Origin of the sequence: Cupriavidus sp. 2SB (genome assembly GCF_005503625.1) — a bacterium.
Lineage (GTDB): Bacteria > Pseudomonadota > Gammaproteobacteria > Burkholderiales > Burkholderiaceae > Cupriavidus.
Genome location: NZ_SCMX01000039.1, coordinates 1 through 57,671, shown reverse-complemented (window position 1 = coordinate 57,671; position 57,671 = coordinate 1). Strand labels below are relative to the sequence as shown.

At 63.2% G+C, this 57,671-nt stretch carries 44 protein-coding genes; 8 read left to right on the top strand and 36 right to left on the bottom strand.

Features of this window, described 5'->3' with window-relative positions; all coding sequences use genetic code 11:
• Positions 1-550 precede the first annotated feature (550 nt).
• The 15 genes from FFS21_RS18540 to FFS21_RS18470 all read right to left on the bottom strand — a co-directional run bounded on the left by FFS21_RS18540 (position 551) and on the right by FFS21_RS18470 (position 15,082).
• Positions 551-967 carry a F0F1 ATP synthase subunit epsilon gene (locus FFS21_RS18540; RefSeq protein ID WP_137926242.1) on the bottom strand — a complete coding sequence of 139 codons (417 nt, stop codon included), beginning with the start codon at positions 965-967 and terminating at the stop codon, positions 551-553.
• Positions 968-1,087: 120 nt separating this feature from the next.
• Complete coding sequence (gene atpD / locus FFS21_RS18535; RefSeq protein ID WP_029051300.1) at positions 1,088-2,491, bottom strand: F0F1 ATP synthase subunit beta; 1,404 nt, start codon at positions 2,489-2,491, stop codon at positions 1,088-1,090.
• A 33-nt stretch (positions 2,492-2,524) separates the two neighbouring features.
• The gene (gene atpG / locus FFS21_RS18530) at positions 2,525-3,400 is read right to left on the bottom strand and encodes a F0F1 ATP synthase subunit gamma (protein WP_137926241.1); all 876 of its coding nucleotides are present in this window, start codon (positions 3,398-3,400) and stop codon (positions 2,525-2,527) included.
• A 71-nt stretch (positions 3,401-3,471) separates the two neighbouring features.
• The gene (gene atpA, locus FFS21_RS18525) at positions 3,472-5,013 is read right to left on the bottom strand and encodes a F0F1 ATP synthase subunit alpha (RefSeq protein ID WP_137926240.1); all 1,542 of its coding nucleotides are present in this window, start codon (positions 5,011-5,013) and stop codon (positions 3,472-3,474) included.
• A gap of 39 nt (positions 5,014-5,052) precedes the next feature.
• Positions 5,053-5,595 (bottom strand): F0F1 ATP synthase subunit delta, encoded by a 543-nt coding sequence (locus tag FFS21_RS18520; protein ID WP_137926239.1) that lies wholly within the window; start codon positions 5,593-5,595, stop codon positions 5,053-5,055.
• A gap of 2 nt (positions 5,596-5,597) precedes the next feature.
• Entirely contained in the window at positions 5,598-6,068 is a 471-nt protein-coding gene (locus FFS21_RS18515; RefSeq protein ID WP_137926238.1) for a F0F1 ATP synthase subunit B, read from the bottom strand.
• A gap of 105 nt (positions 6,069-6,173) precedes the next feature.
• On the bottom strand, positions 6,174-6,440 hold the full coding sequence (gene atpE, locus FFS21_RS18510; RefSeq protein WP_092138471.1) for a F0F1 ATP synthase subunit C: 267 nt from the start codon (positions 6,438-6,440) through the stop codon (positions 6,174-6,176).
• A 61-nt stretch (positions 6,441-6,501) separates the two neighbouring features.
• Positions 6,502-7,365, bottom strand: coding sequence for a F0F1 ATP synthase subunit A (gene atpB / locus FFS21_RS18505; RefSeq protein ID WP_137926237.1), 864 nt, complete (start codon positions 7,363-7,365; stop codon positions 6,502-6,504).
• 293 nt (positions 7,366-7,658) lie between these two features.
• A complete protein-coding gene (locus FFS21_RS18500; protein ID WP_370459311.1) occupies positions 7,659-8,126 on the bottom strand; it encodes an ATP synthase subunit I in 468 nt (155 codons plus the stop codon).
• Positions 8,127-8,526: 400 nt separating this feature from the next.
• Positions 8,527-9,420, bottom strand: a complete 894-nt coding sequence (locus FFS21_RS18495; RefSeq protein ID WP_137926236.1) for a ParB/RepB/Spo0J family partition protein — start codon at positions 9,418-9,420, stop codon at positions 8,527-8,529.
• A gap of 34 nt (positions 9,421-9,454) precedes the next feature.
• A complete protein-coding gene (locus FFS21_RS18490; protein WP_137926235.1) occupies positions 9,455-10,228 on the bottom strand; it encodes a ParA family protein in 774 nt (257 codons plus the stop codon).
• Positions 10,229-10,303: 75 nt separating this feature from the next.
• On the bottom strand, positions 10,304-10,990 hold the full coding sequence (gene rsmG, locus FFS21_RS18485) for a 16S rRNA (guanine(527)-N(7))-methyltransferase RsmG (RefSeq protein ID WP_137926246.1): 687 nt from the start codon (positions 10,988-10,990) through the stop codon (positions 10,304-10,306).
• A 21-nt stretch (positions 10,991-11,011) separates the two neighbouring features.
• Positions 11,012-12,967: a tRNA uridine-5-carboxymethylaminomethyl(34) synthesis enzyme MnmG gene (gene mnmG / locus FFS21_RS18480; RefSeq protein WP_137926234.1), complete on the bottom strand. Its 1,956-nt coding sequence runs from the start codon at positions 12,965-12,967 to the stop codon at positions 11,012-11,014.
• 213 nt (positions 12,968-13,180) lie between these two features.
• Positions 13,181-14,062, bottom strand: a complete 882-nt coding sequence (locus FFS21_RS18475; protein ID WP_137926233.1) for an N-formylglutamate amidohydrolase — start codon at positions 14,060-14,062, stop codon at positions 13,181-13,183.
• 3 nt (positions 14,063-14,065) lie between these two features.
• Complete coding sequence (locus tag FFS21_RS18470; protein ID WP_137926232.1) at positions 14,066-15,082, bottom strand: Bug family tripartite tricarboxylate transporter substrate binding protein; 1,017 nt, start codon at positions 15,080-15,082, stop codon at positions 14,066-14,068.
• A 127-nt stretch (positions 15,083-15,209) separates the two neighbouring features.
• Between FFS21_RS18470 and FFS21_RS18465 the strand changes: the two genes are divergently transcribed.
• The gene (locus tag FFS21_RS18465) at positions 15,210-16,133 is read left to right on the top strand and encodes a LysR substrate-binding domain-containing protein (RefSeq protein WP_137926231.1); all 924 of its coding nucleotides are present in this window, start codon (positions 15,210-15,212) and stop codon (positions 16,131-16,133) included.
• Between the two features lie 110 nt (positions 16,134-16,243).
• Here FFS21_RS18465 and FFS21_RS18460 read toward each other — a convergent pair whose 3' ends face one another.
• The 15 genes from FFS21_RS18460 to FFS21_RS18390 all read right to left on the bottom strand — a co-directional run bounded on the left by FFS21_RS18460 (position 16,244) and on the right by FFS21_RS18390 (position 34,142).
• Positions 16,244-16,987 (bottom strand): ABC transporter ATP-binding protein, encoded by a 744-nt coding sequence (locus tag FFS21_RS18460; RefSeq protein WP_137926230.1) that lies wholly within the window; start codon positions 16,985-16,987, stop codon positions 16,244-16,246.
• A gap of 21 nt (positions 16,988-17,008) precedes the next feature.
• On the bottom strand, positions 17,009-18,868 hold the full coding sequence (locus tag FFS21_RS18455; protein ID WP_137926229.1) for a branched-chain amino acid ABC transporter ATP-binding protein/permease: 1,860 nt from the start codon (positions 18,866-18,868) through the stop codon (positions 17,009-17,011).
• 3 nt (positions 18,869-18,871) lie between these two features.
• Positions 18,872-19,924: a branched-chain amino acid ABC transporter permease gene (locus tag FFS21_RS18450; RefSeq protein ID WP_137926228.1), complete on the bottom strand. Its 1,053-nt coding sequence runs from the start codon at positions 19,922-19,924 to the stop codon at positions 18,872-18,874.
• A gap of 192 nt (positions 19,925-20,116) precedes the next feature.
• Entirely contained in the window at positions 20,117-21,265 is a 1,149-nt protein-coding gene (locus tag FFS21_RS18445) for an ABC transporter substrate-binding protein (RefSeq protein ID WP_137926227.1), read from the bottom strand.
• 317 nt (positions 21,266-21,582) lie between these two features.
• Positions 21,583-22,341, bottom strand: a complete 759-nt coding sequence (locus tag FFS21_RS18440; RefSeq protein ID WP_137926226.1) for a sulfite exporter TauE/SafE family protein — start codon at positions 22,339-22,341, stop codon at positions 21,583-21,585.
• 42 nt (positions 22,342-22,383) lie between these two features.
• Positions 22,384-22,899 (bottom strand): hypothetical protein, encoded by a 516-nt coding sequence (locus FFS21_RS18435; RefSeq protein ID WP_249359481.1) that lies wholly within the window; start codon positions 22,897-22,899, stop codon positions 22,384-22,386.
• 377 nt (positions 22,900-23,276) lie between these two features.
• Positions 23,277-24,311 carry a branched-chain amino acid ABC transporter permease gene (locus tag FFS21_RS18430; RefSeq protein WP_137926224.1) on the bottom strand — a complete coding sequence of 345 codons (1,035 nt, stop codon included), beginning with the start codon at positions 24,309-24,311 and terminating at the stop codon, positions 23,277-23,279.
• Complete coding sequence (locus FFS21_RS18425) at positions 24,311-25,195, bottom strand: branched-chain amino acid ABC transporter permease (protein WP_137926223.1); 885 nt, start codon at positions 25,193-25,195, stop codon at positions 24,311-24,313. Before FFS21_RS18425 ends, FFS21_RS18430 begins: the two co-directional genes overlap by 1 nt.
• Positions 25,196-25,368: 173 nt before the next feature.
• On the bottom strand, positions 25,369-26,577 hold the full coding sequence (locus FFS21_RS18420; protein ID WP_137926222.1) for an ABC transporter substrate-binding protein: 1,209 nt from the start codon (positions 26,575-26,577) through the stop codon (positions 25,369-25,371).
• Positions 26,578-26,680: 103 nt separating this feature from the next.
• Positions 26,681-27,406, bottom strand: a complete 726-nt coding sequence (locus tag FFS21_RS18415; RefSeq protein ID WP_137926221.1) for an ABC transporter ATP-binding protein — start codon at positions 27,404-27,406, stop codon at positions 26,681-26,683.
• A 1-nt stretch (position 27,407) separates the two neighbouring features.
• Positions 27,408-28,181, bottom strand: coding sequence for an ABC transporter ATP-binding protein (locus tag FFS21_RS18410; protein ID WP_137926220.1), 774 nt, complete (start codon positions 28,179-28,181; stop codon positions 27,408-27,410).
• A 331-nt stretch (positions 28,182-28,512) separates the two neighbouring features.
• A complete protein-coding gene (locus FFS21_RS18405) occupies positions 28,513-30,180 on the bottom strand; it encodes a GMC family oxidoreductase (RefSeq protein WP_137926219.1) in 1,668 nt (555 codons plus the stop codon).
• An 88-nt stretch (positions 30,181-30,268) separates the two neighbouring features.
• Positions 30,269-31,120, bottom strand: a complete 852-nt coding sequence (locus FFS21_RS18400; protein ID WP_137926218.1) for an alpha/beta hydrolase — start codon at positions 31,118-31,120, stop codon at positions 30,269-30,271.
• 197 nt (positions 31,121-31,317) lie between these two features.
• The gene (gene cueR / locus FFS21_RS18395) at positions 31,318-31,719 is read right to left on the bottom strand and encodes a Cu(I)-responsive transcriptional regulator (protein WP_137926217.1); all 402 of its coding nucleotides are present in this window, start codon (positions 31,717-31,719) and stop codon (positions 31,318-31,320) included.
• Positions 31,716-34,142 (bottom strand): heavy metal translocating P-type ATPase, encoded by a 2,427-nt coding sequence (locus tag FFS21_RS18390; protein ID WP_137926216.1) that lies wholly within the window; start codon positions 34,140-34,142, stop codon positions 31,716-31,718. Before FFS21_RS18390 ends, cueR begins: the two co-directional genes overlap by 4 nt.
• 186 nt (positions 34,143-34,328) lie before the next feature.
• Here FFS21_RS18390 and FFS21_RS18385 point away from each other — a divergent pair, with 186 nt between their 5' ends.
• Positions 34,329-34,529 (top strand): heavy-metal-associated domain-containing protein, encoded by a 201-nt coding sequence (locus FFS21_RS18385; protein ID WP_137926215.1) that lies wholly within the window; start codon positions 34,329-34,331, stop codon positions 34,527-34,529.
• A gap of 55 nt (positions 34,530-34,584) precedes the next feature.
• Here FFS21_RS18385 and FFS21_RS18380 read toward each other — a convergent pair whose 3' ends face one another.
• From FFS21_RS18380 to FFS21_RS18355, 6 genes are all read right to left on the bottom strand, one after another.
• Positions 34,585-35,313: an OmpW/AlkL family protein gene (locus tag FFS21_RS18380; RefSeq protein WP_137926214.1), complete on the bottom strand. Its 729-nt coding sequence runs from the start codon at positions 35,311-35,313 to the stop codon at positions 34,585-34,587.
• 225 nt (positions 35,314-35,538) lie between these two features.
• The gene (locus FFS21_RS18375; RefSeq protein WP_137926213.1) at positions 35,539-36,510 is read right to left on the bottom strand and encodes a delta(1)-pyrroline-2-carboxylate reductase family protein; all 972 of its coding nucleotides are present in this window, start codon (positions 36,508-36,510) and stop codon (positions 35,539-35,541) included.
• A 63-nt stretch (positions 36,511-36,573) separates the two neighbouring features.
• On the bottom strand, positions 36,574-38,796 hold the full coding sequence (pbpC, locus tag FFS21_RS18370) for a penicillin-binding protein 1C (RefSeq protein ID WP_137926212.1): 2,223 nt from the start codon (positions 38,794-38,796) through the stop codon (positions 36,574-36,576).
• A 1-nt stretch (position 38,797) separates the two neighbouring features.
• A complete protein-coding gene (locus FFS21_RS18365) occupies positions 38,798-39,517 on the bottom strand; it encodes a lysoplasmalogenase (RefSeq protein ID WP_502705183.1) in 720 nt (239 codons plus the stop codon).
• A gap of 11 nt (positions 39,518-39,528) precedes the next feature.
• Positions 39,529-45,516, bottom strand: coding sequence for an alpha-2-macroglobulin family protein (locus tag FFS21_RS18360; RefSeq protein WP_137926210.1), 5,988 nt, complete (start codon positions 45,514-45,516; stop codon positions 39,529-39,531).
• 94 nt (positions 45,517-45,610) lie between these two features.
• Positions 45,611-46,090: an Lrp/AsnC family transcriptional regulator gene (locus FFS21_RS18355; RefSeq protein WP_137926209.1), complete on the bottom strand. Its 480-nt coding sequence runs from the start codon at positions 46,088-46,090 to the stop codon at positions 45,611-45,613.
• Between the two features lie 137 nt (positions 46,091-46,227).
• Here FFS21_RS18355 and phhA point away from each other — a divergent pair, with 137 nt between their 5' ends.
• From phhA to FFS21_RS18325, 6 genes are all read left to right on the top strand, one after another.
• A complete protein-coding gene (gene phhA / locus FFS21_RS18350) occupies positions 46,228-47,166 on the top strand; it encodes a phenylalanine 4-monooxygenase (protein WP_137926208.1) in 939 nt (312 codons plus the stop codon).
• A 42-nt stretch (positions 47,167-47,208) separates the two neighbouring features.
• Positions 47,209-47,508, top strand: a complete 300-nt coding sequence (locus FFS21_RS18345; protein WP_137926207.1) for a 4a-hydroxytetrahydrobiopterin dehydratase — start codon at positions 47,209-47,211, stop codon at positions 47,506-47,508.
• A 254-nt stretch (positions 47,509-47,762) separates the two neighbouring features.
• Positions 47,763-49,427 carry a ShlB/FhaC/HecB family hemolysin secretion/activation protein gene (locus tag FFS21_RS18340; protein WP_137926245.1) on the top strand — a complete coding sequence of 555 codons (1,665 nt, stop codon included), beginning with the start codon at positions 47,763-47,765 and terminating at the stop codon, positions 49,425-49,427.
• Between the two features lie 35 nt (positions 49,428-49,462).
• Positions 49,463-56,323: a two-partner secretion domain-containing protein gene (locus FFS21_RS18335; protein WP_137926206.1), complete on the top strand. Its 6,861-nt coding sequence runs from the start codon at positions 49,463-49,465 to the stop codon at positions 56,321-56,323.
• Positions 56,320-56,838: a hypothetical protein gene (locus FFS21_RS18330; RefSeq protein WP_137926205.1), complete on the top strand. Its 519-nt coding sequence runs from the start codon at positions 56,320-56,322 to the stop codon at positions 56,836-56,838. The genes FFS21_RS18335 and FFS21_RS18330 overlap by 4 nt, the downstream gene beginning before the upstream one ends.
• A gap of 347 nt (positions 56,839-57,185) precedes the next feature.
• Positions 57,186-57,587, top strand: a complete 402-nt coding sequence (locus FFS21_RS18325) for a hypothetical protein (protein WP_137926204.1) — start codon at positions 57,186-57,188, stop codon at positions 57,585-57,587.
• Positions 57,588-57,671: the final 84 nt, after the last annotated feature.

The window sequence follows — 57,671 nt, the reverse complement described above, 5'->3', positions numbered from 1 at the left end:
GAAAACGGTTTCAAATTTGCGCAAAAGTGTTTAAAACGCCGGGAAATATCGCAGCTAGCTTTCAACTTCTTGCAAACCGATACATTTTGTTACTGCCATGCCCAGAAGTTTCCCCCACAATGCATTGACAGACCAGCGCTTGGTGTGAGGCACCCCCGCCGCTAAGCTCTTGAATAATAAGGGGTGTAGAAGAAAGCCTAGCAGTAACCCGAATTATCCAGACCAGCCTCTTCTCAGAAGTGGCTGATCCGGACAACCAGGAAAGCTGGCGGCGCGAGGCTTGAGATTCCAGAGTGGGAAACTCGCCGATCATGCGGAGACGAAAGTTCCGCTGCGCTTGTAAGTAAAACTCCTGGACCGAACCCGTTCCTTCGAATTGACCCCTCGAAGGGATTTTCCCGTCCGCGCGGTGCCTCCCCGGCCCGCGCGCTTTTTTTTGCCGTCCTGGCTCGAAAATATAGCGCGCGCACTTAAAAAAAGGCAGCCAACTGGCTGCCTTTTTTACTGACCACGCTCAAAAAACAACGACGCGGCGTTAGTCAGGTAATGCTTACTTCTTACGACGCAGGCGGGCGATTGCAGCCAGCTGTGCGGCGGCCACGGCCAGTTCGCTTTGCGCACGAGCCAGGTCGAGATCGCTGCTCTGGTTCTGCATCAGCTCCTCGGCAGCGCGCTTCGCTTCCTGGGCCTTGGCTTCGTCCAGATCGCCACCGCGGATGGCGGTGTCGGCCAGCACGGTCACGTGCTGAGGCTGGACTTCCAGAATGCCGCCGGCAACGAACACGAATTCCTCGCTGCCGTCTTCCTTCTCGATGCGAACCGCACCGGGTTGGATACGCGTGATCAGCGGCGTGTGGCCCGGCAGGATACCGAGTTCACCCGACTCGCCCGGCAGCGCAACGAACTTCGCCTGACCGGAAAAGATCGACGACTCCGCGCTGACGACGTCTACAAGAATGGTTGCCATATATGATCCTTTCTCCAGAAGGCGTTTGCTTCCCGCAAACAGGAAGCGGTGATTCGCCTTCAGCCCGGGTGGCTGCCTTTCGGCGATGCCACCCCGACCGGTGAAGGCGAAAGACCTCGCTTACTGAAGCTTCTTGGCCTTTTCGAAGGCTTCGTCGATCGAGCCAACCATGTAGAACGCCTGCTCGGGCAGGTGATCGCACTCGCCATCCACCAGCATCTTGAAACCACGGATGGTTTCCTTCAGCGGCACGTACTTGCCCGGCGAACCCGTGAACACTTCGGCCACGTGGAACGGCTGCGACAGGAAACGCTGGATCTTACGCGCACGCGACACGGCGAGCTTGTCTTCCGGCGACAGTTCGTCCATGCCCAGAATCGCGATAATGTCGCGCAGTTCCTTGTAGCGCTGCAGGGTCTGCTGGACGCGGCGGGCCACTTCGTAGTGTTCCGTACCCACGACTTGCGGATCCAGCTGGCGCGAGGTCGAATCGAGCGGATCGACGGCGGGGTAGATACCCAGCGCGGCGATGTCACGCGACAGCACGACGGTCGAGTCCAGGTGCAGGAAGGTGGTAGCCGGCGACGGATCGGTCAAGTCATCCGCAGGCACGTACACGGCCTGAATCGACGTGATCGAACCCGTCTTGGTCGACGTGATCCGTTCCTGCAGCTTGCCCATTTCTTCAGCCAGCGTAGGCTGGTAGCCCACGGCCGAAGGCATACGGCCCAGCAGTGCCGACACTTCCGTACCGGCCAGCGTGTAGCGGTAGATGTTGTCGACGAAGAACAGGATGTCGCGGCCTTCGTCGCGGAAGCGCTCGGCCATGGTCAGGCCGGTCAGCGCCACGCGCAGACGGTTGCCCGGCGGCTCGTTCATCTGGCCGAACACCATGGCCACCTTGTCGAGCACGTTCGAGTCCTTCATTTCGTGGTAGAAGTCGTTCCCTTCACGGGTACGCTCGCCCACGCCGGCAAACACCGACAAACCGCTGTGCTGCTTGGCGATGTTGTTGATGAGCTCCATCATGTTCACGGTCTTGCCGACGCCGGCGCCACCGAACAGGCCCACCTTGCCGCCCTTTGCAAACGGGCACACCAGGTCGATCACCTTGATGCCCGTTTCCAGCAGGTCAACCGAAGGCGACAGTTCGTCGAACTTCGGTGCCTTCTGGTGAATCGCGCGCTTTTCGTCAGCGGCGATCGGACCAGCTTCGTCGATCGGGCGACCCAGCACGTCCATGATGCGGCCCAGCGTACCGTGGCCAACCGGCACGGAGATGGGGGCGCCGGTGCTCTTCACCGACATGCCACGGCGCAGGCCGTCCGAGGAACCCAGCGCAATGGTACGCACCACGCCGTCGCCCAGCTGCTGCTGCACTTCGAAGGTCAGACCCTTCTCGGCGAACGACTTGTCGTTGCCCTCTTCGAGCACGAGTGCGTCGTACACCTTCGGCATTGCGTCACGCGGGAACTCGATGTCCACCACCGCGCCAATGCACTGCACAATATTTCCGATACTCATTTCGTATCTCCGATAGCTTGAATACTTGACGCCTTAGACCGCTGCCGCGCCGCTGACGATTTCCGACAGTTCCTTCGTGATCGCTGCCTGACGGGTCTTGTTGTAGACCAGTTGCAGTTCGCCAATCACGTTCTTGGCATTGTCGGATGCCGCCTTCATGGCCACCATGCGCGCGGATTGTTCCGACGCCATGTTCTCGGCCACGGCCTGGTACACCAGCGCTTCGACGTAGCGGACGAGCAACTCTTCCACAACCGTCTGGGCGTCGGGCTCGTAGATGTAATCCCACGAGTAGGCGCGCTTCTCATCTTCGGTCTGGCTCAGCTTGTCTGCCGCCAGGGGCAGCAGTTGCTCGACCATCGGCTCCTGCTTCATCGTGTTGATGAACCTGGTATAGGCCAGGTACACCGCATCGACTTCGCCGTTGGTGAAGGCATCCAGCTGGACCTTGATCGCGCCGATCAGCTTTTCCAGGTGCGGGGTGTCACCGAGCTGCGTCACGTTCGAGACCACCTTGGCGCCGATGCGACCCAGGAACTGCATGCCCTTGGTACCGATGGCGGTCGCTTGCACGTCCACGCCCCGGCCCTGCAGGTCCTTCAGTTCGTTGGTCACAGCTCGCAGCACGTTCGTGTTCATGCCGCCGCACAGACCCTTGTCGGTCGTCACCACGATCATGCCGACGCGCTTCACATCGCGCGCCACCATGAACGGGTGCTTGAACTCGGGGTTGGCAGCGGAAAGGTGCGCTGCGATATTGCGCACTTTTTCAGCGTAAGGGCGGGCGTTACGCATCCGTTCCTGCGCCTTGCGCATTTTGGATGCGGCGACCATCTCCATCGCCTTGGTGATCTTTCGCGTGTTCTGCACGCTCTTGATCTTGGTTCGAATCTCTTTCGTTCCGGCCATATCTTTCCTCTCCATTCATGCCGCGCCCGCTGCCTTGCGGCAGCGGCGGCGCAGCGCATGGAATCACGCGGTTAGAACGCGGCGGACTTCCTGAAATCCTCGATCGCGGCACGCAGGGCGGCTTCGTCGTCCTTCGACAGATCCTTGGTATCTTCGATGCGGTTGACGAGGTCGGCGAACTTGGTCTTCAGGTGGTCGTGCAGGCCCTTCTCGAACGGCAGGATGTCCTTCACGTCGACGTTGTCGAGGAAGCCATTGTTCGCGGCGTACAGCGACGCGGCCAGTTGCCACACTTGCAGCGGCTGGTATTGCGGCTGCTTCAGCAGTTCCGTCACGCGGCGGCCGCGCTCCAGCTGCTTGCGGGTGGCATCGTCCAGGTCCGAGGCAAACTGCGCGAACGCAGCCAGTTCACGGTACTGGGCCAGGTCGGTACGGATACCGCCGGACAGCTTCTTGACGACCTTGGTCTGCGCTGCACCACCCACGCGCGACACCGAAATACCGGCGTTGATAGCGGGGCGGACACCGGCGTTGAACAGGTCGGTTTCCAGGAAGATCTGACCGTCGGTAATCGAGATCACGTTGGTCGGCACGAAGGCGGACACGTCGCCAGCCTGCGTTTCGATCACGGGCAGCGCGGTCAGCGAACCGGTCTTGCCGGTGACGGCGCCGTTCGTGAACTTGGCCACGTAGTCTTCGTTCACGCGGGCAGCACGCTCGAGCAGACGCGAGTGCAGGTAGAACACGTCGCCAGGGTAGGCTTCGCGGCCCGGCGGGCGGCGCAGCAGCAGCGACACCTGACGGTAGGCCCATGCCTGCTTGGTCAGATCGTCATAGACGATCAGTGCGTCTTCACCGCGGTCGCGGAAGTATTCGCCCATCGTGCAGCCGGCGTAGGCAGCCAGGTACTGCATGGCGGCCGAGTCCGAAGCCGATGCGGCCACGACGATCGTGTATTCCATGGCGCCCAGCTCTTCGAGCTTGCGCACCACGTTCGAGATCGTCGAAGCCTTCTGGCCGATTGCCACGTACACGCAGAAGACGCCCTTGCCCTTCTGGTTGATGATGGCGTCGACGGCCACGGCGGTCTTGCCGGTCTGGCGGTCGCCAATGATCAGCTCGCGCTGGCCACGGCCGATGGGCACCATCGCGTCGATCGACTTCAGGCCGGTCTGGACCGGTTGGCTCACCGACTGACGTGCGATCACGCCCGGTGCCACCTTCTCGATCACGTCCGTTTCCTTGGCGTTGATCGGGCCCTTGCCGTCGATCGGCTGGCCCAGCGTGTTGACCACGCGGCCCAGCAGTTCCTTGCCAACCGGCACTTCCAGAATGCGGCCGGTGCACTTGACCGTATCGCCTTCCGAAATGTGTTCGTAATCACCCAGCACCACGGCACCCACCGAGTCACGCTCGAGGTTCAGTGCCAGGCCAAAGGTGTTACCCGGGAATTCCAGCATCTCGCCCTGCATCACGCCAGACAGGCCGTGCACGCGGCAGATACCATCGGTCACGGAAATTACCGTGCCGGTGTTGCGCACTTCAGCGTCGGCGCCAAGACCCGAGATGCGGGACTTGATCAGCTCGCTGATTTCTGAGGGGTTCAGTTGCATCACAATGCTCCTAATTCTTCAATCCGTCGGCCGTTGCGGTCAGGCGGTCAGCGTGGCTTGCATGGCAGCCAGGCGCGTACGCACGGAGGTGTCGAGCACTTCGTCGCCGACCTTGACGCTCACGCCGCCGATCAGCGATGGGTCGACCACCACGTTCGCGTACAGCTTGCGGCCGAATTTGCGTTCGAGTGCGGCGACCAGGTCGTTCTTCTGCGAGTCATCCAGCGGGAAAGCGCTGGTGATTTCCACATCGGACGACCCCTCGCGGGCGTTCTTGAGCACATGGAACTGTTCGGCGATCTCCGGCAGCACCGTCAGGCGGCTGTTTTCTACCAGCAGCTTGACGAAGCGCTTTGCCTCGTCGTTCACCGGGCTCTTCAGCACCGACAGGAACACTTCCTCGAGCTTGGCGCCCGGGACGTTCGGATCGGTGGCGAGGGCCTGCATGTCGGGATTGGCGGCAACCTGCCCCATTTCCGACACCAGTTCGGACCATGCACCCAGGTTGCCTGCACCGGCTTCGCTCGCGACGCGGAACAGCGCCTCGGCGTAGGGACGGGCAATGGTTGCGGTTTCAGCCATGATTAGAGCTCAGCCTTGAGTTGATTGAGCAGGTCTGCGTGGACCTGCGCGTTCACTTCACGCTTGAGGATCTGCTCGGCACCCTTCACGGCCAGCACGGCAACCTGGTCGCGCAGCGTCTCGCGAGCGCGGGTAACCTGCTGTTCCGCCTCGGCCTTGGCCTGGGCGATGATACGTGCGGCTTCCGCCTGGGCGTTTTGCTTGATCTCGTCGGCGGCTGCCTGGGCGCGCTTTTCAGCGTCGGCCACGCGTTGCGCGCCTTCGGTGCGGGCTTCGGCCATGGCCTGGTCCACACGCTTGTTGGCGATTTCAAGCTCCGCCTTGCCCTTTTCGGCAGCGGCGAGGCCATCGGCGATCTTCTTTGCGCGTTCGTCGAGCGCCTTCACCAGCGGCGGCCAAATGAATTTGGCAACAACCCACCACAGGATGAAGAACACGACCATCTGCGCAAGAAACGTTGCGTTCAGATTCATGGTGTGTTCCTTTCGGTAATCAAACTACAGATAAATGCACAAGGGCGGCCAGGCCATCGGACTGAGGCCTGCGCCGCCCGTCAGCATCATGCAGACCGAAAAGACTTACTGAATGACAGCCAGCAGCGGGTTCGCGAACGCGAACAGCATTGCAACACCCACGCCGATCAGGAATGCAGCGTCGATCAGGCCGGCCAGCAGGAACATCTTGGTTTGCAGCGGGTTCATCAGTTCAGGCTGACGTGCGCATGCTTCGATGTACTTGCCGCCCATCAGGGCGATACCCAGGCAGGCACCGATAGCGCCCAGACCGATGATGATGCCGATACCGATTGCGGTCAGACCCTGGATGTTGGCGAGATATGCTTGCATGATGACTCCTTTAATTGAGAGAGACTTAGAACCAAAAAACTAAAAAACGAAGAACCTGAAATCAGTGGTGATCGTGAGCCTGGCCGATGTACACCAGCGTCAGCATCATGAAAATAAAGGCCTGGAGCAGCACGATCAGGATGTGGAAGATGGCCCATACGGTGCCGGCAACCACGTGCCCGATGAAGCCCAGCGCGGACAGGTCCGCACCGAACGTCCAGATGGAACCCAGCAGTGCGATCAGCAGGAACACCAGTTCGCCGGCGTACATGTTGCCGAACAACCGCATGCCCAGCGACACGGCCTTGGCCAGGAATTCGATGATGTTCAGGATCAGGTTGAACGGGGCCAGGTACCACTTGGCGCCGAACGGGGCCGAGAACAGTTCGTGCATGAAGCCGCCTGCGCCCTTGATCTTGAAGCTGTAGTAGATCATCAGCACCAGCACCGAGCACGACATGCCCAGCGTACCGTTCAGGTCGGCCGTGGCCACTGCGCGGTGGTGCGGGAGATGGATGTGGAAGATGCCCAGCAGGTTGTTCAGGCCGGTGACCCAGTCGACGGGGATCAGGTCGATGGCGTTCATCAGGGTGATCCAGCAGAACACCATCAGCGCCAGCGGGGCGATCCACGAACGGTCGCCGTGGATGATGCCCTTGGCCTGGTCGTCGACCATCTCGACGATCATTTCCACGAAAGCCTGGAAGCGGCCCGGCACGGCCGGCGTGACGCGGCGTGCGGCAACGTAGAGGAACAGCACGGCGATAGCGCCGCACAGCACGGACCAGAACACGGTGTCATAGTTGATGACACTGAAATCGACGACGGCGTGCTGCTTTCCGCCGATCGAATTCAAGTTTTGCAAGTGTTCGGCGATATAGCCTGAGGGTGTGAGCGTGTGCCCAGCGGTAGCTTCAGCTGACATGTCGAAACGAAAGGTATATTGCGAAATTGGTCTGTCCGGCGCCAACTCATCGGCCCACCGGTATGCGTCTCGCATGGCCTTCGGTCACATGACCGGTCACCGCCCGTGCAAGCTCGCCGCTTTGTTCTGGCAAAACTTCTGGCAAAACCTTACTCACGCTGCGCTTCACCTTCGTGACGCGCGGCGCATGAAACCTCTTGATAATCCGGATGGGTGCCTCATCTGAGACGCAAGCCCCACGCCGCGGCGCTGCCTGTGCAGTGCCAAGGGCGACGGGATTCGCGTTCATCCGCTTAGCGGATCGCGAGCGCCACCCAATAAGTCTTGAGTGCCAACAGGAACGTGACCAGCAAAGGTACCCAGTGCAAATCACGGTACAGCACGATCACCAGCACCAGGAGTGCCACGGTGCCGAAGATCTTGATTGCCTCGCCGGCCACCAGGCCGCCAACCGATGGCTGCTTGCGCGACACGTACAAGCGCAGCGCGAAGAAGCCGCTGGGTACGAAACACGCCATGCCACCGAAGAAAGCGGACCAGCCTGAGGCCATGCCACCCTGCGCAAACATCGACCAGGCAAGTGCCGAAAGCAGCGTCACGATTACCTGAGCCACTACCACCTTGCCTGGCGTCATGCGGGACGGACGCAACGCGCGCTCGCCCAGCAGCTTCACCGCCTCGGCACGCGACAGCGGATCGACAGCTTCGTCCTCATCCCGGGCGTTATCATCCCACTCGTCACGAAGGTCTCGCACCACCACCTGCCCAGTCTCGGCCCAACCCGGAATTTTTCCGGCCCGGCCAGATTTCAAACCGCACGATTCTATTAGGAATCGCCAACTTGAGTCAATCTGCTTTCAGTTAGCTTGCATTGAATTTCGCACAACGGTTGCTATCACGTCTTCATGATGGCGGGTGCGAAATTGCGCAGCAATGATGCGAAACGTAATTGGATTGCGCTCGTCCTTGCGCGAATCATGGTGTTTTGGCCCCCGTTGACGCCGTGCGGCTGCGCACCGCAATGAATCATCGCTGCGGGGGCGTTCGGTTATCGCGCAGATTGTCTGCCGCAGGCTGGTGCACGCGATGTGCAGGTGTCGCGCCGGGCCGACAGCGCGAAATATCCACCAGTAAAACATTGCCGAATGACGGGTAAACCGGTTATGCGCTGGCTTCAGGTTCGCGCAGCCGTGTCAGTACCCCATCGAGCGCGTCGTTGCTCGGGAAGTGGATTGTCAACTGACCCTTGCCGCGCGCACCGAGCTTGATCTGGACGGCCAGCCCCAGCGTGTCGGACAACTCCTCTTCCAGCCGTGCCACGTCGCGCGTGCCGTTGCCCTGCTTCTGCTTGAGTGATTTGAGATCAAACGGCTTCAGCGTCGAGGCCACCAGCTTCTCGGTTTCACGTACCGACAGCCGTTTGTTCACGATCTGATTGGCCAGCGTGATCTGGTTGGCACCATCCACGGCCAGCAGTGCGCGGGCGTGCCCCATGTCGAGATCACCGGCCATCAGCATGGTCTGCACCGGCGAGGCCAGGTTCAGCAGGCGCAGCAGGTTGGACACCGCGCTGCGCGAGCGTCCCACCGATTCCGCGGCCTGCTCGTGCGTGAAACTGAATTCGCGGATCAGGCGCATGATGCCTTGCGCTTCTTCCAACGGGTTCAGGTCTTCGCGCTGAATGTTCTCGATCAGCGCCATCGCGGCGGCGGCTTCGTCGGCCACGTCCTTGACGAGCACCGGCACCTTGTCGAGGCCGGCCAGCTTCGATGCGCGGTAACGTCGCTCGCCCGCGATGATCTCGTAGCGGTCGGGTTCGGCCACGCGGCGCACCAGGATCGGTTGCATCAGACCCTGCGCGCGGATGCTGGCGGCCAGTTCCTGCAGCGCGCCTTCGTCCATGCGCGTACGCGGCTGGTATTTGCCGGGCTGCAACTGATCCACGCGCAGCACCGACGGCGCGCCGGTTTCCTTCGCGGCTTCGACAATCTCGGCCGGGCCGCCGAGCAATGCTTCCAGTCCCCTGCCCAGGCCCTTCTTCTTTGCGGTCACCATGCTCGCCACCTTCCTGTCCAATGCTTGTTGCCGCTCAACCGAGCTGACGCACGCGCGCGATCATCTCCGCGCCGAAATCGAGATAGGCCTTGGCGCCCTTCGAGGTCGCATCGAAGGCCACGCCGGGCATGCCATATGACGGCGCTTCGGCCAATCGCACGTTGCGCGGAATCATGGTCTTGAACACCTTGTCGCCGAAGTGGGCTTCGAGCTGCGCCGAGACCTGCTGCTGCAGCGTGACGCGCGGGTCGAACATGACGCGCAGCAGACCAATCACCTTGAGGTCGCGATTCAGATTCGCATGCACCTGCTTGATCGTGTTGACGAGGTCCGACAGTCCTTCGAGCGCGAAGTACTCGCACTGCATCGGCACGATGACCCCGTGCGCCGCGCACAGTCCGTTCAGTGTCAGCAGTGACAGGGACGGCGGGCAATCGATCAGGACAAAGTCATACTGGTCATCGACTTCCGCAAGGGCCTGCTTGAGCCGGCGTTCGCGCTGGTCGAGCTCGACGAGTTCGACTTCCGCTCCAGCCAGTTCGCGGTTGGCCGGCAGCACATCGTAGCCACCCGACTCGGAGCGTTGGCGCGCCTGCGACACCGAGGCCAATCCCACCAGTACCTGATACACGCTATGTTCGAGCGCCTGCTTGTCGATACCCGAACCCATCGAGGCATTACCCTGCGGGTCCAGATCCACCAGCAGCACACGCTGATCCTGCGCAACCAGTCCGGCAGCAAGGTTCACCGTGGTGGTGGTCTTGCCGACGCCGCCCTTCTGGTTTGCGATCACGAATACCTTGGCCATATGCGCAGAAGCTCCTCGTTGCACCACTCTTATTCGTTGAAAGAATAGTGCGTTTTAATACTAGATCAGGCTAATTCAACGCCTTGATAACACTACCAAATGCCGCTCGGCATCGAGTTCGGGCACGTGCAAACGCGGTACGTCGTCGATTTGCCACGCTTCCATCAGTCCTGCCGCGTCCATCCGATCGAACTCGGCCTGCGGATACACCCCCTTCATGGCGAGCAGCTTGCCGCCTGGTGCCAGCAAATGTCCGGACAGATTCACGAAATCAGTCAGTTCGGCGAATGCGCGCGACGTGATCACCGCATAGCCGTTTGCGTCCTCGATCTTTTCGACCGGCCCCCAATGCGCGGCCGCATTGGTCAGTTGCAACTGGGCGCGGCACTGCGTCAGGAAGGCTGTCTTTTTCTGGACGATATCGACCATCAGCACCGACACATCGGCACACGCGATAGCCAGCGGCAATCCCGGCATGCCGCCACCGGAGCCCACATCGAGCACCCTGCCACGCGCAGCGTCGGGTACGGCGTTGCTGCGTGCTGCCTCACCCAGCGCAGGTACCGCCGCCAGAGAGTCGAACAGATGATGCGTCAGCATCTCGTCGGGATGACGGATGGCCGTGAGGTTGTAGACGCTGTTCCACTTGCGCAGCAGCGTCAAATACGACAGCAGCGTTTCGATCTGCGGCGCAGACAGCTTCAGACCGATGGCCGCCAGCGCGGCGTCGAGTCGCGAGCGCTGGGCAGCCTCGTCAATCACAGGAGTCCGATAACCCGCCACTCAGGCTGCCTCCTGCCCGCTGCCGGTCGACGGACTCGTCGGCGGCGTGCGGCCCATGCCCTTCTTCTTCAAATGCACGAGCAGCAGCGAGATCGCGGCAGGCGTGACGCCGGAAATCCGCGATGCCTGGCCCAGCGTTTCCGGACGATGCTGGTTCAGCTTCTGACTCACTTCGAAGCCCAGTCCGCGCACTTCGGTGTAGTCGAAGTTCGGCGGGAGCTTGGTGGCTTCGTTGGCTTCGAGCTTGTCGACTTCGGCGGCCTGCCGCGCGATGTAACCGTGATACTTGATTCCAATCTCGATCTGTTCGCGAATCTGCTCGGCCAGCATCGCATCGTCGGCGAGTGGCGTCGACGGTGCATAGCGTCCGTCCTGCAACGCCACCAGTGCTTCGTAACTGACTTCCGGACGGCGCAGCAGATCGGCCAGGGAATACTCGTGCTCGATAGCCTTGCCGAGCAGCGGCACGGCATCGGCGGCGGGCAGCAGCGTCGGGTTCACCCAGGTGCTCTTCAGTCGCTCTGTTTCACGTGAAACAGCGTCGCGCTTCCGGTTGAATGCATCCCAGCGCGTGTCATCGACCACACCCAGTTCACGTCCCACTTCGGTCAGGCGCATGTCGGCGTTGTCTTCGCGCAGACTCAGGCGGAACTCGGCACGGCTCGTGAACATGCGATACGGCTCAGTCACGCCACGCGTGATCAGATCATCCACCAGCACGCCGAGATACGCCTGGTCACGGCGCGGCGTCCAGGCATCGCGCTCGCGCACAAAGCATCCGGCGTTGATACCGGCCAGCAACCCTTGCGCCGCGGCCTCTTCGTAACCGGTCGTGCCATTGATCTGGCCCGCGAAGAACAAGCCGTCGATGGCCTTGCTTTCCAGCGACGCCTTCAGGCCACGCGGATCGAAGTAGTCATATTCGATGGCATAGCCGGGACGCAGGATGTGCGCGTTCTCCATGCCGCGAATCGAATGCACGAGATCGAGCTGTACATCGAACGGAAGGCTGGTCGAGATACCATTCGGATAGAACTCGTTCGTGGTCAGTCCTTCCGGCTCCAGGAAGATCTGATGGCTTTCCTTGGACGAAAAGCGATGGATCTTGTCCTCGATACTCGGGCAATAACGCGGCCCTACCCCTTCGATGACGCCGGTGTACATCGGCGAGCGATCGAGGCCACCGCGGATGATGTCGTGCGTACGGCTGTTGGTATGTGTAATCCAGCAAGGCAACTGCTGCGGATGCTGTTCTGCGCGACCCAGGAACGAGAATACCGGCACCGGATCAAGATCGCCCGGCTGCTCTTCCATGAGCGAAAAATCGATCGTGCGGCCATCGATACGCGGCGGCGTGCCGGTCTTGAGGCGGCCTTGGGGCAGCTTCAATTCCTTGAGACGCGCCGACAACGACACGGCCGCCGGATCGCCCGCACGCCCGCCCGTGTAGTTGTCCAGTCCGACGTGAATCTTGCCATCGAGAAACGTACCGGCTGTCAGCACCACGGCGCGCGCGCGGAAGTCGATACCGGCCTGGGTGCGAGCGCCGACGACGCGGTCGCCCTCCACCATCAGATCATCCACAGCCTGCTGGAACAGCATCAAGTTCGGCTGATTCTCCAGCCGGGTACGGATCGCGGCACGGTACAGCACGCGATCAGCCTGCGCACGCGTGGCGCGAACGGCCGGGCCCTTGCTGGAGTTGAGAATCCGGAACTGGATGCCGGATTCGTCCGTCGCGGCAGCCATCGCGCCGCCCATGGCGTCCACTTCCTTGACCAGATGGCCTTTGCCAATGCCGCCAATGGACGGATTGCAGCTCATCTGACCAAGGGTCTCGATGTTGTGGGTCAGAAGCAGCGTCTGGCAGCCCATTCGCGCGGCGGCGAGAGCGGCTTCGGTGCCGGCGTGACCACCACCGACAACAATGACATCGAATTCTTTTGGGTAAAGCATGGGACACCTCCTCCGGGAGGCTGGGCGGGAAAAATGCGGGATGCCGAATTATAGCGGCAATCAACTGGCCGTCCCGTGCCCTGCCCCGATGTTTCACGTGAAACATGAGGCCATGGGAGCTAGCCGTCGCAAATGTGTTGTTTCACGTGGAACATCGAATGTAAAAAGCCCCGCACACGGCGGGGCTTCAAAGTATGTTTCACGTGAAACGTACTACGTTAGATGGCTTCGGATATAGGCCGCCACGGTCTGACAGAGACGGGAAAGATCGCGCTGCAGCGACCCGAAACTCGCATTGGGTTGCTTGGTTGCTTCGTCCATGTAGAGCGGGCGGCGGATCTCGATCTGCAAACTGTTGCGCCGCTCCGCCGGTCGGCCGATCTGGGCAATCAACTGGACACCCTTGTAGGGATCGTTGTGCGCCACCGTGTAGCCCATGCCGCGCAGTTCCCGCTCGATCAGCTCAACAATCCCCGGCTCGCACGTCGTGCCATCCCGATCCCCAAGGACAAAGTCCGCCAGCGGATGCGGGCTTTTGATCTTCAGACGCTCGTAGGCATTATTTGGCATCGAGTGCAGGTTCAGATGCCAGAGTGCGCCAAATTGCTCGTACGCGGACTCCACTGCCCGATCCAATGCGGCATGGTATGGCTGGTAGTACCGGGAAATTCGATTCTGCACCTCGGCAACGGAAAGCTGGCGATCATAGATCGGCGTGTCCGCATCGATCCTCCGCCAAACCAGGCCGTACCCCAGCTTCGTTTTCGGTCCCGGTGCAAGCGGCTTGGGCCATGCCGATGCCAGCAGCTCCGGGTCCAGGTCGTCCAGGGTGCGGTTGGGATCGATATAGACCCGGGGAAACGTAGCCGCAATCAATGTGCCGCCAACCTTAGGCACGCCCTGCCAGAGCGCATCGATATGGGTATCCTCGCCACCACGCAGGCGCTGCAGAGGCACCGCAGCGCCGAAGTCGCCCGGGTAGTGGACGCCACTATGCGGAGAGTCGCAGACCAGCGGCAGTGCGTCGCCCTGCGGCAAAGCCAGCGTGAAAGGACCGTCCGATGCGTCGCCGTGAATGGCTTCAAAAGGCTGCATGGTTTAGTCCAGCTTGATATTGGCGGCCTTGGCCACTCGCGCATAGCGAGCCAGCGCCTGCTGGATCTGCGCCTTGAACTGGTCCGGCGTGGTCGGCATCAGCGTGCCGCCCGACTCGTCCACCCGGCGCTTGAACTCAGGCTGCTGCATGGCCTTGTGGATGGCGGCATTGAGCTTGTCGATGATCGGCTGCGGCGTCCCGGCCGGCGCCACGATACCGAACCAGCCACCCTCGCCCATGTCCTTGTAGCCAAGTTCGGCATAGGTCGGCACGTTAGGCAGCTGCGGCGAGCGCTGCGCGCCGAGCAGTGCCAGGGCACGCAGGCGGCCCGCTTTCACGTGAGGCAGCGTGGTCGAGAGGTTGTCGGTAATGGCGTTGACCTGCCCTGCCACCGCATCGTTGAGCGCCAGACCGGCGCCCTTGTACGGCACGTGCAGCAGATCGATCTTGGCCAGCGTCATGAAGTTCTCGATGTTGACATGACCGAGCGATCCGGCGCCCGGCGAGGCGAACGTATACTTGCCGGGATTGGCCTTGGCCAGTGCCACGAACTCTTGCATCGTCTTGGCCGGTACGCTGGGATGTACCGCAAAAATGCTCGGAATCGCCACGACATTGGTCACGGGCGCGAAGTCCTTGATCGGGTCGTAGCCCAGCTTCGGATAAACGGCTGGGTTCGAGCCATGGGTGCTGACCGTGGCCATGCCGATGGTGTACCCGTCCGGCGCCGAACGCGCGACCTGCTCCATCCCGATCGAGCCCCCTGCCCCGCCCTTGTTGTCGACCACGATGGTCTGACCCAACTCGCGTCCAGCGAACTCGGCTACGAGGCGCGCCGACAGGTCGGTGGTGCCGCCCGCCGCGAACGGCACGACGAGCCGGATCGGCTTGTTCGGGTAGCCGGACTGTGCGGCGGCCGGCAGTGCAAGCGTGCCCAAGGCACCTGCGACGGCTGTGGACAACACTGTGGACAACACTAGACGGCGACGCGCGCCGTGGGCTTTGTGGGCTCGGTTCATCTGTGCAAACTCCTCTTTTCTGGCTCTCGATTCGGGGTCCCGAGCGGCCAGTGTCGTTGAGTTTACCGAGCTCGCACAAACGACTATATTGCACGCTTCCATTACCAAAGATCATCTTCGGAGCGCCATGCGTATACGCTCGCCTTCGATGTCCGAGTTGCATGCCTTCGTCACGGCCGCCCGGCTCGGTAGCTTCACGCGCGCTGCGGATACGCTCTGCGTCACGCAAGGCGCCATCAGCCGCGCCATCGCCCGTCTGGAGGCCCACTTCGGCCAGCCGCTCGTGTATCGGAATGCGCACCGCCTGACGTTGACCGAGGCGGGTCGCAGCTACCTGGAGGGGATTGCGGAGCCTCTGGCAGCACTGGAAACCGCCAGCGCGGCGATGTTTGGCGAGGACCGCCGCCATCATCTGACGCTCTCGGCCGTGCCCACGCTGGCCAGCGTCTGGCTGGTGCCGCGCCTGCCGGACTTCCACCGCAAGCATCCGGACATCCGACTGGACTTCGTGCCCTATCGCCGCGACGAGGATTTCTCGGGCGCGAAACCCGATGCCGCATTGCTGACGGGCGAGGCCAGTACGTGGCCGAACTGGCAGGCGGACTATGTGATTGGTCGGGAAATGGTGCCGATCTGCCACCCTGCGCGCGCTCACGCCAGACAGTCTGCCAATCTGTGGAAAACTCCTGCCGACCTGATGGGCGAACCGCTACTTTTCCACACAACTGCCCCCAGGAACTGGCAACACTGGTTGCAGGCCGCAGGCGTACCTGATGCTGCGCCAATGCTCGCGCGCGGATTCGATCAGGTGTCGATTCTGCTGGAGGCGGTAAAGGCCGACATGGGCATCGCCGTTCTCCAGCGATGCCTTGTCAGGGATGCGTTGCAGGCCGGTCAGGTGGTCGCACCGTTCGACCTGCCGGTGACCTTGAACCGGGGTTACTTCCTCTGCGCGCCACGCGAAAAGCGCGACCATCCAGCGCTCAGGATCTTCCGCGAATGGCTGCTGGAACTGGCCAAAAGCGATATCGCTGCCTTGGTCCGAACGTAGATATCCACACTGTGGATATCTTTGTGAACAACATCGTTCTGACGAATGAAAAATGGCGCCACAAGGGCGCCATTATTTTCCATACGTATACGCAGCCGCCGAAATCGAGGTTAGGCGGCCTTCTTCGCCAGCCCCAGATAGGTCTCGATGACCTTCGGGTTGCTGGCGAGATCCGAGGCTTCTCCTTCCATCGCCATGTCGCCGGTCTCGATCACATACCCGTAGTCGGCCACCTGCAGCGCCGCGCGCGCATTCTGCTCGATCAGCAGCGTGGCAACGCCTGTCTGACGCAGATTACTGATGATGTGGAAGATCTCCTTCACGATCAGCGGCGCCAGACCCAGGCTCGGCTCGTCGAGCATCAGCAGCTTCGGTTTTGCCATGAGCGCGCGCCCTACCGCCAGCATCTGGCGCTCGCCACCGGACAGCGTGCCGGCTTCCTGCTTCGCGCGCTCCTTGAGGCGCGGGAACAGGCCGTACACGACTTCCATCTGGTCGAGGTAGTTGCGCTCCCCTGCGCGCTTGCGTCGGAAGGCGCCAAGCTGGAGGTTGTCTTCCACGCTCATCGTGGCGAACAGCTCGCGCTTCTCCGGCACCAGGCACATGCCGCGCGCCACGCGCCCTTCCACCGGGATGCCGGTCATGTCGTGATCCAGGTAGCGCACCGAGCCGCTGGAGGAACCCGTCACCGGCAACGCACCCATGACCGCATTGAGCATCGTCGACTTGCCCGCGCCATTGGGACCGATCACCGTGACGATCTTGCCGGCCTCCACCTTCAGGTTCACGCCAAGCACGGCCTCCACCTTGCCGTAGCGCACGTGCAGGTCTTTCACTTCAAGAATCAGACTCATCTCAATTCCTCACGCTACGCTTCACTCGACGCCGCCGAGATAGGCTTCCAATACCGCCGGATTCTTCTGGACCTCTTCAGGTACGCCTTCCGCGATGCGCGTGCCGAATTCCATCACCACGAGGCGATCGGTCAGGTTCATCACGAAGTCCATGTCGTGCTCGACGAGCAGCACGCTCATGCCCTCGCCCTTGAGCTTGCGCAGCAGATCGGCCAGCGCCTGCTTCTCCTTGTAGCGCAGACCCGCGGCGGGTTCATCGAGCAGCAGCAGCGCAGGGTCGCAGCACAGCGCCCGTGCGATTTCGAGAATGCGCTGCTGCCCCAGTGCGAGACTGCCTGCTTCCATGTACATGCAGTCGGCGAGACCCACGCGTTCGAGTTGCCGTTTCGCTTCGGCGAGGAGTTTCTGTTCCTCCGTGCGATTCAGCCGCAGGATCGCCGCCATCACGCCCCCTTGCGGACGGAAGTCACCGCGCAGGTGTGCGCCGATGGCCACGTTCTCCAGCACCGTCATGGTCGGTAGCAGATGAACGTGCTGGAACGTGCGGCCCACGCCGCGCTTCACGATCTCGCGCGACGGCAGGCCCGAGATCACCTCGCCGCGATAACGCACTTCGCCAGCGGTCAGCGGGAGCACACCCGTGACAAGGTTGAACGTAGTGGACTTGCCTGCGCCGTTGGGTCCGATCAATCCGATGATCTCGCCCGCACGCACCTGGAAGCTCACATCGTTCACGGCAACGAGTCCGCCGAACTGTTTGCGTGCGCGCGTGACATCAAGCACCAGTTCGCCGGCTTCGGGCTTCTGACGCACGGGCAACGGTGCAGCGTGATCGGGTGCCGCAACGGGCGGACCCGATGGCACGAGCCTGCGCAGGAACGGCCAGATACCATCGCGTGCGTACTGCAGCAGCAGCACCATCAGCACGCCGAAGACGATGATCTCGAAGTTGCCGGTGCTGCCAAGCAAGCGCGGCAACAGTCCCTGCAATACATCCTTGAGGATGGTGAGAATGCCCGCGCCAAGCACCGCGCCCCATACGTGGCCCACGCCACCCACCACGGCCATGAACAGGTACTCGATGCCGTAGTTGAGACCGAACGGCGTGGGGTTCACCGCGCGCTGCAGATGCGCGTAGAGGAAGCCCGAGATGCACGCGAGAATCGCTGCCACGACAAAGATCACCACCTTCATCCAGGCGGTGTTCACGCCCATCGCCTCGGCCATCGTGCCGCCGCCCTTGAGCGCGCGAATGGCGCGGCCGGGGCGCGAGTTCAGCAGGTTCTGCATCGCGAAGACGGACAGCAGCACCACCACCCAGATCAGGTAGAACATCGACCGGCCCGACTGCAGGTCGATGCCGAAGAATGACAGAACCGGAATACCGTTCAGGCCATCGTACTTGCCGAGGAATTCGAGATTGCCGAACAGGAAGAACAGCGATAGTCCCCACGCAATCGTCGCGAGCGGCAGGTAGTGGCCTGACATCCGCATTGTGATGAGTCCGATCACGTAGGCCGAGGCCATCGTGATGACCAGCCCCACGAGCAGGCCGAACCACGGCGAGAGTCCGAACTGCGTGGTCAGGTACGCCGTGCTGTACGCGCCCAGCCCCACGAATGCGGCCTGCCCGAACGATGTCATGCCCCCCACGCCCGTGAGCAGCACCAGCCCGATCGCCACGATGCTGTAGAGGCCGATGTAGTTGCCGAGCGTGATCCAGAACTCAGGTGTCGGCAGCACGGGCAACAGCGCGAGCACAAGCACGAAGGCGACGACGAAGATGCGATTGCGCAGCGCGCCGCGCGTCACCGCTGCATGGCCCGATGCCGGTGCGTCACGCATGGTTTTCTCCAGCGGTTTGTCAGTGAGCATCGTCATCGCTTACTCCTCTTCCTCGACGTGCTTGCTCGTCAACGAACGCCACAGCAGCACGGGAATGATCAGGGTGAATACGATGACCTCCTTGAACGCACTCGCCCAGAACGACGAGTAGGATTCGAGCAGCCCCACAAGCAGCGCGCCGAGCGCCGCCACGGGATAACTCGCCAGCCCGCCGACGATGGCGCCGACGAAGCCTTTCAGGCCCACCAGAAAGCCCGATTCGTAATACACAGTAGTGAGCGGCGCGATCAGCACGCCGCACAGCGCACCCATCGCTGCGGCCAGCGTGAATGACAGCCGCCCCGCCTGCGTGGTGCCGATACCTACGAGACGCGCGCCGAGACGGTTCACGGCGGTCGCGCGCAGTGCCTTGCCCTGCAGCGTGCGCTCGAAATAGAAATACAGCGCGGCGATCAATGCGCCTGACACGGCCACTACCCAGAGACTCTGTCCAGAGACCGTGAGCGTGCCCACTTCAAAGCGTGCATCCGAGAACGGCGTCGTGCGCGAGCCTTCGGCACCGAACATCACGAGACCCAATCCCACCAGCGCAAAGTGCACACCCACCGAGACAATCAGCAGCACCAGTGTGCTGGCTTCCGCCAACGGTTGATAGGCCAGCCGATACAGCATGGGTCCGAGCGGAATCACGATCAGCAGCGTGAGCGCAACCTGCGCGGCCATCGGCAATGACTGGCTGCTGTACTGCTGCACGAGCAGATGCACGGCTGCGGGGAAAAGCACGTACTTGCCTGCGAGGATCGCGATACGACGCACGGCGGTAGCGCGCAGGTCGGGGCTACGCATCACGGTCACGCACTCGTAGATGAACGTGAGCACGCCCATCGCCAGCAACAGCCATGTGGTCTGCGGTGCGTGGCCGGCCTGTATCGCAGCAAGCGTCAGGGCACCGTAGGCGACGAACTCGCCCTGGGGAATGAAGATGACGCGCGTCACCGAGAACACCAGCACCAGTGCCAGTGCCAGCAGCGCGTAGATCGCGCCCGAGGTGATGCCGTCCTGCGCCAGAATGGCCGCAATCGAAAGGTCCATTGTCTCCCCGTTTTTCGTGGGTGTTTATATGCCGTGAATCTACGTGGATCCGCGCCGTCAGCATAGCGGCCGTCACGCATGAATACTGTGAATTCAGCGAGGCAAGAGAAAAAAAGGGCGCATGGTTGTCCATGCGCCCCCGTTGCTGCGCCTACCCCGCGCGTGCTCCTGCCAGACGTCTGGTTCGCCGGCTTACTTCTGCAGCTTCCACTTGCCGTCGACGATCTGCACCATCACGCGTGCGCGCTGGTCCATGCCGAGGTGGTCGGTGGAGCTCATGTTGATGATGCCGTGCGAGACGGGCAGATTCCTGGTTTGCTCCAGTGCATCGCGCAGTGCCTTGCGGAATTCCTTCGTGCCGGGCTGGCCCTTCTTGAGCGCTTCGGGAATCGCGTTCTGCAGCAGCAGGCCCGCATCCCATGCATGGCCGCCGAACGTGGACACCTGTCCGCCGAATGCCTTCTCGTAGGCGGTCTTGTAGGTCATGGCCGGCTTCTTCACCGGATTGCTGTCGGGCAGTTGCTCGGCCACGAGCAGCGGACCAGCGGGCAGCAGCGTGCCTTCGCAATCCTTGCCGCAGACGCGCAGGAAGTCGGGGTTGGCTACACCGTGGGTCTGGTAGATGCGGCCCTTGAACCCACGCTCCTTGAGCGCCTTGGCCGGCAGCGCGGCGGGCGTGCCCGAACCCGCGATCAGCACGGCATCCGCGTTGGCGCCCATCAGCTTGAGTACCTGGCCCGTCACCGAGTTGTCAGTGCGCGCAAAGCGTTCGTTGGCCACCACCTTGATCTTGCGCATCTCCGCCACCTTGGCGAATTCCTGCGCCCAGCTTTCGCCGTAGGCATCCGCAAAGCCGATGAACGCCACCGTCTTCACGTTGTTGTTCGTCATGTCTTCGGCGATGGCCGTTGCCATGTGCGAGTCATTCTGCGGCGTCTTGAAGACCCACGCGCGCTTGGCATCCATCGGCTCGATGATGCGGGCCGATGCAGCCATCGAGATCATCGGCGTTTCGCTCTCGGCCGCGATGTCCACCATCGCCAGCGAGTTCGGCGTGACGGTGGAACCCACCACCACGTCCACCTTGTCTTCGCTGATGAGCTTGCGCGTGTTCTTGACCGCCGTGGTCGTGTCCGTGGCGTCGTCGAGCACGATGTACTCGATCTTCTTGCCCGCGATTTCCTTCGGCAGCAGCATGAACGTGTTCTTCTCCGGGATGCCGAGCGATGCGGCAGGCCCCGTGGCCGATACCGTGACCCCGACCTTCACCTGGGCGCTGGCCGTGCCTGCAAAAAGGCTGGCGGCGGCAAGAGCCAGCAAGCTGGCGCGCTTGAACGTCATTGCGTGTCTCCTTCTGTTCCAAAACGGAAAAAGGCATCCGTCGGCTTCCGGCCGGCGGATGCCCTCAGTTTTTGTAGCGGCCCTGCTTGCTTGCGCGCGGGCTCTTTTGTCGGATGCAGCGCTGGCATCCGTATGCCGGAACATAGTCTCGTCCCGTGTTTTCCCGTCCTGCGCGTGTTACCCCGGATGGCGCAGTGTCATTCCCCGACCGCGCGGTCGGGAATGCGAATCGAGTCTAACACAGCGATTTGCGTCGAAAAGCGGGATTAACCCGCAGCAGCACGGGCGCAACACCAAGGGTCCGGAGACAGGTCTTCTTAACGCAGGAACGCGTCGTAGGCCGTCTTGAGGATCAGTGCGCTGACCACCACGATGAAGACCTTGCGCACGAAGCGGCTGCCGTGGCGCAGCGCCAGCTTGCTGCCCACCTGACTGCCCGCCACGTTGGCAATCGCCATGATAATGCCGAGCTGCCACCACACGTGGCCCTTTGACGCCAGCAGCAGCAATGCTGCCAGATTCGTGGCGAGGTTGACCACCTTCGACGATGCCGAGGCATGCAGGAAGTCGTACCCGAACACGCGTACGAAGATGATCATCAGGAAGCTGCCGGTGCCGGGGCCGAACACGCCATCGTAGAAGCCGATTGCAGCGCCCGTGAGCAATGCCGCCAGACGCTCGCGTCCACCTGTCAGTGACGGCGCATGCTCCGTGCCGAGATCCTTCTTCGCCACCGTATAGGCCAGCAAGACGAGCAGCACGAATGGCAATGCGCGGCGCAACGGCTCGGCGGGAATCATCGTGAGCGTCCATGCACCGGCCATCGCAAAGATGAACGCGGCGATCAACGCAGGGCCTGTGGCACCCCAGTAGATCTTCACCCGGCGCGCGTAACGCATCGTGGCGTTGAAGGTACCGGCCATCGAGGCCACCTTGGTGGTACCGATCAGCGTGGCCGGCGGCATGTTCGGATACGTGGAAAACAGCGCCGGCACCTGCACGAGACCACCGCCGCCCGCCACGGCATCGATCAAGCCCGCGAGAAACGCGGCCACGGCCAGAAAAGCAAACTCCATCGTGAAACCGTCAGAGAGTAGTTGGGTAAAGAAGAACGCGCTCTAGCCGAGCCGTTTTGCCGTCGGCACGAGGTTGCGTACCCACATCCCCGAGGCATCCGGTCCGAAGCCTTCAGCGGGCCGCGTGGCATCGCTGGTGAGTCCCGGTGCTACGGCGATGGCTCGGATGCCATGCGCACGGCACCAATCAGCGAGTTCGGCCAGGCAGGCCGCCAGCCAGGCGTCCGCCGCCATGGCGGGAGCCCACCACTCGGCGACCATGGCCACGCGTCCACCCACTCCGCCCACCGACAGGCTGTGGACCAGCGAGACCGGCAGCAGGCAATCGAAAGTGTCTTGCACCACATCAGTGCCGCCAAGCAGACATATTCCCTGCCCACCCTGCGCGAGCAATGCGTCGAGCGAGAGCCGCCGCGCGCGGGCCTCGGGAACCGTCAGCGGCGCACGGGTCGCCAGCCAGGCTTCGATGGCGGAGGTGTCGACGCCGACACCCGGACGTACCCAGTGCTGCGCGGGGAGCTTATCGGGAAAATCAGGGGATGCGGAGGGATCGGACATGGCAGGCCAGGAAGCAGGCCGGCATTGTCGCATGGGGGCTGGCGGGCGGTCATGCCGGAGATGCATGGGCTGCACCTGGCACACCTGCACGTGGCGGACACATGATCTCGGACAGACGATTTCGATCGACTTCCGACGGGTTTTTGAACGCCAAAAATGAAAAAGGCGTTGCCGGGGATCACCCAACAACGCCTTTTTATCTATTTGGCTGCTGCTACCCGACACCGGGTGCGCGCCTGTCGTCTCCTCGCTTCCGCCTCCAAGTAACCTGCGAAAACCGTATATGCAATGTAACGAACCGGTGCGTATGAAACAAGTCAGCAATAACCCTAGCCCCAAAATCGGGCATGTCGCCCGATCTCCACTCCGGAGCCTTGCTACTTCTTGCGGCTCGTGAGCGCAATCAGTTCGCCCATGATGCCCCGGCGGAACGTCAGCACGCAGATCACAAAGATGACGCCCGTCACCATCGTCACCGATTCGCCCAGTCCGTTGAACCAGCCGATGCCGGTCACGTTTGCCAGGAAGGTACCGATATCGCCAAGCTTGTTCTCCAGCGCCACGATCACGAACGCGCCGACCAGCGGACCCGACAGCGTACCCAGGCCGCCCACCAGTGTCATCAGGATCACCGAGCCCGACATCGACCAGTGCACATCGGTCAGCGTGCCGAAGCCCAGCACCAGCGCCTTGATCGAACCGGCCAGCCCCGACAGCGCGGCCGAGATCACGAAGGCCAGCAGCTTGAAGCGGTCCACGTCGTAGCCGAGCGAGATGGCACGCGGCTCGTTCTCGCGGATGGCCTTGAGGATCTGGCCGAACGGCGAATGCACCGTGCGCACGATCAGCGCAAAGGCGAGCACCACGATGACCAGCGCCACGTAGTACAGCGTCATGTCATCGGCCAGCGACAGCACGCCAAACAGCTTGCCGCGCGGAATGCCCTGCAGCCCGTCTTCGCCTCCCGTGAATTTCGCCTGGAGGAAGAAGAAGAACAGCATCTGCGCCAGCGCCAGCGTGATCATCGAGAAGTAGATGCCCTGCCGACGAATGGCCAGCGACCCCACCACGTATCCGATGGCCGCGCCCGACAGCGTGCCGAACAGCAATCCCAGCTCCGGCGTCACGCCCCAGACCTTCATCGCGTGTCCTGCTGCGTAGCCCGCGCCGCCGAAGAAGGCAGCGTGGCCGAACGAGAGCAGACCCGTGAAGCCGATCAGCAGGTTGAAGGCGCACGCGAACAGCGCGAAGCACAGCACCTTGAGCACGAACACCGGATAGGCACCGGCCAGCGGTGCCACGATCAGCCCGAGCAGCAACAGGCCGTACAGCACCTTCTTCTGCATGCCCGTGCCTTCCTTGAATCCCTTTGCTTCCACTGCCACGGCAGTTTGTCCCGTCGGTCCGCTCATCACTTTTCCCTCCCGAACAGCCCGGCCGGGCGCAGCATCAGCACGATCACCATGATGACGAACACCACCGTTGCCGATGCTTCAGGATAAAACACCTTGGTCAGCCCTTCGACCACCCCGAGCCCCAGGCCCGTGAGGATCGATCCCATGATCGAACCCATGCCGCCGATCACCACCACCGCGAACACCACGATGATCAGGTTCTGGCCCATCAGCGGCGAGACCTGGATCACGGGTGCGGCCAGCACGCCGGCAAACGCGGCCAGCGCCACCCCGAAGCCGTAGGTCAGCGTCACCATCAACGGCACGTTCACACCGAACGCCTCCACCATCTTGGGGTTCTCGGTGCCGGCGCGCAGGTAGGCGCCGAGCTTGGTCTTCTCGATAACGAACCACGTGGCCAGGCACACCACGATCGACGCCACCACGACCCACGCGCGATAGTTCGGCAGGATCATGAAGCCCAGGTCCGTGGCACCCTGCAGCGCGTCGGGCGGCGAGTACGGCAGGCCCGAGACACCGTAGATCGAGCGGAACACACCTTCGATCACCAGCGTGATACCCAGCGTGAGCAGCAGGCCGTAGATGTGATCGAGCTTGTAGATCCAGCGCAGCATCGTCTTCTCGATGACGATACCCACCACGCCCACAACCAGCGGCGAGAGCAGCAGCATCACCCAGTAATTGAGTCCGGCGTATTCCATCCCCGCCCAGGCGAGCACCGCCCCGAGCATGAACAGTGCACCGTGCGCGAAGTTGATCACGTTGAGCAGGCCAAAAATGACGGCCAGCCCCAGGCTCAGCATCGCGTAGAAAGCGCCATTGACCAGCCCCAGCAGCAGCTGGGACAACATGGCGGGTAGTGGGATTCCAAAGATATCCATGGACGTCGATTGCCTGTTGGTGTCTCCCCTCTTCCACTGAGTGGGGAGGGGTTGGGGAAGCGGGCCGGCGGTTCAAATTGCCGCCATCGGCGTTTGTGACGCTGGCCCTCTCCCCCTGCCCCTCTCCCGTCGCGCGGGAGAGGGGAGCAAACCATCGCGGTTCGCTTGCTGCCTTACTTCTTCAACATCGCGCACTTCGATTCGGCCACCGTCGTGAAGGCCTGGTCACCCGGGATCGTTGCAGCGACCTTCAGGTAGTCCCACGGCTTCTTCGAATCGGCCGGTGCCTTCACCTGCATCAGGTACATGTCGTGCACGTAGCGGCCATCGCCACGGATCTGACCCTTGCTGTAGAAGTCGGAGAGCTTCATCGACTTGAGTTGCGCCATGACCTTGTCTGCGTCGTCGGTCTTGGCGGCTTCCACGGCCTTCAGGTAGTTGCTGACGGCGGAGTAGTCGGCGGCCTGCAAGCTGCTCGGCATCTTCTTCATCTTGCCGAAGAAGCGATTCGCGAACTTGCGCGTGTCGTCGTTCATGTCCCAGTACCAGCTGTCGGTCATCAGCAGGCCCTCGGTGTTCTTCAGGCCCAGGCTGTGCACGTCGTTGATGAACATGAGCAGACCGGCGATCTTCATCGTCTTGGTGATGCCGAATTCCTTGGCCGCCTTGATCGAGTTGATCGTGTCGCCGCCGGCATTCGCCAGGCCCAGGATGTCGGCCTTCGAGGCTTGCGCCTGCAGCAGGAACGACGAGAAGTCAGATGCCGACAGCGGGTGGCGCACCTGGCCCACCACCGTGCCGCCATTGGCCTTGACCACGGCGGCGGTGTCGGTTTCGAGCGAGTGGCCGAACGCGTAGTCAGCGGTCAGGAAGAACCACTTCTTGCCGCCCTGCTTCACCACCGCGCTGCCGGTGCCCTTGGCCAGCGCCACCGTGTCGTACGCGTAGTGCACCGTGTACGGCGAGCACTCTTCGTTGGTCAGGCGAGCCGTGCCCGCGCCGATATTGATGTAGACGCGCTTCTTCTCCTGCGCCACCTTGTTCATGGCCAGTGCGGTGGCCGAGTTGGTGCCGCCCAGCAGCATGTCCAGGCCCTGCTGGTCCATCCACTCGCGCGCCTTGGACGCAGCGATGTCGGCCTTGTTCTGGTGGTCGGCGGAGACCAGTTCGATCGGCTTGCCGAGCACCTTGCCACCGTGATCCTCGATTGCCATCTTGACCGCTTCGAGACCACCGGGGCCGTCGATGTCGGCGTACAGGCCCGACAGGTCGGTGATGTAGCCAATCTTCACCGTGTCATTCGTTACCTGCGCCGAAGCGCCCCCTGCAAACGCACCAAAGACAGTTGCCGTCACTGCGACAGCCAGCTGGGTCATCTTCATGTTTTGTCTCCTGAGTTGTGGCGGCGCGCTCACGCCATCCATTGCTGCATGTCGTCGACAGTGCGACTAAAAGTGCGATCGCTTCACCGGGCGGTGTTGCGAATCAGACCCCAAGCAGTTCATTGAGCACCGGCATCTTGGCCTGCAGCTCATTGGCCGCAAAGCGCTCGACGATGGTGCCGTGCTCCATCACGTAGAAGCGGTCGGCCAGCGGCGCAGCAAAGCGGAAGTTCTGCTCCACCATCACCACCGTGTAGCCCTTCTTCTTGAGCATCAGGATCATGCGCGCCAGTGCCTGCACGATGACCGGCGCCAGCCCTTCCGAGATTTCATCGAGCAGCAGCAGGTTTGCGCCGGTGCGCAGGATGCGGCCGACGGCCAGCATCTGCTGCTCGCCACCGGAAAGACGCGTGCCCTGGCTCTGCTTGCGTTCCTTCAGGTTCGGGAACATCTCGTAGATCTCGGCCTCGCTCATGCCCTGGCTGGATCCTTTCAGCACCGGGGGCAGCAGCAGGTTTTCTTCGCACGAGAGCGACGAGAAAATCGCGCGCTCTTCGGGGCAATAGCCAATGCCGTAGTGCGCAATCTTGTGCGTGGGCAGGTTGATGGTTTCCTTGCCATCGACCTTGATCGATCCCTTGCGTGCGCCGGTCAGCCCCATGATCGCGCGCATGGTGGTGGTGCGGCCTGCGCCATTGCGGCCCAGCAGCGTTACCACTTCGCCACGATTCACAGTGAGGTCCACACCATGCAGGATGTGCGATTCGCCGTACCAGGCGTGCAGGTCCTTGATCTCAAGCGCGGGAACGTTGGATGCGTTCGTGGACATATCAGTGCGCTCCCTGCAGTTCGGCGTCGGCGGTGCCCATGTAGGCTTCCATCACGCGCGGGTCCTTCGACACTTCGGCGTACGGACCTTCGGCCAGAATCGCGCCACGCTGCAGCACCGTGATCTTGTCGGCAATCGACGAGACCACGTTCATGTTGTGTTCCACCATCAGGATGGTGCGGCCAGCCGATACCTTCTTGATCAGTTGCGTCACGCGATCCACGTCCTCGTGGCCCATGCCCTGCGTCGGCTCGTCGAGCAGCATCAGCTCGGGTTCCATCGCCAGCGTGGTAGCGATCTCCAGCGCGCGCTTGCGGCCGTAAGGCAGGTTGACGGTGACGGTCTCCGCGAATTCGGTGAGACCGACCTGATCGAGCAAGTCCATCGCACGTGCATCGAGCACATCGAGCGAGCGCTCGCTGCGCCAGAACTGGAACGCGGTGCCGAGTTGACGCTGCAACCCGATGCGCACGTTCTCGCGCACGGTCAGGTGCGGGAACACGGCGGAAATCTGGAACGAGCGAATCACGCCGCGCCGCGCAATCTGTGCGGGCTTCTCGCGCGTGATGTCGATACCGTTGAAAAGAATGGTGCCCGTGGTGGGCTCCAGGAACTTGGTGAGCAGGTTGAAGCAGGTGGTCTTGCCCGCGCCGTTCGGCCCGATCAATGCATGGATCGAGCCGCGACGTACGCGCAGATTGACGTCGCTCACTGCGGTGAACCCCTTGAATTCCTTCGTGAGGTTCTTTGTTTCCAGGATGATTTCCTGAGTCATAGTCTCCTGCCCGCCCTCTTGCTACGATGCCGGGTTGTGCCCGGCAACTGACAATGGTTCGAACTCCGGCGCTGTCGCCATATTTGCCGCGTTGTAGTGGTTGTGATGAACGGCGCGGCTGCCGTAGATAACGATGCGCCAAGTGAAGACTCAGGCACCGTATACCGGCAACTATTGTGTGCGCCTGCTGCGTCGCAAAACATCGGGGTTTGCACTAGGCGTAATACATTCGCCACGTGGCGCATAGGCGACGTGCGGCCCTGTACCGACGCCGCATGCGGGGCTGCCGCCCATACGACGCCGTGTATCGTGGAAGACCCTTATAGGGCGGCTACGCCGAAACCGGGGTGACGATTTCCGGCGAAATTGCTGCGCCGCTCGCACGCGCCTTGCGATCCGCGCGAATCATCTCGCTGGCACGCTCCGCGATCATGATCGTCGGGGAGTTGGTGTTGCCCGATGTGATGAGCGGCATGACGGAGGCATCGACCACGCGCAGCCCCGCAATACCGCGCACGCGGAGCCGGTTATCCACCACGGCGGCGGGATCGTCAGCGGCGCCCATGCGGCACGTACCCACTGGATGGAAGATCGTCGTGCCGATGGCGCCAGCGGCTTCGGCCAGTTGCTCGTCGGTCTGGAACGCGGGACCGGGCAGCCACTCCTGCGGCTTGTAAGGCGCCAGCGCGGGCGATGCCACGATGCGGCGCGTGAGCCGGATCGAATCGGCCGCCACCTTGCGATCTTCGTCGGTGGAGAGATAGTTGGGTGCGATGCGCGGTGCGCGCCGGAAATCGGCGTCCTCGATATGCACGCTACCGCGCGACGTGGGACGCAGGTTACACACGCTCGCGGTGAAGGCGTTGAAGGCATGCAGCGGATCACCGAACTTGTCGAGCGACAGCGGCTGCACGTGGTACTCCACATTGGCGCGCGCCTGGCTGTCGTCGCTGCGCGCGAACGCGCCCAATTGCGACGGCGCCATGCTCATCGGCCCGCTCTGGTTGAAGGCATATTGCAGGCCGATGCCGAGCTTGCCCCACCACTTCGACGCCTGCGTGTTGAGCGTGCGCACGCCATCCACCTTGATGACCGTGCGCAGTTGCAGGTGATCCTGCAGGTTCTCGCCCACGCCCGGCAAGGCATGGCGCACGCGGATGCCCAGCGCCTGCAGGCGCTCCGGCTGGCCGATGCCGGACAACTCCAGCAGTTGCGGCGAATTCACGGCCCCAGCGGCCAGGATCACTTCCTCGGTCGCTTGCGCCTCCGCCGGCTTGCCACCGCCCAGGTATTGAACGCCTGTGCAACGACGGCCATCGGGGGTATCGAACGTCAGCGCACTGACCTGCGCGCCGGTCACGATGGTCAGGTTGGGCCGCTCGGATGCCTTGCGCAGGAATGCCTTGGCCGTGTTCCAGCGGATGCCGCGACGCTGGTTCACCTCGAAATAGCCCACGCCGAAGTTGTCACCGCGATTGAAATCGTCGGTGCGCGGAATGCCCGCCTGCTCGGCGGCATCGATGAATCGTTCGAGGATGTCCCAGTGCAGCCGTTGCCCCTCCACGCGCCATTCACCACCCGCGCCATGGAATTCGTTGGCCCCCCGATGATGATCCTCGCTGCGCTTGAACAGCGGGAGCACGTTCTCCCAGCGCCAGCCGTCATCGCCGGTGAGGCTGGCCCATGCGTCGTAGTCTTCGCGCTGGCCGCGCATGTAGATCATGCCGTTGATCGACGAGGAGCCGCCCAGCACACGCCCGCGCGGATAGCCCAGCGACCGGCCGTTCAGGCCCGCCTCTTCCGCCGTGCGATACAGCCAGTCTGTACGTGGATTGCCGATGCAGTAGAGATAGCCGACCGGAATATGGATCCAGTGATAGTCATCCTTGCCGCCTGCTTCGAGCAGCAGCACCTTCACGCCTGGGTCCTGCGTCAGGCGGTTGGCCAGCACGCAGCCGGCGGAACCGGCCCCCACGATGATGTAGTCGTACGTCTCCATGTCCCCTTGCATCCTTGCAGGCCCTGAGGGCCGTGGCTGTCATTGTCGGAATGCCGGAGATCATCGCACGACTTTCACCGCGCGGGCGTCAGGGCTTTACCGGAACCTCCAGGTGGCGGCCCAGCCATTCGTCCAATGCGGCGAATACCTCGCCACGCAACGGCTGCGTCTCGTTGAAGATCTCGTGGTAGCCGGTATCGAACCAGTGCATCTCCGCAACCCCTTCCGGAATGCCGTCGAAGAACGTGCGGCTGCCCTGCGGATCGACAATGGTGTCCGCGCCGCCGACGAGCATCAGCGTGGGGACTTCGAGCCGCCCTGCATCGCCCTGCGCCTGCGCCATGCCGCGCAGGAACGATTCGAGCACACTGGCGCTGATGGTGCCCTGCACAAGCGGATCGTTACGGTAGTCGCGGACGACTTCGGCGTCATGCGACAGCATGCGTGCATCGATGGGATTCGGCACGCGCATACGCGGCGCCAGTGCCAGCAGCACGCGCTGCAGCGTCAGCATGGTGTTTGACAGCTTCAGTGCGAGCGCGGGTGACGAGAGGATCAGCGCACGAATCGGGCGCACACGCGCCGTGGCGAACTGCGCCGCGACGAGTCCACCCATGCTGTGGCCGAGCACCATCGGCAGCTCATGCCACTGGCGCTCGGCGGCATCGTAGATTTCTGCCAGGTCATCGACGTAGGCCGTGGGGCCGGGGACCACCATGCGCGGACCGCCACTGGCACCGTGCCCACGGTGGTCGTAGGCACGTACGCGCAAGCCCCTTTCGCATAACGCAGCCGCAACGTGGTCATAGCGCCCGCTGTGTTCGGCCAGGCCGTGGACGAGCAGGACGGTGCCGAGAGGTTCTGCGGTAGCGGGAAGCCATGTACGGACTAACAGTTCGGTGCCATCGCGCATGCGTTGGCGGGATTGGGTGGCGGTCATGCGTGGGTCTCCCGAATTGTTTTTTGATCTTTTGTTTTGCTCCCCTCTCCCGCGCAGTGGGAGAGGGGTTGGGGGAGAGGGCTGGAGGTTCTGCTTGCCTACCACCTCGAAATTTGAACCGCTTGCCCTCTCCCCCGCCCCTCTCCCGCAAGGCGGGAGAGGGGAGAAAACCAATAGCGAGAGATACTCAACCTTCCCTACCCATGACACCCCGCCCTTTCCATATCCGACAAAATCGGACAATCCGGCCTGTCATCACCGGAACACGCTTCCGCCAAAGACTTCAACGTATCCCGCATCGCAGCCAGCTCGGAGATCCTGACTTCGAGATCCGCCACGTGCTTCAACGTCAGCGCTTTCACATCGGCGCTGGCCCGTCCGCGATCGTGCCAGAGCGATAGCAGTCCGCGGATCTCGTCGAGCGAGAAGCCGAGATTACGGGCGCGGCGCACGAAGCGCAAGGTGTGCACGGCGCGTTCGTCGTAGCGGCGATACCCGCCATCGCTACGCGGCGGCGCATCGACCAGGCCGATAGACTCATAGTGCCGGATCATCTTCGCCGACACGCCGGATGCCTGCGCGGCTTCGCCAATATTCATCGCGATGTCTCCTTGTCGATCTCCGGATGCCAGCGGCGCAGCAGCAGCGCATTGCCCACCACACTGACGCTTGAGAACGCCATCGCCGCGCCTGCCACCACGGGATTCAGCAGCCCCGCCGCAGCCAGCGGAATGCCCACCACGTTATAGACGAAAGCCCAGAACAGGTTCTGACGGATCTTGCGTACGGTGCGATGCGAAAGCGACAGTGCATCGGCCACCAGCGACGGGTCGCCACGCATCACCGTGATACCGGCTGCATGCATCGCGACATCGGTGCCCGTGGACATTGCCACACCGACATCGGCAGCGGCCAGCGCGGGGGCATCGTTGATGCCGTCACCGACCATCGCCACCACGGCGCCGCCTTGCTTGAGTGCCGCCACACGCGCGGCCTTGTCCTGCGGCAGCACTTCGGCCTGTACTTCATCGAGTCCGAGCAACTCGCCCACACGCGCCGCAGCGCCGGCGTTGTCGCCCGTGAGCATGACGGTGCGAATGCCTGCATCGCGCAATCGTGCGATGGCCGCTGCAGCACCGGGCTTTACAGCATCGCCGAATGCCACGAGTCCGAGCACGCGCGATGCCGCCACGTCGATCAGCCACGACACCGTGCGACCTTGATCGCGCAATCGATCCGCTTGCGCACCGAGCGCACCCGCGTCTGCGTGTAGCGACACACGCAGCCCTTCGCTGCCGAGCTGAAGTGTTTGTCCATCGACCACGCCTGCGATGCCACGTCCCGGCAACGCGTGCACATCGGTGGCAACAGGCACCGCAATGCCGCGCGTACTGGCCATCGCCATCACCGCACGCGCCAGCGGATGTTCGCTACCGCTCTGCAGCGCGGCGAGCTTCGCGAGTACGACCGCGTCATCGCCATCCACAGCATGCAGCGCCACAACCTCGGGCTTGCCGACGGTCAGCGTGCCGGTCTTGTCGAAGGCGACAACAGACACGCGATGCGCCAGTTCCAGCGCCTCCGCATCCTTGATCAGAATGCCTGCGCGCGCACCCGCGCCGGTGCCAGCCATGATCGCGGTTGGCGTGGCCAGACCCAGCGCGCAAGGGCACGCGATGACGAGCACGGCCACCGCGTTGAGCAGCGCGGTGCTCCAGTCATGCGCCACCAGTCCCCACCCGAGCAACGTGGCCAGGGCGATGCCAAGCACCACGGGCACGAAGACCGCGCTGACGCGATCGACGAGTCGCTGGATCGGCGCCTTGGCGGCCTGCGCATGCTCCACCATGCGGATGATCTTCGCGAGTACGGTCTCCGCGCCCACGGCCACGGTACGCGCTATCAGCAGCCCGTCCTGGTTGATGGCGCCGCCTGTGAGCCGATCACCGGTCTGCCGGACGACGGGCACCGGCTCGCCGGTCAGCATCGATTCATCGACGTGGCTGCTGCCTTCGATCACTTCCGCATCGACGGGAATCCGTTCACCGGGCCGCACCACGATATCGTCGCCCACGCGTACCTGCGCCAGCGGCACGGTCTGCTCCACACCGTTGCGACGGACCTGCGCGGTATCGGGACGCAACGCGGCCAGCGCGCGGATTGCCTCGGCGGTCTGGCGCTTGGCGCGCGTCTCCAGCCACTTGCCGAGCCGCACCAGCGTGATGACCACTGCCGCGCTCTCAAAATAGAGATGCGGCATGGTGTCGCCCGCCGTGAACATCTGCCAGAGGGAGAGTCCATAGGCAGCCGATGTACCCAGCGCCACGAGCAGATCCATGTTGCCGGCCCCGGCGCGCACCGCCTTGTAGCCGGCCTTGTAGAAGCGCCAGCCGAACACGAACTGCACCGGCGTGGCCAGCAGCCACTGGAACCAACCGGGCAGCATCGCGTGGATGCCGAACCATTCGAGCACCATCGGTGCCACCAGCGGCAACGACAATGCGGCAGAGATCGCCACCGGCCATGGGCCCGACCAGAAGTCCGCGCGCTGCGTCACCGTACCTTGCGCGGCGATGGTTTCCACCACCGGCTGCGCGCCGTAACCCGCGTGCGTCACGGCATCGGCCAGCACGCTGGCATCGGCAGCACCGCGCAGCACGGTCACCGTGGCGCGTTCCGTCGCCAGGTTCACCTGGGCATCGACCACCCCCGGCACGGCGCGCAGCGCGCGTTCTACGCGGCCTACGCACGATGCGCAGGTCATGTCGGCGATATCGAGTGCGATCTCGTCATGCGGCACTTCGTAGCCGGCCGCGCTCACGGCTTGCGCCGCCGCAGCCAGTGCCGCACCGTTGTCGGCCTGGAGGGTGGCCTGCTCCGTGGCGAGGTTCACGGCCACGTCGCGCACACCCGGCACCTTGGCCAAAGCGTTTTCCACGCGCCGCACGCATGACGCGCAAGTCATGCCTTCCACGGGAAGGCGCCATTCGGAGGGGTTCAGGGAGGAAGCTGGCGTGGTCATGGAAGCGGACTCAGGGCATCGGCAATACAGGCACTGTGGACCTTACCACCATTGGAAGGTCAAGGTTTTCACGCAATGCACGCCCGCGTTGCGCTGTCCCTTATCTTCCCCTTGCGCTTCCCACGATGGGAAGGTTCATACTCCAGTCCGAGATCGTTTCTTTCCTCCCCATTTCAAGGAGTTTCCATGATCCAGTTCCAGGTAGAAGGCATGTCCTGCGGCCATTGCGTGAGCGCCATCACCAAGGCCGTGCACGCGGTGGACCCGGCTGCACAGGTCAGCGCCGATGTGCCCACGCAGGCGGTCAAGGTAGAGTCCGCCGCAGACCGATCGGCACTGCAGCAGGCGATCGAAGGTGCGGGCTATCCGGTTAAGAGCGCCGCATAACGTACAAAGGGCACCCCGAGGGGTGCCCTTCTTCACTGCTGGTCCCCGCAGGGGATCAGAAGCGGTAGCCGACGTTCAGGAAGGTCACGATCGGGTCGATCTTGATCTTCGTGTGCGACTCGACCTTGGCGCCGTTGGCCAGCGTGGTCGTGAAGTTAGCCGTCGTGGAGATCGGCACGTACGACACCGACAGACCCACGAACCAGTTATCCGTGACAGCGTAGCTGGCACCGATGTTGAACACCGGATTCCAGGACGACTTGGCCGTGGCGGCCATTGTCGAACCCGGGCCGAATTCGCCCTGAACAAAACTCTGGTTCGTCACGGTCTCGCCCGTGAACCACGTGTAGTTCACACCGATACCGACGTACGGGCGGAATTTCGTCTTGGCATCGAAGAAGTGCCACTTCGCCACGATGGCCGGGCTCCACTGGCGCACCGTGCCGAGCTTGCCGTACTTCTCGTAGCCACGGTCACCGCTCACGTCATGCTTCGGCGGCACACCCAGCACAAACTCGGCCGAGATGTTGTCGGTAAAGAAATGCGACATCGTCAGGCCCAGCGTATCGGCCGAATCGATCGTGGCACCGGTGTTCTGGCGCTGCAGACCACCCGTCGGGCGACCGGCGACGGAATCGATGGTCAGAAATTCGGAATGCCCCTGGGGCATCACCCGCATCCAGCCGAAGCTGACGATGTTACTGCCCGCGGACTGGGCCTGTGCGACGCCAGCCAGTGCCATGGCGGCGCCTGCCACCAGCATCTTCTTATAGATCTTTTTCATTGTTCCTCTTGCTCCATCCTCTTTGAATACAACCACTGCTGGGTCGCATTATCCTGCGCGGCCCGCGCAGCCTGTTTCAAACACGGAACGGGATCATAGAAGAAATGCCCTAAAGGCAGGGTTAACCCAAAACAGCGGGTGACCAATTAGGAGTTTTCCGAAAGAAAGCGACGCGTCAGCGCAACGGTTCTGTTTCAAAACTGAGAAACATTACCCACAACATGGCTATTTTGATGAGTCAACGGCGCTGCCCAGCACGCACGCGGCGAGGTCCCACAGCGCATAGCCCACACTCTTGAACACCAGCGGGCTGCCGGCCTTCGTCCGCAGCGCCTCGCCCTGCAGAATCGCAGTCTGGAAGGGCTGCACGTCGTTCCAGTCGATACCGGCCTGCAACAGATCCCCGGCTTCGTCCTCGATCCCGAACAGGGTGTCGGCCAGCAGACGGCCACTGGCTGCGGCGGCATGGCAGAGCTGTGGGGGCAGTTCGCACATGTCGGGGCGGAAAGCGCCGACGCCCGCCACGAAGTGCCGGTCCGTCCAGAGTCCGCTATCGAGATCGGGCAGCACGGCGGTCCGGCTCGATGTCACCGTGACCACCATCGATACGCGCGGCAGCACTGCAGCCACCTCGTCGATCACCTCCGCCTCCACGCCTAGCTCGCGCGCATGGTCGGCCAGTGCCTCTGCTTTGGCCCGTGTCCGAGACTGGAACCACACCTTGCGCACCGGCAGTCCGGAGACGAAGGCTTCGAGGTGCGTCTCGGCCTGCACGCCGGCGCCGACGATCAACAGTTCGCCGTCCGGCACCGGAGCGAATTGTTGCGCAGCCAGCAATGACACCGCAGCGGTGCGGCGACCCGTGACCGTGGGTCCGTCGAGCATGGCGATGCGCTCGCCGGTATGGGCATTGGCGACGAGCACTTCGCCGAGGATCGTCGCGAGTCCGCGCTTTGGATTGTCAGGATGCACCGTGATGTTCTTGGTCATCACCAGGTCGCGGTTGCGCGCCGGCATCACCAGCAGCGTGCCAGCACCGTGCTGTGCATCGCCAATGGGCAGCGCGATGCGTGGTGGCGCCATGGCCGTGCCATCGCGCAACTCGCCAAGCATGGCGGCGATGGCCTGCGCCAGTTCGGGATACGGCAGACGGGCGGCCGTGGCGGCGGCATCGAGCGGCTGGAACGAATGGGTCATCGGAAAGCCTTGCAGGTCACGTCAGGAGGCGAGCATTGTCGCCGACACCAGCGACAGGCAGGTTCAACGCCGCGCAGAGACCTTCTGCGGCACGGCCTCCTTCACGCTGGCACCGCGCACCTCGATGCCGATGTCATGAACGACCTTGCCTGCGGCATCCACCAGTTGTACACGATGCCGTCCCGGCCACGGCAGCCATGCCACCTGCCCGCCGCGGCCCAGGGGCTTGCCATCCATTCGCCAGCTCACCGCATTCGCAGTCTGACCGGTCAGACCATCGGCATGGAACCAGACGCGTTGCGCAGCAGGCGGAATATCCGGATCGAGCGCGAAGATCGTGCCGTCGGCGGGGCTTGCGATGGCTGGCGCGCTCTGCGTCTTGCCCGTGGAGCCCACGCGGATCTGGCTGACTGCCGTCCCCGTCACGAAGACTTCCTCGCGCGCCGGTTCGAGATTGCCGTCGAACGTCAGCGCCACACGCTCCACGCCCGCAGGCATCGTGGGTGCCTGGCTCGGCGTGCTGCCATGCAGGGCCTCCATGACCTCGTGCCAGACCGGCGCCGCACCCGACACACCGGACACGTCATGCATGCTCGCGCCGCTGGCATTGCCCACCCACACGCCCACGGTGTAGCGCTGCGACCAGCCTACCGCCCAGTTGTCGCGCATGTCCTTGCTCGTGCCGGTCTTCACCGCCGTCCAGAAGCGCGTGGTCAGCGGACTATCGAGTCCGAACGTGCGCGCTCGCGCATGGCGATCCGACAGCACATCGCCAATCACGTACGCCGAGGCTGGCGACATCACAGTGCGCGGCGCAGCGACCGTAGTGGACGTCATCCGCGCAGGCGAATACGCCCCCGCATTCGCGAAGCTCCGATAGGCATTGGTCAGCGACAGCAGCGATACATCGGCACTACCTAGCGCGAGGCTATAGCCGTAGTAATCGCCCGACTGCGTCAGCGGCAGACCGAGCGCAACAAGCCGGCGATGAAAGCGATGCGGCGTGACCATGACGAGCGTGCGCACGGCCGGCACGTTCAATGACGCACCAAGCGCCGCGCGCAGGCTCACCCAGCCCGCATAGCGATGATCGTAGTTCTGCGGAATGTAGAGGCCACCGCCTGTGGGCAGATTGACGGGCCGGTCATCGAGCAACGATGCCGCCGTCAGCCTGCGTTCCTCGATGGCCTGCGCATAGAGGAACGGCTTCAACGTGGAACCCGCCTGCCGCAGCGCCGCCGCGTGATCGACCTGCGCCGCCGCCGACAGCGCGCCCGACGATCCCACGTAAGCGAGCACGTCGCCACTGACGTTGTCGATGACGACTACCGCACCGTCCTCGACATTGCGGCCCGACAGTTCACGCAGATGTCGCTCGAGACTGTTCACGGCCACGCGCTGCAAGTTGGCATCGAGCGTGGTGGCGATGCGCGGTGGCAGTGGGTTGCCTGCCGGTGTCATCGCACGGGTTTGCGCGATCACGGCACGCGCCAGGTGCGGCGCAAGATTGCCACGCCGCGTCGCCATGCCGTCGCCAGGCAGGCTAACCGCTTTCGCGAGCATCAGCGCCGTGAAGCCTTCGAGTCCGTCGCACTCGCGCGGCTGCTTCATCTCGCGCAGGATGCCGCACGCGCGCTTCGATACCTGTTGTGCGGAAGCATTGGGGCTGCGCACGAGCGCCACGGCCACCGCCGACTCCCGCGCATCAAGTCCGCTCGGCACCTTGCCGAACAGCGTCTGCGACATCGCCGACAAGCCAACGAGTTCGCCGCGAAACGGTACGAGGTTCAGATAGGCTTCGAGAATCTGGTCCTTGCTCCAGCCGCGCTCCAGCGACGAGGCACTGACCGCCTGCCCCATCTTCTGTCCAAAGCTGCGGCCACGACCCGCGCGCAGATCCTCATCGAGCAGCCCCGCGAGTTGCATCGTCAGGGTGGAGGCGCCACGCGTGCGCGTGTTCCACAGATTGGCCCACGCGGCAGCAGCCACGCCCTGCCAGTCCACGCCGCTGTGCGCATAGAAGCGCCGGTCCTCGGACATCACGATGGCCGTACGCAGCGCTGGCGATGTATCGACCAGCGTGACCCAGTCGCCCCGACGTGCCTTGAAATCGTCGCGCACACGCGCCACGGTTTCTCCATGCCGATCGGTCACGACGATATCGGCGCTGCGCCAGTTGTCGCGTACCTCGCGGAAACCAGGTACGGCGTGGGCCGTAACCGCCGACATCAGCAGGCAGGCCGCAGCCACAAGGCGGATACGAGAGCAGAGGCGCAACTTCAGCATGTCATCTTTGCTCGCCACACTCGCTGCAGACGCTGCGTTCGCGCGGTCCCGATACCAGGCCCGCCACCAGCAACACCTGCGCAATCGCATAGGTCCACCAGATGCCGAGCTGATACGTATCGAATGGCGAGAGGAATTTCGCCATGCCGATCATCGCGTCCGACGCCACAAAGAACAGCGCACCGATCGCAGCCAGCGGCGTGGGCAATCTCGCCATCAGTGCCGAACACGCCATGATCGCGACGATCACGATATAGGCGCTCACGGCCACCCTCAGTTCGCCAAGGTTCGGCCAGAACCGGCCCAGCATCGCACCCGCAGCACCGAGCACGATGCCGCAACCGACCAGTCGATGCGGACGCAGATCTTCGATCAGCGGAATGAAAATCCGCATGTAAGCCATATGCGCCAGCAGGAACGCGCCGAGTCCGCCCAGGAACGAAATCCGCAGCCCCGGTAGCGCCAGCAGCAGATCGCCAAGGGCGGAGAACAGCAGCGCCGTGACGAGCCAGCGCCGCTCCTGCTTCGGCTGATGGAACCACGCCGCGCGCGCCAGCAGCAACGCCATCGCCGCCTTCCATAGCGGCTGATAGGCAATCCTGCCCGTCAACGGCGCGCCGGCCGGCAGGTCCAGCGAGACCTGGAAGAGCAGCAGTCCATAGGTGATGCCGGCCAGTGCGCCCACCAGCCACCATTCACGCACGCGCGGGGGCATCCGCATGGTGATGAAGGTCACTTGCCAGCTCCTACAACGACCTTCTGGTTAGGCGTTTCGCCAAAGACATCGGGCGCGTACATGGCTTCCACACGCGATGGCGGCAATGCAAACTCGCCAACATTGTTCAGCCGCACCGTGTACTCCACCTGCAGCGCGCCCTTCGGCACATAGCTGAAATATTCGCGATACGCCTCGGTCGTGCGCTCGGTGAAGTCGGACCATGCCTTCTTCTCGTCGCGCGTGGCAATCACCGAATCACGGCCCAGGCCGCTGCCGAGGATCGTGGCGCCAGTGGGCACCGGATCGCTGACCACCACCCACGTCATGTCGGACTGTGCATCGATATCGAGCTTCACGCGGTATGTATCGCCGCGCGACCACTTGCCCGCCACCGCCTGCTCCACCGGTGTCACGGTGCGGCGCACACGATAGCCCGCCGAGACCGGTTCGGTCAGCGGCACCGCCGCCAGTGCGCGCACCGTGGCCCACGGACGGCCCGTGCCCTGCTGCTCCACCTGCAGCGCGCCGAGTGCGGGGTTGCCTGCGGACGTTGCCGGCCACGGCAGATCCACCGCGCCGCTGGCCACGCCTTCGGTCTGCTTCGCCTTGCTCCAGTCGAACGTACGCGTGGCATCGCCGAGCGTGGCGCGCGCCGTGCCCGCCACCGGTGTTTTCTCGTAGACCTGCGCGTAACGCTTGATCGCCAGCACGCCCCACGCATTGGCCGTGGTGGTCATCCATGCACCGCGCGTCTGGCGGCCGAGCAGGCCCGTCACAAGTTGCGGTACATCGTCCTTCCACGTGGGCAGCTCGGAAGCCAGCGCCAGCAGCTTGGCCGCGTTGACATCGCCGCCCTGCATCAGCCACCACCAGTTGTCGCTGCGTTCAGTAGAGAACACCAGCCGCGTGCCCTGCACTGTCAGGCGACTACGCAGCAGTTGCGTGGCATCGGCCATGCGCTTGTCGCGCTCGGGAACGTCCTGCATGCGGGAGAGAATCGAGAGCCAGTCGATCAGCGCCGCAGTCGGCCACTGGTCAGGCAGGATCTGGATCGAGCCGAGCATGCGCGCCTGTGCGCGGCCGCTACGCGACAACGCTTCGATGGCGGCGAGCTTGCGCACGTCGAGATCCATCGATGCCGAAGCCGGCGCCCAGCGCGGCGGGGTGATGCGTCCTTCCACGAACGCGATCAGTCCACGCTCCATCTGCTCGCGCTGCGCATCGGGAATGCGCATTGGCAGGCCAGCACGCGACGCCTCGTTGGCAATCGTCAGCAGATACGCGGTCAGCACCTCGCTGCCCGATTGCCCATCGCTGCGCAGCGGGAAGTAGGAAGCCAGCCCGTTGGTATCGAGATACGACGGCAGTTGCGCCATCAGTGCATCCCATGCCGATGCATCGGCCAGACCCAGGGACTTTGACGTACGTTGCTCCAGGCAACTGAACGGATAGTTGCGGAACCACTCGCGCACGCCCGGCATGCCACCTGCCAGCGACGATTGCAGCGAGACCTGCATGCCACCACGCAACCGGCCCGATGGATCGGCCAACGCGCCAGCAGGCGCCTGCACCGGCACGGACAGGTTCGGCGTGAGCTGCGCGAGCATCGCCTGCTGCACCGTCACCGGCACGGCGGGCACAATCTGCTGCGATACCTTGAGCTTGTCAGTGGCACCGCCGCCACCCTTCTCGGTAGCGGCAACTTCCCAGAGGATCGTGCCGCTGCGAGAGTACGCGAGCAGCGCAGGCGCGGTGATATCCCAGTTGACTTCGCGCGCTTCGCCCGCAGGAACCTGCACCGTTTGCGTAGGCAGCGTCTGCGCATCGACCAGCGTCGCGCGCGCCGTGGCCTCGACCGTCATCGCGCGCTGCGTGGTATTGCGCAGCGTGAACATCGCACGGTACTTGTCGTCCTCGCGCACCAGCAGCGGCAGGCCCGAAATCATCTGCAGGTCCTGCGTCGCGGCAATCGATGCACTACCCGTGCCGAAGCGGTTCACGCCGAGGTCCGCCACGGCCACGATGCGGAAGCTCGTCAGCGAATCATTGAGCGGCACCTCCAGCGTGGCCTTGCCTTCCGCGTCGAGCTGCACGCGCGGATTCCAGAGCAGCAGCGTGTCGAACAGTTCACGCGTCGGACTCTTGCCGCCGCCACCACCGGCCGGCACCGCCTTGCGGCCATAGTGGCGTCGTCCGATGATTTCCATCTGCGCCGTGGACGTTTCCACGCCATAGCTACGCCGCTGCACCATCGCATCGAGCAGGTTCCAGCTACCGTTCGGCATCAGTTCGAGCAGCGCCTGATCCACGGCGGCCAGCGCCACTTCGCCATTCGCTGCGGGCTTGCCATCGGGCAGCTTGACCTGCACCACCACGCGCGCCTTGCCGCGCACCGGATACGTCGCCTTGTCAGGCGTCACCGAAACATCGAGGCGATACGCTTCACTGCCCACGCGGATCTCCGCGAGGCCCAAGCGGAAAGCCGGCTTCGACAGATCCACCAACGGCGACGGCGCCACATACTCCTTGCCCTCGCTGCGGAACGCACGCCACCAGTCCAGCGGCTGGCGCCAGCCCCACGAGAAGAACGAGTACCACGGCACTTCACGCAGGCGTCCGCGAATGCTCAGGACCGATACATACACGTTCGGTCCCCACTCCGGCTTCACCTTGAGCTTGATCGTCGGATCGCTGCCGTTGAGTTCGACGACCTGCGTTTCCAGGATGCCTTCGCGCTCGATGGCCACCAGTGCCGTCGCGCGGCGGAACGGCATGCGCACCTGGAACACGGCGGTGTCGCCGGGCGCATAGCTCTTCTTCTCGGGCAGTACATCCATGCGGTCGTGGTTCTCACCGCCGAACCAGAGTTCACCCTGGCGCGTCACCCACACCGTGGTGGCCGCCTGCGCCATGCGGCCATCGGCATCGCGCGCATTGGCAATCAGTTCGACTTCGCCGGCCTGCGAGAGCGCCACCTCGCAGCGCGCCCTGCCCTGCGCATCGGTGCGCGCTTCGCACACCACGCCGAGGTCCTTCGTCTCGCTACGGTTGTCGTAGCGGTAGAAGCCGCCCACTACACGCTTGCGCGCAGATGTGGTGATGCGGGCACGCGCCTTGATCTGCACGGGCGAGTCCGCAATCGGCTTGCCTTGCGTATCGACCACCACCGTCTGCACCGCCAGCTTCTGGCTGACCGATACCCAGCTTGCCGCGCGAATGCCCACCACCACGGCCGAGGGCCACAGCGAGACGTTCTGGCGCAGCGTCTGGATCTCGCCGTTCGGATCGGCAAAGCCGGCTTCGAGCACGAGGTCGCCCGGCGTGGTCACCTTCGGCAGATCCTTGATCGTGACCTTGCCGTTGCCGTCCTTGTCGAGCGTCATCGGCAGCTTGTCCGCCACGAGCTTCTCGCTCTCGCGTGCACTCTCGCTGTCCTGGTCTTCTTCCTCGTCGCCGCCGCTGCTGCTCGACTGCTGCTGCGCACGCGGCGGGTTGAACGAGAACTCGTCGTAGTCCGCAAAGTTCACGGACTTGCCGCGCAGCAGTGCGGAGACACGCACCGGCAGGCCCGCCGCACCACCACCGTTCAGGTAGTGGATCTCCACGCCCACCGGCACCTCGGTGGGCGCCACCAGTGCGTTGCCCTTGATCTTCGGGTCCTTGGTGATCGACAGCGAACCCGACATCACCGGCAGGCGGAACGCTTCCACACGGAAACTGCCGCTCTCCAGCGTGCGATTGTTCGTGTAGACCAGCGCCACGTCATAGACGCCGAGCTTGGCCGATGGCGGCACCTGGAACGTGTTCTCTGCACTACGCCCGCCCGTCGCGGTATTGCGCCACGCCAACGGCATCTCGTACTTCTGGCCGCTGCCCTGATGCGTGATCACCAGCGTCTCGGGCATGTCCTTCGGCAACGTAAAGCCCTGTGCGGTCTCGTTGCGGATCAGGTGCTTCATCGACACCGTCTCGCCAGCACGCACCAGCGTGCGATCGAAGATGGTGTGCGCGCGAACCGTCTGCTTGGTGCTCAGGTCCGTGGGCACGTTGAAGCGCCAGTTCTCGATGCCGCGCGTCCAGTCGGACATCACAAACGCCATGTCGGCCTTGCCACGCGCCTGCGGATGATCGGCGGCGATGCGTGCGGACACGAAGTAGCCATCCATGCCGTTGGCGCAGTCCTTGTGACGGCGATCCGGCAGCTTGGCAAAGCGCGCCACGCCCGTGGCATCGCTGACACCTTCGCCCAGCAGTTCGCCATCGCAGTTGCGCACTGCAAGCCTGGCATTGGCCACGGGCTTGCCATCGTCAAGCGTGGTGACCCACGCCATGCCGCTCATGTCACCTTCACCCTCACCGCGTGCGAGCTTGAAATGCACGCCGAGGTTGGTCACGAGCACGGCGGTCCGCACGTACATCGGCGCCTTCTTGCCGAGCAGCGCTTCACCCAGCATCGGCGACGCGATTTCCACGACGTGGAAGCCGGGCTCCGGCAACGGAATGCCCACCACTTCGAAGGGGCGCGGGTTGGTGTCGGTCGACTTGGGAATGGCGAGTGTCCTGGCGCCGTTCACGCCGTTGAGCAGCGACACCGCACGGGTTTCCACAGCCGGTGCATCGCGCGGGCTGCGCACGCTGTACGGCGCCTGGCCGGTGCGGATCGCTGCGATCTGCTCCTTGGTCCAGGTGTTCTCGTGCATGCGCTTGACCATGCCGAACCAGCGCAGGATGGCGCCGTCGTCATCGACCTTGAGCCGCGCCACGGTGCCAGCCTCGGCACGCACGGACAACGTGGGCAGGTCTGCCTCGACGTTGCGCAGCGTCACGGGCAGCAGCGGCGGAAAATCATTGGGCGACTTGCCGCGCGGCACATCGGCAAAGCGCTCCACCACGCCGAACGGTGCGGCAGCGAACTTGGCCAGCGGCGGCAACGTGGCCGTGGTCAGCTTGATCGGGAACAGGTCGGCATTGGCGAGCGCGCGGCCGCTTTCGTCCTTGAGATCCTTTGGCGCTTCAATCGTCAGACTGGCCTTCTCCGCGAACGGCCCCTTGAACTGCACCGACGAGACGGGTGCATCGGCAGCCTCGTCCGGATCGAAAGCGGGCTTCTGCGGACCCGATGGGCCTTTGAGCACGATGCCTTCGGCCAGCTTGCGTGGCACCGGCGACGAGAACGTGACCGTCATGGGCCGCAGCGGTGTGCAAGGTGCCTCGGCACGTTCGCGCTCGCAGGTGAAGCCCGCGGTAAAGGGTTCGCGCACGGTGAAGTCGAAGCGACGCGCCGCAGTGGTGGCCAGCCCCGATGGCGTGGCAATGCCGGCGTCGAGCACCAGTTGCATCCGCGCGCCGCCGGGCAGCCGCTGCTGGCAGGCCAGCAGGTGGATAGCGTCACCCTCGCGCTTGGCCACTTCCTTCCAGTGCAGCGCCTCGATGACGGTATCGCGATCCTTGCCGGTCAGCAGCCGCACGGGGATGCGCTCGCCAAGACCTTCGGCCTGGCACCACGCATGCTGGCGAATCGAGCCCGCAGTGGCCGCACCGTTGAAGCGCAGCGCAAAGACCTGGTCTTCCTCGACCTCACCGCCCGAGGGGCGGGCCGACACGACAATCGGGCCGCCCGTCTCGAACTTGTATTCGGTCTTGCCGGCGAAGTCCTTGCCGGCCACGCTCTTGAGTCCGCTGCTCATCCGTACCGTGCAGCGCACACCGGGCGGCAGGTCGCGTTCGAAGTCGTAGACCCAGTTCGTGGCGTTGACCCAGCGGCCGGAGCCGCCCACGCTGCCGCCTGTGCAGGAGACCGCGGCAGGCGGAGCGGCCTTGAGGTCGCCCATCGGCACCATTGGCTCGTCAAAGCGGATCGCCACCTGGCGGACCTGCGGGTTCACCCCTTCGGGCGAAAAGCGCGTGACCTGCGCCGCCGTGGCGGCCGGCGACCACGCCAGCGCACTCAATACCAGACCTGCGGCGGTGGCGCGTGCCACCGTGGCGATCTTCCCGATCATGCTGACTTCTCCGGATTTTTGGCTCCGGGCGAGGGTGACACGCGCCGATGCCAAGCGCAAGCCTCGGCACATTTCGGCAGAACTACATTCCGGGTCAGCGCAGATGCGACAGCGGCAACGCCCCCTCACGCTTGAGGGCCGTCAGGACGATATTCGAACGCACGCTTTCCACACCGGGCACGCGCATGAGCCGTTTCATCGTGAATTCGGCCAGCGTGGGCAGGTCCGGCACCACCACGCGTACCAGGTAGTCAGCCTCGCCGGCCACGGTGTAGCACTCCTGCACTTCTTCAAGCAGCAGGATTTCCTCCTTGAACCGCTCGATGATCGTGTCGCCATGGTGGGCCAGCTTCACACTGATGAAGACCAGCACCCCCAGCCCCAGCGCCTGTGGCGACAGGTTGACCCGATAGCCGGTGATCACGCCATCGGCTTCCAGCTTCGCGAGCCGCCGCCCGACCTGGCTGGGCGATAGGTGGACGCGCTCGGCCAGTTGCTGGTGGGTGGAGCGTCCGTCGCTCTGCAGCGCCGTGAGAAGCGCCAGGTCGTAGGGGTCGAGGTCGGTGGGGCTCATGGCGCGCAGGAATTCCGCATGACGAATCGAAGATGTGCGGATTATATGCATCGACATCGCAAAAATCACTGCTTTTGCGGCCAGTCCGCGCGCTTGCATGGCTAGACTATGCGTAAAACCCGCATCGGAGACACCCCATGAACCTTTCGGCCGCCACGACCGAAGCCGCAACGGAAGCCAGCTTTGCCGGCACGATGACCGCGAAGCTCCAGGAACAGTTCGAAGCCGGCCTGCTGTCCGGCCAGGAACTGCGCGCCGACTTCACCATCGCCCAGCCGGTCCACCGCTATACCGAGACCGACCATGCGATCTGGCGCAAGCTGTACGACCGCCAGGCGTCGATGCTGCAAGGCCGTGTCTGCGACGAGTTCCTGCAGGGTCTGGCCACACTCGGCATGGAACGCGACCGTGTGCCCGAGTTCGATCAGTTGAACGAGATGCTGATGCGCGCCACGGGCTGGCAGGTAGTGGCAGTGCCGGGACTGGTGCCGGATGAAGTGTTCTTCGATCACCTGGCCAATCGCCGCTTTCCGGCAAGCTGGTGGATGCGCAAGCCGGAGCAGCTCGACTACCTGCAGGAGCCGGACTGCTTTCACGACGTGTTCGGTCATGTGCCGCTGCTGATCAACCCGGTGTTCGCGGACTACATGGAAGCCTACGGCAAGGGTGGCCTCAAGGCCGCGCGGCTGGGTGCGCTCGACATGCTGTCGCGCCTGTACTGGTACACCGTGGAATTCGGCCTGATCCAGACGCGGGACGGTCTGCGCATTTTCGGCGCGGGCATCCTGTCGAGCCAGGGCGAATCGATCTACAGCCTCGACTCCGCCAGCCCGAACCGCATCGGTTTCGACCTGCACCGCATCATGCGCACGCGCTATCGCATCGACACGTTCCAGAAGACGTACTTCGTGATCGACGATTTCGAACAACTGTTCGATGCCACGCGTCCGGATTTCACATCGCTGTACGCCGAACTGCGCGCGCTGCCGACGCTGGGCGCCGGTGACATCGCAGAAGGCGATCAAGTGATCCAGGTGGGCAACCGCGAAGGCTGGGCCGATAGCGACGACATCTGAACCGCCGTACCATCGTCTTTTATCCTTTTGATCGAGCCCGACATGACACCCCTTTCCCAAGAGGCACGCAAGCCTCTGCTCGCTACCCTGCCCGGCTGGACCCCGGTCAAGGACCGCGACGCCATCCAGAAATCGTTCAGCTTCGCGGACTTCAACGCCGCGTTCGGCTTCATGACCCGCGTGGCCCTGCGCGCCGACAAGGTGGATCACCACCCCGAGTGGTTCAACGTGTACAACCGTGTTGACATCACGCTGTCCACCCACGACGCCAACGGCCTGACGCAGCGTGACATCGACCTTGCGCAGTTCATCGAGAAGGCTGCTGCGGGGCTGGTGCGGTAGACGATCTGCAACAATCGCGACTTTCGTAAAGCTGCGATTTTCACCGTTCCCTTGTCTCGATATCGTCGCGCTCCTGATCCGGCGTGTGACGATTCCGTGGATGCAACGTCCACGGTCTGAACTGATTCCTGTATGTCGCGCCGATCCTCTTTCGGAGCGAGTCGGTGCGGGACAACGGGAACGGTCGGAAACATCTTCTACAAAATGCAGGGCGTTTGGCGATAGGTACTCTGCTCGCCCTGCCCCTGCTTGCCATGGCGCAGACTGCGCCTACCCTTCCCCAACGCGACACCCAGGAACAACTGCGGCAGCAGGAGCGCGAGCGCGCCCTGCGTGAGCGCGAGGAAGTCTCACCCGACGCCAGACTGGAAGCACCTGCGGTTGCCGCTTCCGAACGAATTCCGGAAAACGAATCGCCCTGCTTCCGGATCGACCGCATCACGCTGACAGGTGATGCGGCAGAGCGATTCCACTGGGCTGCGAATGCGGCCAACGCATCGGATGTTTCCGACGATCCCGCCATCGGCCGATGCCTGGGGTCGCAAGGCATCAACGTTGTCATGGCCCGTGTGCAGGACGCCATCGTCCGCAAGGGCTACGTCACCACGCGCGTACTGGCTGCGCCACAGGATCTGAAGACGGGCACGCTGACGCTGACCGTTATCCCCGGCCGCATCCGCGACATCCGCTTCAGCGAGGATTCCAGCACGCGCGCGACGCTATGGAATGCGATGCCCGCGCATCCGGGTGACATCCTGAACCTGCGCGATATCGAACAGGCGCTGGAGAACTTCAAGCGTGTACCCACGGCCGAGGCCGATATCCAGATCACGCCCGCCGAAGGCCCTGACGCGCAGCCCGGGGAGAGCGATCTCGTCATCCGCTGGCATCAAGGCATGCCGTTCCGCATCAGCGCCACAGTGGACGACTCGGGCAGCAAGCAGACCGGCAAGTACCAGGGCAACGTCACGGTGTCGTTCGATCACTGGTGGACACTGAACGATCTCTTCTACGCGAGCCTGAATCACGACCTGGGCGGCGGCGGTGCAGGCAGCAACGGCACGCGTGGCTACACGGTCCATTATTCGGTTCCCTATGACCGCTGGCTGCTCGGCATCACTGCCAGCGGCAACCAGTATCACCAGACCGTATTCGGCTACAGCCAGAACTATCGCTACAGCGGCGAAAGCCGTAACGCCGATCTCCGCCTGTCTCGGCTGCTGTATCGCGATGCCTCGCGCAAGACCACCGCCTACGCGCGCGGCTGGGCGCGTGGCTCCGGCAACTACATCGACGACACCGAGGTGCGGAACCAGCGCCGCCGCACGGCGGGCTGGGAACTCGGCCTCGCACATCGCGAGTTCCTCGGGCATGCATCGCTCGACACCAACCTCGCCTATCGACGCGGCACCGGCGCGATGGCCTCGCTGCGCGCCCCCGAGGAACGGTTCGATGAAGGCACGTCACGTCCGGAAATCCTGCTTGCCGACGCACAACTGACCGTGCCCTTCGTGCTGGCCGCACAGCGCCTGCGTTACACGGGCGCCGTACGTGGCCAGTGGAACTTCACGCCGCTGGTGCCGCAGGACCGCTTCTCCATCGGCAACCGCTACACGGTGCGCGGCTTCGATGGGGAATCCACGCTGATCGGCGACCGGGGATGGTTCGTGCGCAACGAGCTGGCCCTCTCGCTGGCCGGGAGGGGATTCGAACTGTATGCCGGTGCGGACTACGGGCAGGTCAATGGACGCAGCGCGGCGTACCTCGTGGGCACGCAACTGGCCGGTGCCGTGATGGGCATGCGTGGTGGGTATCGCGGCCTCCATGCCGATCTCTTCATCGGCAAGCCCCTCTACAAGCCAACCGGCTTTGTCACCGCCAGCACGACGGCGGGCTTCAACGTGAGCTGGTCGTACTGAACCGCCACGCGCATTCCTTTCTCGGAAATGGGTCAATGAACAAGCGTCTGTACCGCATCGTCTTCGTGCTCGGCCAGGTCTCACTGGTCACCACTGCCACCGCACAGATCGTCGCGGACCCAAACGCACCGGGCCAGCAGCGGCCCACGGTCCTGACCGCGCCCAATGGCACGCCGCTGGTCAACATCCAGACCCCGAGCGCGGCCGGCGTGTCGCGCAACGCTTACAGCCAGTTCGATGTGCAGGAACGGGGCGCCATCCTGAACAACGCCCGCCAGAACGCGCAGACGCAACTGGGCGGATGGGTGCAAGGCAATCCGTGGCTCTCGGGCGGCACGGCACGCGTGATTCTCAACGAAGTGAACAGCAGCAACCCCAGCCAGTTGCGCGGCTACACGGAAGTGGCCGGTGACCGCGCGCAAATCGTGATCGCCAACCCGGCGGGCATCACGTGCGATGGCTGCGGCTTCCTGAACGCCAATCGTGTGACGATGACCACTGGCACGCCCATCGTCAACGGCGGGAGCCTGGAAGGCTATCGCGTACGTGGAGGCGGCATCGACATCACGGGCGCCGGCCTGGATGCCAGCCGCGTGGGCTATACCGATCTCCTTGCGCGTGCCGTGCGCGTCAATGCCGGCATCTGGGCAGAGGACTTGAAGGTTGCGACAGGTGCGCACGATGCCGATGCCACGTTGGCCTCGATCACACCGGCGAGCGGTTCTGGTTCGGCACCGGCCTACGCACTCGATGTCAGCGCGCTCGGCGGCATGTACGCGGGAAAGATCGCACTGATCGGCACGGAACACGGCGTTGGCATGCGCAATGTCGGGCATATCGGCGCACAGGCGGGCGAACTGTCGGTGACCAGCGATGGCCGGTTGGAGAACACCGGTGTCCTGCAAGCGATGAGCGATGCGCGCATTGCCGCGGTGGGCGTGCGCAATGCCGGCACGATGATGGCCGGCGCCACGCTGGCAGTCACCGTCGGTGAAGCCATCGACAACCGGGGCGGTGCCCTGTACGCGGCCGACAACGTCGAGCTACGTGGCAGCACCGTTGCAAACGGTGACGATGGCTTCGTCGCGTCGTCTCGCGGCAGCATCGACATCGCCACGCAACATGCCGTCGACAACGCAGGCGGCACGCTACAGGCCGCAAAGGGACGACTCGGCATCTCGGCATCGACGCTGCACAACGTGGAAGGTTCGGTGCTCGGCGCGGATGTCGATATCGATACGCGCAGTGGAGAACTCGGCAATACCGCTGGCAGGATCGCCGCGCTCGATGGAGCGCTCGATATCCGCAGTGGCGCGCTCGACAACAACGCTGGGTTGCTGCAGGCATCCGTGGCACTGCATGTCGATACTTCGGGACAGGGGCTGACCAATGACCTCGACGGCCACATCGGCAGCGCCGGAAGCCTTTCAATCGCGGCTGGATATCTCGAGAACGCAGGCACGATCGTCGCCGATGGGCGCGCGGACATCGACACCGACTGGATAGGGAACAAGGGCACGGTACAGGCGCATGGACTGGTGTTGCGTACGACGTACATCGACAACCTGCTGGCCGGGGTGATCGAGGGTGGCACGACCACCATCGTGGCGCGCAACACACTCTTCAATGAAGGCCTGATCGATGGCGGCTTCACGCGTGTGGAGTCCGACTATCTATACAACTTCGGCTCAGCCCGGCTCTACAGTGACCGACTGGCCATCCAGGCGAGACAGCTGTTCAATAACAAGCATGTCGACGACGACAAGGCCAGCACCCCCACCATCGCCGCGCGCGAGCAACTCGATATCGGCGCAGGCGAGATCATCAATCGCGACCAGGGGCTGATCTTCAGCGGGGGCACGCTCAACATCGGCGGCGCGCTCGACGAGGATGGCTACGCCACAGGACGCGCCGACTACCTCAGCAATACCAGCGCCACGATCGAATCGCTCGGTGACATGTCGCTCGCCACGGAGTCGCTGCGCAACACCGACCACAGTTTCCGTACCGAGCGGGTACAGGTGGGCGATTCCGTCCGCAGACAAACTGTCCAGCCGCAGAACGATCCGAACCAGTACGACCTCGACACGCTGCAATGGGAATCATGGAGCCGTGCAGGCCGCTATCGCGGCAAGGCCGACGCCGACTCCGCCATCGCCGGGCAGCCCATCCAGAACTACACGGACTACGACTTCACCGAAACGCGCTCTGTCGACCGCGTGACACAGAGCACACCGGCCATCATTCGCGCGGGCGGGTCGATCGATATCGATGGCGAGGACCTGCTCAACGCCTACAGTCAGATCATGGCCGGCGGCGCGCTGACTGGGGAGGCGGACAAGATCGAGAACCGCGATGCCGTGGGTTACGAGGTGATCCGGCGCGTTGGCACCAGCCAGTACACATATGGGCGATGGCGCGGCGGCGTGCGGCGCTACACCACTCGCGAGCGAGATCCCAGGATTGCTTACACGCCCGCCGACGAGTATCGCGCGTTCGACCTGGGCCTGGCGGTCATACGTGCAAACCACCAGGGAGAGGACAGCGGCAACGGCATCGAGGGCCGCCGTGCGAATGGCGACACCCGTGTACGCCTTATCGACATCGCCACGACCGGCAGCGACGATCCATCAACAGTCCGCACCATCGACTTCCGCCCCGAGATTCCGTCGGGCAGCCTGTTCCGCCCAGGCAGCGGCACCCACCTGATCGAAACCGATGCGCGATTCACCGACTATCGGCAATGGCTATCATCGGACTCCATGCTCGATCAACTCGGCATCGATCCCGAGATGATCGAGAAACGTCTGGGCGACGGCTTCTACGAACAGCAGCTCGTGCGCGAACAGATCGGGCAGTTGACCGGCCGACGCTTCCTCGACGGATACCGCAGCGACGAAGCGCAATACCGCGCGCTGCTCGCCAATGGCGTCACGGTGGCGCGCGACATGCAATTGCGTCCCGGCGTCGCGCTCACCGCTGCGCAGATTGCACAACTCACAAGCGACATCGTGTGGCTCGTCGAGCAACGCGTCACGCTACCCGATGGCACCACTGCCACCGCACTCGTGCCGCAGGTCTACGTCCGCACGAAACCGGGCGATCTCAAGGGCGACGGCACGCTCATCGCCGCCAACGTGGTCGACCTGTCGCTGCGTGGCGATCTCTCCAATACGGGCACCATCGCCGGGCGCCGCGCCATCCGGCTCGTTGCGGAGAACGTGCAGAACCTCGGCGGCCGCATCACGGGCGACGCGGTCGGGGTGCAGGCGCGTGAGGATATCGAGAACACGGGCGGGACGATCGATGCAGGCTCTGCGCTGCGGGTTGTGGCTGCGCGTGACCTGCGGCTGGCCTCCACCACTCGCAGCAGCGAGACACAGTCGGGCCAGAACACGTTCAGCCGTACCAACGTGGATCGTGTGGCGGGTCTCTACGTCAGCAAGCCAGGTGCCACGCTCACGGCGCTGGCGGGCCGAGACATGGTGCTCGACGGTGCACAGATCTCGAACACGGGCAAGGCAGGCAAGACCGTCATCGCAGCAGGCCGCGACCTGACGCTTGGCACCGTTCGCGTTGGCGTGCAGGAAGACAACGTGCGCAACGCGGGCAACGCCCTGCGTCAAGGAAGCACGCAGGAGATCGGCACATCGATCCGCACGAACGGCGACGTCACCCTCTCGGCGGAACGCGACCTCCGCGCGCGCGCCGCGCAGGTGACGAGCGATGCGGGCGCGCTGCTGGCGGTGGCGGGTCGCAACACCACGCTCACGGCTGGCGAGAACACCAGCAACTGGAGCGAAGACCGCGATCAACAGCGCAGCGGTCTGCTCGGATCGTCTCGCACCACCACGCGCGACAGCCTGCGCGAGACAACGTCGCTGGCCACCACGTTCAGCGGCAGCACCGTCGAGCTTCATGCGGGTCAGAACATCGACATCACAGGCAGCAATGTCGTCTCCGATCTCGGCACCAGGGTCGTGGCCAGGGGCACGCTCTCGATCGAGGCAGCGCAGAACACCACCACCGAGAGCCACTTCAAGGAAACGAAGAAGAGCGGCTTCCTCTACAGCGGCGGCACGGCGTTCACCATTGGCACGCAGCAGCAGAACAACGACGCACGCAGCACCCGGACTACGGCAGCGGCGTCCACCATTGGCGTGACCCAAGGCGATGTCACGCTGATTGCCGGCGACGCCTATCGGCAAACAGGCAGCCATGTGGTGGCGCCCAAGGGCGACATCGGCATCTTCGCCAGGAAAGGCGAGATCGTGGAGGCGCGCGAGGCGAGCCAGAGCACCGAGGAAAGCCGCTTCCGGCAATCGGGGCTGACCATGGCGGTGACCGCTCCTGCCATCGCGCTCATCGAAACCGCGCAGCAGATGAAGCGCGCAGGCGGCAATACCTCGGACACCCGCATGCAGGCACTGGCCGGCGCCACGACCGCACTGGCAGCGAAGAATGCGGCCGATGCCGTGATGGCCGATCCGAGCAGCGGTGGCGGTGTTGGGCTCTCGATCACGGTGGGCAGCAGCCAGAACCAGAGCCGCACCACCAATCGGGCGGATGTGGCAGCGCGCTCGACCGTCGCGGCAGGCGGCAACGTGCGCATCATGGCGACGGGCAACGGCCAGGATTCGGAACTGACGATTCGCGGCGCAGAGGTACGCGCGGGAGAGGACCTCCATTTGAAGGCCGAGGGCAAGGTGCACTTGCTGGGCGCAGAAAACGTATCGGACATGCGCCGGCAGAGCAAGAGTTCCAACGTCGGCATGGGGGTCGGGTTTCAGGCAGGCCAGGGCGGCACATCGTTCGGCGTGACGGCCAGCGCGAGTGGCTCGCGCGGCAAGGGCGAAGGCACTGATCGCACGTGGACCCATTCGCGGGTCGATGCCGGCCAGACACTCAAGATCGAATCGGGCGGCGATACGGAGCTGAATGGTGCCGTGGCCCGCGGCCGGATGATCGATGCGGACATCGGCGGCCATCTCCAGATCGGCAGCCTGCAGGACATCCACGACTACAGGAGCAAGGACCAGAGCGCGGGTGGCAGCGTCACGGTGGGTGGCGGCTTCTCCGGCAGCGCGAACATCGGGCAGCAGAAGATCGACGGCCGCTATGCCAGCGTGACCGAGCAATCGGGCCTGAAGGCGGGCGACGGCGGATTCAACATCCGCGTGAAGGGCAACACATCGCTCGATGGCGGCGTGATCACCTCGACGCGCAAGGCAGCGGAAGAAAAACTAAACCGCCTCGACACCCGCACGCTGACCACCGGCGACATCGACAACAAGGCGAGCTACACGGCCAGCAGCGTCAGCATCGGCGGCGGGTTCGCGTCGAAGGGGAGCAGCAAGCAAACAGGCGGCGACGATGGGAGCACTCCGGGGAGCACTGCAGGCGGCGTCGACACAGTCGGCACGAACCAGCAGGGGCAAGCCGCCACGGGCGGCGACAAGGTGCCGGGCAGCAGCCTGCCATCGATGGGCGGATTCAGCGCCGCGCCACCCGTGGCCATCGGCGCCAAAGGCAAGTCGAGCAGTACCACGCACAGCGGCATCAGCGACGCCGCCATCACCATTCGCGATACCGAGGCGCAGCAGGCGCTGACAGGCAAATCGGCTGACGACACGCTGGCCGAACTGAACCGCGATGTCTCCAGCGAAGTCGACGGCAGCAACGCGCTCAAGCCAATCTTCAACGAGAAGGAGATCAAAGCCGGCTTCGAGATCGTCGGCGCTTTGCAGCGGGAGACGGGGGCGTTTTTGAATAATCGGGCGAAGGAGGCCGATGCCATCAAGCTCGCGCGCGACAAGGAGACCGACCCTGCGCGTCGCGCAGAACTCGACCAGCAATACGAAGACGCCGCCAAGTGGGGACCAGGCGGCACGTATCGACGCATCACCACGGCACTGACCGCAGCCGCAGGCGGCAACGTCACCGGATCAACCACGCAGTTCGTGCAAGGTGCAGCAGTCGGCTATCTGCAAGGACTGGGCGCCACGGGCGTCAAACAGATCGCCGCCGGCATCGGCGACGGCACCCCGGGCGCCGAATCCGCACGCGCCGCCCTGCACGCCATCGTCGGCTGCGCAGGCGCGGCAGCCGCAAGCCAGTCATGCAGTGCTGGCGCGATGGGCGCAGCGACCAGCTCGGTCGTTGGCTCGCTGATGGCACCCGCTGATGGTCTGACGAACGAACAGAAGCAAGCCCGCCTCGATGCGATGCGCAGCCTCGTGGCGGGCATCGCCAGCGTCGGCGACATCGACGCCGGCACTGCGGCCAATGCGGCGACGATCGAAGGGGAGAACAATCAGTTCGCGCCGCGTCCGAATCCACAGAACAACGGCGGCATAGTTGGCGGCGGCGGAAAAACAGGGCAGCCCCTCGATCCTTTCAAAACCCCAGCCCGGCCCGCCGATCCGGGCGAAGCCACGGTCATGGGGCAGCCCGACAAGTCGGGCGCCAACGGCGCCAAAGTGCTGATCCAGCCGGTTTGGGATCTGCTGGAAGACGGGGTAGAGCGGGTCAAGAACCCGCTCTATATTCCGCTGAAGGTGGTGGAGGGGTTGGGGGCGATATTTAGTGAGGGCAAATCGGGGCAAGATGCACCTCGATATGCGCCTACCGAAAAGCACGCTCGTGGTGGTTGGGGAACACCGATGGATCTGGACGACCGCACTGCCCAGGAAGTCTTGAACAATTCGATCCAGGATGGAAAGCAACGATATGGAATTAAGGATGGAAAAATTTATGAGTTTCAACCCGACAATGTCGGCGGCTGGCATGGTTATCCCATCCCTGGCAAGGAAACTTCGGCCGATGTCCTGAGGGAATTCGTTCGTCGAGGGGACCTCAGCAAATCACAGTACGGAAAATCCAGGAAAGGAAAATGATAAATAAACTACGCTTGAATTTCGATGCCATCCTTGGTGCATCCCCGAAGCAACTTGGTTTCAATGAGGATGCACAACTCGGGTCGGTGCAGTTGGCAATAGTGATGCCATCGCGTCATGAACCCGTGGAGGTAATGACAGTAAATTGGGATATTTGCGCGCCCCTGACATGGCTTAGAGAAAACAAGAAATATCTGCTGGACGAAGATATACCGCCATTCATTGAATGGGGAGGGTCAATACATCATTCCATTGAAAAATTCTGGGACAGAGAGGATTTCAGCGACGCCGAGGAAGATCAGAACTTCAACTATAGGAAGCGACATGAACTCTGCTTCGCCTTTCGGGGCATCCAAATCCCTACCATCTACATCGGGAAGGGGATAGACGGCTGGGAAGTATCAGGCGTGCGTGAAGAAACGCAATTTTTTTACCGTGTCGATCTGCCCGAATTTTTTGATGATTTGGATAAGAAATTTCCGTCTACCGAAGATGACCAAAAAATTAATTATTAAGGTAGGTTCATAAGATATGAGTAATAATAATGAAATGCAGAATAAATACCGATCGACATCCACGATTATTAACATTTGACGATGCGTTTTCGGAGCATGGCCTTCGCACGATCAAGGGCGGTGGCTATGCGGACCTATCAATCGGACTTGTAGAATGGTTGTCGGATGTCACTTTTCGAGACAACAAACTACATCATTTTTCGCTGTGCGTTGACGATGCCTGGAAATGTATCTCAAATCTCAGTCCCAATATGAGATTCTGGTTAGTGGGCGGCGATCTTAGTTGGCGACCAAACGATCGCATCGCTAGATACAAGCGACCGACTAGAGATCCTGAGATTCAGAGAATGCTCAGCGGAAACCCAGATGATGTAATCGAGCTACTACTGGAAAAGCAAAACGGCTTGAAATACTCGCTCGCCGTTCGAATACAGTATGAAAAGATTCGAGAAATGATTTCATTTTTTTACCAATCCAATTTCTCGTTCCTGGTTGCTACGAACTCATCACCCGATTGGTATAACGTGCTGGGGAAGGGAATCCCGTCGAAGGACTGTTGGAGCAGATGCGATGAGTTCGCTGCGACCATCATCAGAGCAGGAGGCTTCGTAATACGACGGGTTGGTTTTTTTGATGATCTTGAAATTGGGGTGCAGGCGCTAGCCCCGTCGGGCTTAGTCCAACAAGTTCGCGCCAATGCAGAAAAGTCTGGACATATCCGGACTGCCCCATCGAAGACGTCCATGTGATAGATCGTTACCAGATCAACTAAGTCGCCGTTCCTAGATCCAAAGAGGCAGTTCACCACGTCCAGCTTCACTGCCCTCCCCATC

Coding starts and splice junctions, on each gene's coding strand:
- FFS21_RS18540 (WP_137926242.1), bottom strand. CDS start 967: ATGGCAACCATTCTTGTAGACGTCGTCAGCGCGGAGTCGTCGATCTTT.
- FFS21_RS18425 (WP_137926223.1), bottom strand. CDS start 25,195: ATGGATATCTTTGGAATCCCACTACCCGCCATGTTGTCCCAGCTGCTG.
- FFS21_RS18435 (WP_249359481.1), bottom strand. CDS start 22,899: ATGTCCGATCCCTCCGCATCCCCTGATTTTCCCGATAAGCTCCCCGCG.
- FFS21_RS18345 (WP_137926207.1), top strand. CDS start 47,209: ATGACACCCCTTTCCCAAGAGGCACGCAAGCCTCTGCTCGCTACCCTG.
- FFS21_RS18445 (WP_137926227.1), bottom strand. CDS start 21,265: ATGACGTTCAAGCGCGCCAGCTTGCTGGCTCTTGCCGCCGCCAGCCTT.
- FFS21_RS18400 (WP_137926218.1), bottom strand. CDS start 31,120: ATGACCGCCACCCAATCCCGCCAACGCATGCGCGATGGCACCGAACTG.
- mnmG (WP_137926234.1), bottom strand. CDS start 12,967: ATGCTTTACCCAAAAGAATTCGATGTCATTGTTGTCGGTGGTGGTCAC.
- FFS21_RS18465 (WP_137926231.1), top strand. CDS start 15,210: ATGCGTATACGCTCGCCTTCGATGTCCGAGTTGCATGCCTTCGTCACG.
- FFS21_RS18335 (WP_137926206.1), top strand. CDS start 49,463: ATGAACAAGCGTCTGTACCGCATCGTCTTCGTGCTCGGCCAGGTCTCA.
- FFS21_RS18410 (WP_137926220.1), bottom strand. CDS start 28,181: ATGACTCAGGAAATCATCCTGGAAACAAAGAACCTCACGAAGGAATTC.
- atpE (WP_092138471.1), bottom strand. CDS start 6,440: ATGCAAGCATATCTCGCCAACATCCAGGGTCTGACCGCAATCGGTATC.
- FFS21_RS18365 (WP_502705183.1), bottom strand. CDS start 39,517: ATGCGGATGCCCCCGCGCGTGCGTGAATGGTGGCTGGTGGGCGCACTG.
- phhA (WP_137926208.1), top strand. CDS start 46,228: ATGAACCTTTCGGCCGCCACGACCGAAGCCGCAACGGAAGCCAGCTTT.
- FFS21_RS18520 (WP_137926239.1), bottom strand. CDS start 5,595: ATGGCTGAAACCGCAACCATTGCCCGTCCCTACGCCGAGGCGCTGTTC.
- atpD (WP_029051300.1), bottom strand. CDS start 2,491: ATGAGTATCGGAAATATTGTGCAGTGCATTGGCGCGGTGGTGGACATC.
- FFS21_RS18455 (WP_137926229.1), bottom strand. CDS start 18,868: ATGACGATGCTCACTGACAAACCGCTGGAGAAAACCATGCGTGACGCA.
- FFS21_RS18330 (WP_137926205.1), top strand. CDS start 56,320: ATGATAAATAAACTACGCTTGAATTTCGATGCCATCCTTGGTGCATCC.
- FFS21_RS18460 (WP_137926230.1), bottom strand. CDS start 16,987: ATGAGTCTGATTCTTGAAGTGAAAGACCTGCACGTGCGCTACGGCAAG.
- FFS21_RS18440 (WP_137926226.1), bottom strand. CDS start 22,341: ATGGAGTTTGCTTTTCTGGCCGTGGCCGCGTTTCTCGCGGGCTTGATC.
- FFS21_RS18385 (WP_137926215.1), top strand. CDS start 34,329: ATGATCCAGTTCCAGGTAGAAGGCATGTCCTGCGGCCATTGCGTGAGC.
- FFS21_RS18420 (WP_137926222.1), bottom strand. CDS start 26,577: ATGAAGATGACCCAGCTGGCTGTCGCAGTGACGGCAACTGTCTTTGGT.
- pbpC (WP_137926212.1), bottom strand. CDS start 38,796: ATGCTGAAGTTGCGCCTCTGCTCTCGTATCCGCCTTGTGGCTGCGGCC.
- FFS21_RS18430 (WP_137926224.1), bottom strand. CDS start 24,311: ATGAGCGGACCGACGGGACAAACTGCCGTGGCAGTGGAAGCAAAGGGA.
- FFS21_RS18450 (WP_137926228.1), bottom strand. CDS start 19,924: ATGGACCTTTCGATTGCGGCCATTCTGGCGCAGGACGGCATCACCTCG.
- atpA (WP_137926240.1), bottom strand. CDS start 5,013: ATGCAACTGAACCCCTCAGAAATCAGCGAGCTGATCAAGTCCCGCATC.
- FFS21_RS18390 (WP_137926216.1), bottom strand. CDS start 34,142: ATGACCACGCCAGCTTCCTCCCTGAACCCCTCCGAATGGCGCCTTCCC.
- atpG (WP_137926241.1), bottom strand. CDS start 3,400: ATGGCCGGAACGAAAGAGATTCGAACCAAGATCAAGAGCGTGCAGAAC.
- FFS21_RS18495 (WP_137926236.1), bottom strand. CDS start 9,420: ATGGTGACCGCAAAGAAGAAGGGCCTGGGCAGGGGACTGGAAGCATTG.
- atpB (WP_137926237.1), bottom strand. CDS start 7,365: ATGTCAGCTGAAGCTACCGCTGGGCACACGCTCACACCCTCAGGCTAT.
- FFS21_RS18405 (WP_137926219.1), bottom strand. CDS start 30,180: ATGGAGACGTACGACTACATCATCGTGGGGGCCGGTTCCGCCGGCTGC.
- FFS21_RS18490 (WP_137926235.1), bottom strand. CDS start 10,228: ATGGCCAAGGTATTCGTGATCGCAAACCAGAAGGGCGGCGTCGGCAAG.
- FFS21_RS18340 (WP_137926245.1), top strand. CDS start 47,763: ATGGCGCAGACTGCGCCTACCCTTCCCCAACGCGACACCCAGGAACAA.
- FFS21_RS18325 (WP_137926204.1), top strand. CDS start 57,186: ATGCTCAGCGGAAACCCAGATGATGTAATCGAGCTACTACTGGAAAAG.
- FFS21_RS18515 (WP_137926238.1), bottom strand. CDS start 6,068: ATGAATCTGAACGCAACGTTTCTTGCGCAGATGGTCGTGTTCTTCATC.
- cueR (WP_137926217.1), bottom strand. CDS start 31,719: ATGAATATTGGCGAAGCCGCGCAGGCATCCGGCGTGTCGGCGAAGATG.
- FFS21_RS18360 (WP_137926210.1), bottom strand. CDS start 45,516: ATGATCGGGAAGATCGCCACGGTGGCACGCGCCACCGCCGCAGGTCTG.
- FFS21_RS18380 (WP_137926214.1), bottom strand. CDS start 35,313: ATGAAAAAGATCTATAAGAAGATGCTGGTGGCAGGCGCCGCCATGGCA.
- FFS21_RS18375 (WP_137926213.1), bottom strand. CDS start 36,510: ATGACCCATTCGTTCCAGCCGCTCGATGCCGCCGCCACGGCCGCCCGT.
- FFS21_RS18470 (WP_137926232.1), bottom strand. CDS start 15,082: ATGAACCGAGCCCACAAAGCCCACGGCGCGCGTCGCCGTCTAGTGTTG.
- FFS21_RS18475 (WP_137926233.1), bottom strand. CDS start 14,062: ATGCAGCCTTTTGAAGCCATTCACGGCGACGCATCGGACGGTCCTTTC.
- FFS21_RS18355 (WP_137926209.1), bottom strand. CDS start 46,090: ATGAGCCCCACCGACCTCGACCCCTACGACCTGGCGCTTCTCACGGCG.
- FFS21_RS18415 (WP_137926221.1), bottom strand. CDS start 27,406: ATGTCCACGAACGCATCCAACGTTCCCGCGCTTGAGATCAAGGACCTG.